The organism is uncultured Desulfobulbus sp. (assembly GCF_963662935.2).
GTDB lineage: Bacteria > Desulfobacterota > Desulfobulbia > Desulfobulbales > Desulfobulbaceae > Desulfobulbus.
On sequence record NZ_CAXXTL010000002.1, the window covers coordinates 2,767,842 to 2,825,512 of the forward strand.

At 56.3% G+C, this 57,671-nt stretch carries 43 protein-coding genes and 1 tRNA gene (2 of these 44 cut by a window edge); 25 read left to right on the plus strand and 19 right to left on the minus strand.

Going from position 1 to position 57,671, the window contains the following annotated elements; all coding sequences use genetic code 11:
- Together ACHZCX_RS16600 and ACHZCX_RS16605 are read right to left on the minus strand one after the other, a co-directional pair.
- On the minus strand, nucleotides 1-670 hold the 5' portion of the coding sequence (locus ACHZCX_RS16600) for an MBL fold metallo-hydrolase (RefSeq protein WP_319588311.1). The gene continues 311 nt to the left of window position 1, outside the view; the window shows 670 of its 981 coding nt (coding positions 1-670); the start codon lies at nucleotides 668-670; the stop codon falls past the left edge of the window.
- 90 nt (nucleotides 671-760) lie between these two features.
- Nucleotides 761-1,393, minus strand: a complete 633-nt coding sequence (locus ACHZCX_RS16605; protein WP_319588312.1) for a hypothetical protein — start codon at nucleotides 1,391-1,393, stop codon at nucleotides 761-763.
- Nucleotides 1,394-2,128: 735 nt separating this feature from the next.
- On the opposite strand from ACHZCX_RS16605, the gene ACHZCX_RS16610 reads away from it, so the two are divergent.
- Nucleotides 2,129-3,454 (plus strand): DUF945 family protein, encoded by a 1,326-nt coding sequence (locus tag ACHZCX_RS16610; RefSeq protein ID WP_319588313.1) that lies wholly within the window; start codon nucleotides 2,129-2,131, stop codon nucleotides 3,452-3,454.
- A 385-nt stretch (nucleotides 3,455-3,839) separates the two neighbouring features.
- Here ACHZCX_RS16610 and ACHZCX_RS16615 read toward each other — a convergent pair whose 3' ends face one another.
- From ACHZCX_RS16615 to ACHZCX_RS16635, 5 genes are all read right to left on the minus strand, one after another.
- The gene (locus tag ACHZCX_RS16615) at nucleotides 3,840-4,643 is read right to left on the minus strand and encodes a hypothetical protein (RefSeq protein ID WP_319588314.1); all 804 of its coding nucleotides are present in this window, start codon (nucleotides 4,641-4,643) and stop codon (nucleotides 3,840-3,842) included.
- Nucleotides 4,644-4,655: 12 nt separating this feature from the next.
- On the minus strand, nucleotides 4,656-5,348 hold the full coding sequence (locus tag ACHZCX_RS16620; protein WP_319588315.1) for an ABC transporter ATP-binding protein: 693 nt from the start codon (nucleotides 5,346-5,348) through the stop codon (nucleotides 4,656-4,658).
- Complete coding sequence (locus ACHZCX_RS16625; RefSeq protein ID WP_319588316.1) at nucleotides 5,341-6,567, minus strand: lipoprotein-releasing ABC transporter permease subunit; 1,227 nt, start codon at nucleotides 6,565-6,567, stop codon at nucleotides 5,341-5,343. Before ACHZCX_RS16625 ends, ACHZCX_RS16620 begins: the two co-directional genes overlap by 8 nt.
- Nucleotides 6,568-6,577: 10 nt before the next feature.
- Nucleotides 6,578-8,065 (minus strand): lysine--tRNA ligase, encoded by a 1,488-nt coding sequence (gene lysS / locus ACHZCX_RS16630; RefSeq protein WP_319588317.1) that lies wholly within the window; start codon nucleotides 8,063-8,065, stop codon nucleotides 6,578-6,580.
- Nucleotides 8,066-8,197: 132 nt separating this feature from the next.
- A complete protein-coding gene (locus ACHZCX_RS16635; protein WP_319588318.1) occupies nucleotides 8,198-9,493 on the minus strand; it encodes a class I SAM-dependent RNA methyltransferase in 1,296 nt (431 codons plus the stop codon).
- A 90-nt stretch (nucleotides 9,494-9,583) separates the two neighbouring features.
- On the opposite strand from ACHZCX_RS16635, the gene ACHZCX_RS16640 reads away from it, so the two are divergent.
- From ACHZCX_RS16640 to trpS, 6 genes are all read left to right on the plus strand, one after another.
- Nucleotides 9,584-10,936, plus strand: coding sequence for a sigma-54 dependent transcriptional regulator (locus ACHZCX_RS16640; protein ID WP_319588319.1), 1,353 nt, complete (start codon nucleotides 9,584-9,586; stop codon nucleotides 10,934-10,936).
- A 115-nt stretch (nucleotides 10,937-11,051) separates the two neighbouring features.
- Nucleotides 11,052-13,715 (plus strand): EAL domain-containing protein, encoded by a 2,664-nt coding sequence (locus ACHZCX_RS16645; RefSeq protein ID WP_319588320.1) that lies wholly within the window; start codon nucleotides 11,052-11,054, stop codon nucleotides 13,713-13,715.
- A 141-nt stretch (nucleotides 13,716-13,856) separates the two neighbouring features.
- Nucleotides 13,857-15,188 (plus strand): pyridoxal phosphate-dependent aminotransferase, encoded by a 1,332-nt coding sequence (locus ACHZCX_RS16650; RefSeq protein ID WP_319588321.1) that lies wholly within the window; start codon nucleotides 13,857-13,859, stop codon nucleotides 15,186-15,188.
- Nucleotides 15,189-15,458: 270 nt separating this feature from the next.
- Complete coding sequence (locus tag ACHZCX_RS16655) at nucleotides 15,459-16,049, plus strand: nucleotide exchange factor GrpE (RefSeq protein WP_319588322.1); 591 nt, start codon at nucleotides 15,459-15,461, stop codon at nucleotides 16,047-16,049.
- Nucleotides 16,050-16,155: 106 nt separating this feature from the next.
- Nucleotides 16,156-18,084, plus strand: coding sequence for a molecular chaperone DnaK (gene dnaK, locus ACHZCX_RS16660; protein ID WP_319588323.1), 1,929 nt, complete (start codon nucleotides 16,156-16,158; stop codon nucleotides 18,082-18,084).
- 137 nt (nucleotides 18,085-18,221) lie between these two features.
- Nucleotides 18,222-19,190 carry a tryptophan--tRNA ligase gene (trpS, locus tag ACHZCX_RS16665; protein WP_319588324.1) on the plus strand — a complete coding sequence of 323 codons (969 nt, stop codon included), beginning with the start codon at nucleotides 18,222-18,224 and terminating at the stop codon, nucleotides 19,188-19,190.
- Nucleotides 19,191-19,265: 75 nt separating this feature from the next.
- Here the strand turns inward: trpS and ACHZCX_RS16670 are convergent, their stop codons facing one another.
- The gene (locus ACHZCX_RS16670) at nucleotides 19,266-20,303 is read right to left on the minus strand and encodes a peptidylprolyl isomerase (protein ID WP_319588325.1); all 1,038 of its coding nucleotides are present in this window, start codon (nucleotides 20,301-20,303) and stop codon (nucleotides 19,266-19,268) included.
- Between the two features lie 178 nt (nucleotides 20,304-20,481).
- Entirely contained in the window at nucleotides 20,482-21,636 is a 1,155-nt protein-coding gene (locus ACHZCX_RS16675; RefSeq protein WP_319588326.1) for an MFS transporter, read from the minus strand.
- Between the two features lie 274 nt (nucleotides 21,637-21,910).
- On the opposite strand from ACHZCX_RS16675, the gene ACHZCX_RS16680 reads away from it, so the two are divergent.
- The 8 genes from ACHZCX_RS16680 to fabL all read left to right on the plus strand — a co-directional run bounded on the left by ACHZCX_RS16680 (nucleotide 21,911) and on the right by fabL (nucleotide 34,271).
- A complete protein-coding gene (locus tag ACHZCX_RS16680) occupies nucleotides 21,911-23,197 on the plus strand; it encodes a glycosyltransferase N-terminal domain-containing protein (protein WP_319588327.1) in 1,287 nt (428 codons plus the stop codon).
- A gap of 233 nt (nucleotides 23,198-23,430) precedes the next feature.
- Nucleotides 23,431-24,546 carry a glutamine-hydrolyzing carbamoyl-phosphate synthase small subunit gene (gene carA, locus ACHZCX_RS16685; RefSeq protein ID WP_319588328.1) on the plus strand — a complete coding sequence of 372 codons (1,116 nt, stop codon included), beginning with the start codon at nucleotides 23,431-23,433 and terminating at the stop codon, nucleotides 24,544-24,546.
- Nucleotides 24,547-24,568: 22 nt separating this feature from the next.
- Complete coding sequence (carB, locus tag ACHZCX_RS16690; RefSeq protein ID WP_319588329.1) at nucleotides 24,569-27,793, plus strand: carbamoyl-phosphate synthase large subunit; 3,225 nt, start codon at nucleotides 24,569-24,571, stop codon at nucleotides 27,791-27,793.
- Nucleotides 27,794-27,895: 102 nt separating this feature from the next.
- Nucleotides 27,896-29,737 (plus strand): ATP-dependent zinc metalloprotease FtsH, encoded by a 1,842-nt coding sequence (gene ftsH / locus ACHZCX_RS16695; protein WP_319588330.1) that lies wholly within the window; start codon nucleotides 27,896-27,898, stop codon nucleotides 29,735-29,737.
- Between the two features lie 80 nt (nucleotides 29,738-29,817).
- Nucleotides 29,818-30,630, plus strand: coding sequence for a dihydropteroate synthase (gene folP, locus ACHZCX_RS16700; RefSeq protein WP_319588331.1), 813 nt, complete (start codon nucleotides 29,818-29,820; stop codon nucleotides 30,628-30,630).
- A 391-nt stretch (nucleotides 30,631-31,021) separates the two neighbouring features.
- Nucleotides 31,022-32,224, plus strand: coding sequence for a 3-phosphoglycerate dehydrogenase family protein (locus ACHZCX_RS16705; protein WP_319588332.1), 1,203 nt, complete (start codon nucleotides 31,022-31,024; stop codon nucleotides 32,222-32,224).
- A gap of 328 nt (nucleotides 32,225-32,552) precedes the next feature.
- A complete protein-coding gene (locus ACHZCX_RS16710) occupies nucleotides 32,553-33,491 on the plus strand; it encodes a DUF362 domain-containing protein (RefSeq protein WP_319588333.1) in 939 nt (312 codons plus the stop codon).
- Between the two features lie 27 nt (nucleotides 33,492-33,518).
- A complete protein-coding gene (gene fabL, locus ACHZCX_RS16715) occupies nucleotides 33,519-34,271 on the plus strand; it encodes an enoyl-[acyl-carrier-protein] reductase FabL (RefSeq protein WP_319588334.1) in 753 nt (250 codons plus the stop codon).
- Here fabL and ACHZCX_RS16720 read toward each other — a convergent pair.
- The gene (locus ACHZCX_RS16720) at nucleotides 34,262-34,489 is read right to left on the minus strand and encodes a hypothetical protein (RefSeq protein ID WP_319588335.1); all 228 of its coding nucleotides are present in this window, start codon (nucleotides 34,487-34,489) and stop codon (nucleotides 34,262-34,264) included. The two genes, fabL and ACHZCX_RS16720, sit on opposite strands and share 10 nt — an antisense overlap.
- A 322-nt stretch (nucleotides 34,490-34,811) precedes the next feature.
- Between ACHZCX_RS16720 and metK the strand changes: the two genes are divergently transcribed.
- The 3 genes from metK (at nucleotide 34,812) to trmFO (ending at nucleotide 38,721) form a co-directional block, all read left to right on the plus strand.
- Nucleotides 34,812-35,975 carry a methionine adenosyltransferase gene (gene metK, locus ACHZCX_RS16725; protein ID WP_319588336.1) on the plus strand — a complete coding sequence of 388 codons (1,164 nt, stop codon included), beginning with the start codon at nucleotides 34,812-34,814 and terminating at the stop codon, nucleotides 35,973-35,975.
- A 53-nt stretch (nucleotides 35,976-36,028) separates the two neighbouring features.
- Nucleotides 36,029-37,315, plus strand: coding sequence for an adenosylhomocysteinase (ahcY, locus tag ACHZCX_RS16730; RefSeq protein WP_319588337.1), 1,287 nt, complete (start codon nucleotides 36,029-36,031; stop codon nucleotides 37,313-37,315).
- A gap of 77 nt (nucleotides 37,316-37,392) precedes the next feature.
- Nucleotides 37,393-38,721, plus strand: a complete 1,329-nt coding sequence (gene trmFO / locus ACHZCX_RS16735) for a methylenetetrahydrofolate--tRNA-(uracil(54)-C(5))-methyltransferase (FADH(2)-oxidizing) TrmFO (RefSeq protein ID WP_394708846.1) — start codon at nucleotides 37,393-37,395, stop codon at nucleotides 38,719-38,721.
- 4 nt (nucleotides 38,722-38,725) lie between these two features.
- On the opposite strand, the gene ACHZCX_RS16740 is transcribed toward trmFO, so the two are convergent.
- From ACHZCX_RS16740 to ACHZCX_RS16780, 9 genes are all read right to left on the minus strand, one after another.
- Nucleotides 38,726-40,495: a DnaB-like helicase C-terminal domain-containing protein gene (locus tag ACHZCX_RS16740; protein WP_319588339.1), complete on the minus strand. Its 1,770-nt coding sequence runs from the start codon at nucleotides 40,493-40,495 to the stop codon at nucleotides 38,726-38,728.
- 200 nt (nucleotides 40,496-40,695) lie between these two features.
- Nucleotides 40,696-46,665 (minus strand): HEAT repeat domain-containing protein, encoded by a 5,970-nt coding sequence (locus ACHZCX_RS16745; RefSeq protein ID WP_394708802.1) that lies wholly within the window; start codon nucleotides 46,663-46,665, stop codon nucleotides 40,696-40,698.
- Nucleotides 46,666-46,765: 100 nt separating this feature from the next.
- Complete coding sequence (locus tag ACHZCX_RS16750) at nucleotides 46,766-48,148, minus strand: TIGR03013 family XrtA/PEP-CTERM system glycosyltransferase (RefSeq protein WP_319588341.1); 1,383 nt, start codon at nucleotides 48,146-48,148, stop codon at nucleotides 46,766-46,768.
- Between the two features lie 179 nt (nucleotides 48,149-48,327).
- Nucleotides 48,328-48,918 carry a Maf family protein gene (locus tag ACHZCX_RS16755; protein ID WP_319588342.1) on the minus strand — a complete coding sequence of 197 codons (591 nt, stop codon included), beginning with the start codon at nucleotides 48,916-48,918 and terminating at the stop codon, nucleotides 48,328-48,330.
- Nucleotides 48,919-48,928: 10 nt separating this feature from the next.
- A complete protein-coding gene (gene truA, locus ACHZCX_RS16760; protein WP_319588343.1) occupies nucleotides 48,929-49,717 on the minus strand; it encodes a tRNA pseudouridine(38-40) synthase TruA in 789 nt (262 codons plus the stop codon).
- A complete protein-coding gene (gene argC / locus ACHZCX_RS16765; RefSeq protein WP_319588344.1) occupies nucleotides 49,717-50,757 on the minus strand; it encodes an N-acetyl-gamma-glutamyl-phosphate reductase in 1,041 nt (346 codons plus the stop codon). The genes truA and argC overlap by 1 nt, the downstream gene beginning before the upstream one ends.
- A 134-nt stretch (nucleotides 50,758-50,891) precedes the next feature.
- Nucleotides 50,892-51,284 (minus strand): 30S ribosomal protein S9, encoded by a 393-nt coding sequence (gene rpsI / locus ACHZCX_RS16770; protein WP_319588345.1) that lies wholly within the window; start codon nucleotides 51,282-51,284, stop codon nucleotides 50,892-50,894.
- Nucleotides 51,285-51,301: 17 nt separating this feature from the next.
- Entirely contained in the window at nucleotides 51,302-51,730 is a 429-nt protein-coding gene (gene rplM / locus ACHZCX_RS16775) for a 50S ribosomal protein L13 (protein ID WP_319588346.1), read from the minus strand.
- 64 nt (nucleotides 51,731-51,794) lie between these two features.
- Nucleotides 51,795-51,869: transfer RNA gene (locus tag ACHZCX_RS16780), tRNA-Gly, on the minus strand.
- Between the two features lie 382 nt (nucleotides 51,870-52,251).
- Between ACHZCX_RS16780 and hisB the strand changes: the two genes are divergently transcribed.
- From hisB to ACHZCX_RS16815, 7 genes are all read left to right on the plus strand, one after another.
- A complete protein-coding gene (gene hisB / locus ACHZCX_RS16785; RefSeq protein WP_324292492.1) occupies nucleotides 52,252-52,851 on the plus strand; it encodes an imidazoleglycerol-phosphate dehydratase HisB in 600 nt (199 codons plus the stop codon).
- Between the two features lie 102 nt (nucleotides 52,852-52,953).
- Entirely contained in the window at nucleotides 52,954-53,592 is a 639-nt protein-coding gene (locus ACHZCX_RS16790) for a hypothetical protein (RefSeq protein WP_319588347.1), read from the plus strand.
- A 45-nt stretch (nucleotides 53,593-53,637) separates the two neighbouring features.
- The gene (locus ACHZCX_RS16795) at nucleotides 53,638-54,381 is read left to right on the plus strand and encodes an ATP-binding protein (protein ID WP_319588348.1); all 744 of its coding nucleotides are present in this window, start codon (nucleotides 53,638-53,640) and stop codon (nucleotides 54,379-54,381) included.
- Nucleotides 54,381-55,262, plus strand: coding sequence for an ARMT1-like domain-containing protein (locus ACHZCX_RS16800; protein WP_319588349.1), 882 nt, complete (start codon nucleotides 54,381-54,383; stop codon nucleotides 55,260-55,262). Before ACHZCX_RS16795 ends, ACHZCX_RS16800 begins: the two co-directional genes overlap by 1 nt.
- A 10-nt stretch (nucleotides 55,263-55,272) precedes the next feature.
- A complete protein-coding gene (locus ACHZCX_RS16805; protein ID WP_319588350.1) occupies nucleotides 55,273-56,004 on the plus strand; it encodes a metallophosphoesterase family protein in 732 nt (243 codons plus the stop codon).
- A 4-nt stretch (nucleotides 56,005-56,008) separates the two neighbouring features.
- Nucleotides 56,009-57,331: a protein kinase gene (locus ACHZCX_RS16810; protein ID WP_319588351.1), complete on the plus strand. Its 1,323-nt coding sequence runs from the start codon at nucleotides 56,009-56,011 to the stop codon at nucleotides 57,329-57,331.
- A 52-nt stretch (nucleotides 57,332-57,383) separates the two neighbouring features.
- Nucleotides 57,384-57,671: the 5' portion of a hypothetical protein gene (locus ACHZCX_RS16815; RefSeq protein ID WP_319588352.1), read on the plus strand. 192 nt of this gene lie beyond the right edge of the window; the window shows 288 of its 480 coding nt (coding positions 1-288); it begins with the start codon at nucleotides 57,384-57,386; its stop codon lies off the right edge, out of view.

Sequence of the window (57,671 nt, forward strand, 5' to 3'; positions counted from 1 at the left end):
CGTTGGCCTTGACCGCCTGGACGCCAGGAACCAGCGTTGTCCCATCCTTGAACGTTTTCCATTGACCAGCGGCCAGATACGGCGCCGCCACGTCGCGGGCCATCTTGAAGAACGATTGCCGCTCCTTGGGCGCGGCCTCGGCCACCTTCTCGGATAGCCAGTAGTCGTTGTCCGCCTGCGAAACCCAGATCGTGGCCTTGGGGAAGACCGGTTTGCCGTCTTCGTCGTTGAGTCCGCCCATGTGGTCGGCGTGGAGATGGGTGATAATGACCGTGTCCACCTGCTCCGGCGCGTAGCCGCTCGCCTGCAGGTTCTGCAGCGCAAATCCCAGGGTCGGACCGAACAGTTGCGAGGCGCCGGTATCGACCAGCACCAGATGGGTGCCGGTGTTGATCAGATAGGCGTTGACTGCTGTCTGCATCTTGGGATTGCCGACAAACATCCGGGCCAACAGACGGTCCAGATCGGTGGCCTTGGTATTACGCAGCAGCTTGGTGTCCAGTTCGATGGCCCCGTCGTAGAGAGCGGTGACTTCAAATTGGCCCAACGGCATCCGGTAATAGCCGGGCACCTGGGTCTGCACCTTGGGTGCTTGGGCATGAACAAGAGCAACCAGGCTGAACAACAGGGTAAAGGTGAGGAGCAGGATGTGGGAACTGGAGCGACGCATGATCGGGCCTCCTTGTGGAAGAGTGTACAATTAGATGGGGAAGAGCAGTTGTCACCGGTGTACGCTGCTGCTCTGTAGGTCGTTTGTCAATCAGGGCGCCGAGGTTTTGGGCGTTCCTTCGGAATCCGGGACCTTGGTTGGGGCGGGCAAAGCCGCCGCATCACCGGGAGAGTTTTCCGCAAGTTCGCCGATAATCCCCCGGTTGCGCACATCATTGATGGTCTGAATCCGGGTCAGGATGGCCTCGAGGTTGATGGCTGCTGCTGGCCGGACCAGCTCATAGGCCAGGTTTTCCATGGCTGCTGCCGCTGCCCGGTTGGCCTGCCACTTGCGCTGGAAATCGCCGGTGGTCGATAGGGTCACCAAAAGGGCTGCAAAGGTCGCCATGGCCGCGGCCAGATCGTTGCGGACCTTGGGCTGGGACGCCAGGATTTCCAGTTTCAGAAACAGTCCGGCCATGGCGCTGAGAAAAGCGGAGCCGAACAGACAGCCAAAATAGGCGGCACTCCAATGAACCGAGTTGCCGCGAAATTCGCGATAGGTTTTAACGACGATCGTCCCCAGGGGCTTGGTGTCCGGTCGGTACAATTCCATCAGGTCTTCCATGGCCACGCCCCGGTTTGGTTGATTACGGGCGAGATAGGTGGTCGAGAGCCAACCGGCAAGAAGGGCGAGAATCACAAAGACTGCGGCCAGAACAACGATTTTTGCTGGTTTGTTCATGATTCCGTTCCTCCGCGTGGAAGTTTGGCCGTTCAAAAGGATGGCAGGCGGTTGACCACCGGTGCTTCGGTTTGGTCCGCTTAAAGGGACCGTCTGGGGATTGATTCGGGTGCGGGGTGCCCGCCTCCCGAGCTTTCTGTATAAAACTTCGCTCAGTGAGCGACAACAGAAATATACCAACCTTCTCGATAGGTCGTCGAGCAACACCGTGGGCGCTTTTGTGGCCGGGATGCCCTTGCAACCTCTTTTGGCTCTTGAGACATCCATGTTTTTTTTGATCACAAGCCCGGCGTGATCTTCAAGTCAGCCCCCCTGGGGCCATTGGCATTGCTCATTTCTACGACCCATCTCTGTCCCGTGGATGAGCTGTTTTAGTGTATATGTAATGTTTTCTGATGGTTACTGAAAATTATCTGCTTGCCAAAATAGATGCATCTCTGCTACAGAAATAAATCCTTTTTTCCGGGAAGTTGGGCCACGAAGCGGGATTTGGCGATGCTGCAAACTTTTACTGAATTCCCTCTCTCTCGAAAACGATATGGGCGGAAGATCGAGCAAGGAACGGAATTTTCGGATAAGCCCGAGAAGGAGAAGTCTGATTCCGTCGTCCTGTATTGCTGATGTTTTGAGTCTTTTTATCTTTGGTTGCGTGCCGGGACGCCTCAAGCGTACCAAGTGCGTCTTGCTATCTCTTTACTCCCACCACAACAGGGGACATCTGTCCCAAGGAGCAGTATGAAAAAAATTCTTGCCGGGATTGTCGTGATCCTTCTTGCCGCGGGGCTGGGTGCCCCGTTTGTCAACGGATTGCTCGCCGAGCGGCAGATCCGCGAAACATTTGACAAGGTCAACAAAATGTATGGCGATACCGGTTTTGGAATCACGGTCGAGATCACCCGCTACGACCGGGGTTTTTCCTCCTCGGAGATGGAGTGGAAAGTCAACGCCGGCAAAATGGCGGCCCTGTACGGCGTGAAAGAATGGCTCTTCCTCAACCGTATGAAACACGAGTTGACCGGCGTGGTTGCGGAGACAACTCTGACTAAGAATCCCGTGTATATGGATTTTATCAACCAGAAGCTGGCCGGTAAGGATCCGCTGCACATCACCACCAGGTATTCGCTGACCGGTACGTTCGAAACGACAACCACCCTGGATGCCTTTGCCATCACCGAGGAAGGCGAAACCGTCCAGGTGAAGCCAGGCCGGATACGTGCGACCTCCGATAAGCACCTCAAACACTTTTTCTACGAGGGCACCTGGGATGGGTTGCAGGTGAATGACCTGGCCACGATGGAGGGTTTTTCCATCAAATCCGACCTGGAGATGGCCTCGCTCTACCTCTGGGATGGGTATGCCACTTTCGCCATTAAAGGGGGGCGGGTCGAAGACGCCAACGCGCCGTTCTCTTTTTCCAACTTGAAGATGGACTGCACCTCCAAGTACGACAAGGAGCGGAACATCCTTTCAGGGAAGGTGGAATACGGTGCGGACAGCCTGAGCGTGGGCGACAAAAAAGTCGAGAACCCTTTTGTGCGCCTAGCCGTAAACGGATTGAATGCCAAGGGGTACGTGGAGTTCATGCAGCAGTATATGGCTGCCATCAGCAAGGTCATGGCGAATGCTGCCGCCACTACCGAGGATCCCGGCCAGATGGAAAAGATCCTCGAACAGCAGATGGCACAGGTTGGGATGCAACTCATGGTCTCAGCGGAAAAACTCATGACCAAGGGGTTGGAGTTTCAGATTTCCGATCTTCGTTTCAAGCTTGCAGAGGGTGAGGTCAACGGTGGCTTGACCGTGAGCTTGAAAAGGGACATGACCATGATGCAATTCGTGCCCCTTGCCAATCAACCGGCGTTGGCCCTGGACATTTTTGAACTGAAATCGCATCTCAGTCTGCCCAAGCAGCTCTTGGGCGATTCCCCCATGTTTTTTGAGCCAGCCTTCCCTGGAATGCAGACCGGAGTCTTTGTTGCGAAGGAGCAGCGCGCCGAACATCAGGCGGAAACGAAAGACGGTAAGCTGCTGCTCAACGGGAAGGAAGTGCAGCTGCAATAAGACGTTGTTATGAACAAGCCAACGACTAGGGCAACACCGGGGTGAGACTGCCCCGGCTCGCCCTAGTCAAATGGGTGCCGGTCTTCGGGCCTGGCCCTTCCTCTCCCTGTTTCCCTCGCTCCCTGCAACTCCAAGGGTGTAGGGGGCAACGAGACCAACAAAATCTTAGCATCATCGATCCCCAATCCTCATTGACGACTGTTGCGTGCGCATTTTCGCGCAGCCCCCTGAAATGGGGAAACTGTCCCTTTAATAGTTGACATATCTTAAAGAGAGGGATGCTTGTGCGACTCTCTCTTGAAGCACTACGAACCAGAGTCGGATGGGTTCAGCCGTCTGGACTCCTTATGTAGGTGTGGTGATGGTTATTCGTTTGCCCTGAGTCTCAACGCAGGATAAAGCCGAGCGCCTTTAGATCTTTGGCCCAAGTGCTCCAGGGGCCGGTGGCAAAGGAAGCAGTCATGCGTTTGGTATCGAAGAGGACCGTGGCATCCTGGTCGAGATGGCATTTGCGGTCATAGTTGGTGTGGCTGATTCGCAGAGACCAGGTGCCGTCCTGGTTTTTTTTGACCGCCTCAACATAGGCGGGGTGGCCGGTGGGCATGCCGCGGCGGGTGTTGACGTCAAGGACTACGACCGAACCGACTACCGGGGTGGAGGAAGTGCTGCCATTTTTCTTGGCGCAGGCAAACCACTGCACCGGGCTGGTGTCGCCCAGTCTGCAGGTCATGAAGCCGGTGCGGCAGCGGGCGTAGATCAGGCTCTGCGGTTGGCAGCGTCCGGTGGTCTGCACTACTTTCGTTACCGCGGTCGCCGGTGCCTTGGCGACTGTTTTTTGGCCTTTTTTGGTGCTTGATGTTGCTGTTTTGCCGGCCTTGGCGGTTTTGCCAGGAACCTGTTGTTTGACTACTTTGGTGGTCGTGGCTCCCGGTTGCAGGTGAAAACAGGCGGACCGGTTCCGTTCGCTGTCCCCAATGGCGCGTTCATCGCGGCAGGTTCGGTTTGGGTCGTCCTGTCCCGGCGCAGTTTCTGGGGAAGCACTGCCCGCCTCTTTTGCGGGAGCGGCCGAATGTTCGTTCTGTGCGGGCTGCGGGGAGTGAGCCGGTGGTTTTGATGGGCCGCAGCCGCTGGAAAGGAGCACAAAGGCAGCGATTACAAGAAAACGCAGGCAGAAAGGGGGGCTGGGCATTGTCAGTCTCCTTTAGAAGGGGCTGTCGAGGCGGAGGCGGCCGTCGGCCAGGGTGAGGCAGCGGTCCATGGCGCGGGCCAGTTCCATATTGTGGGTGACCATGACCACGGCCAGGTCGAGGTTTTTGCTCAGTTCGCGCAGCAGGGCAAAGACCCGGCTGCCGCTGGCGGCATCGAGGTTGCCGGTGGGCTCGTCGGCCAGGAGCAGAGCAGGGGCCATCACCAGGGCTCTCGCCAGGGCAACACGTTGCTGTTCGCCGCCGGAGAGTTCGCCGCTGCGGTGATCCAATCGCTCGCCCAAACCCACCCGTTCGAGCAGCTGCTGTGCCTTGTCTTTGAGCGCGGCGCGGGGGCGGCCGTTGATCAGGCCGGGCATCATCACATTTTCCAGGGCTGAAAATTCGGGAAGCAGATGGTGAAACTGAAAGATGAAGCCGATGTGGTTGTTGCGGTGTCCCGCCAGATCCGACTCGCTTTTGCCGGTCAGCTCGTGGCCACGGAAGAACAGCTGACCCGAGTCCGGCGTATCCAGGGTGCCCAGGATCTGGAGGAGGGTGGTCTTGCCGGAGCCCGAGGCTCCGACGATGGCCGTCATCTCACCGGGTTGAACCACGAGGTCGGCCTTGTTAAGCACGGTGATGGTGTCCAGACCGCTGCGGTAGGAGCGGCAGAGGGCGGCGGCCTGGAGGAGCGGGGTGTCATTCATAGCTCAGCGCCTCCGCCGGCCGGATTCGCGACGCCTTCCATGAGGGGTAGAGGGTGGCGGCCAGGGTGATGAGAAGCGCGGAAACGGCGATCACGGTCACGTCGAGCGGCACCACCTTGATCGGCATGGTGGACATGGGGTAGACATTGCGCGGCAGCTCGATGAGGTTGGAGTGTTTGAGGAGGGCGCAGAGGCTCAGGCCGCTGGCCACGCCGAGGGTCGTGCCCGAAAGGCCGATCACCATGCCCTGATAGAAGAAGATGCGCATGATGGCCTTGGTAGTGGCGCCCATGGATTTGAGAATGGCGATGTCGCGGTTTTTCTCCATCACCACCATGATCAGGGCGCTGATGATGTTGAGCGCCGCCACCAGGATAATCAGATCCAGGGCGATGAAGATGCCGAGTTTTTCCAGTTTGAGGGCGGCAAACAGGTTCTGGTTGAGCTGCATCCAGTCGCGGACCGAGTATCCCTGGCCCAAGGCCTGCTGGACGGCGGCGGCTGTCCGGTCGGCTTGGTCGATGTTTTTGACCCGGATTTCGATGCCATGCACCCCCCGGCGCAGGTCGGTGAGGCTGCGGGCGGTGTCCAGATTGATGTACCCCATGGTGGAGTCGTACTCGAACATCCCGGTTTCAAAGATGCCCACCACGACACAGGCGCGAATTTTGGGCAGGACACCCATGGGCGAGAGCGGCCCGTTGGGTGAAATCAGCCGGATCCGCTCGCCCACGCCGACCTGGAGCTGCCGGGCCATGTCGCGGCCGAGGACAATGGCCGGGACTTCGAAGGGTTTGTCGAGATCGGTCAGTTGGCCGGCGGTCATTTTCTGGCCGATACTGAGGACCCGCATAGCGGAGGCGGCGTCAATCCCCCGTAACACCACGCCGGTGGAATGGGTGGCTGAGCTGATCAGGGCCTGGCCGTAGATATAGGGGGTGGTGGCCTCGACCCCGGCAACAGCCTCGATTTTGGCCGTGACTCCTTCACTGTCGTTGATCGTGGAGCCGAACCGTTGCACCAGGGCATGGGCATTGACGCCGATGATCTGGTCGCGCAGCCCCTCGGTGAAGCCGGTGAACACCGAGAGCACGATGATCAGCGCCATGACGCCGACCGCCACCCCCAGAATGGAGATGAGGGTGATCAGCGAGATGAATTTTTGTTTGCGTTTGGCCCGCAGGTAGCGCAGGCTGACAAACCATTCAAAGGAGGCCATGGCACCCGCGCTACTCGTTGACTTCCGGTTTCATCTGCGGAAAGAGAATGACGTCGCGGATCGAGGGGGCATCGGTGAGCAGCATGACCAGTCGGTCGATGCCGATGCCTTCGCCGGCCGCCGACGGCATGCCGTATTCCAGGGCGCGGACATAGTCGCGATCCAGGACCGGATGAATCTCGTCGTCGTCGCCGCGTTCGCTGATCTGTTTTTGAAAGCGCTGCAATTGGTCGACAGGGTCATTGAGCTCAGAAAAGGCGTTGGCGATCTCCCGGCCGGTGATGAACAGCTCGAACCGGTCGGTGACCGTGGGATCCTCCTCATTGCGCCGGGCCAGCGGCGAGACCTCGGTGGGGTAAGAGGTGATGAAGGTCGGGTCGATCAATTTCTCCTCAACCAGCAGCTCAAACAGTTCGGTCTTGGCCTTGCCCGGTCCGGCATCGGGCTGCAGCGCGATACCTTTTTGCTTGGCCAGGGCCATGATTGCGGCATCATCCCTGAGAATGGCCAAGTCGAGGCCGGCAATTTTTACCAGGGCCTCTTCCATGGTCAGCCGTTGCCAGGGTGGCGCCAAATTGACCGGCACGCCCTGATAGGTGAGGTCCATGGAACCTGTTATCTCGTGGGCGAGCCAGGAAACCATCTCCTCGGTCAGGTCCATCAGGTCGTGGTAGGTCGAGTAGGCCTGGTAGAATTCGAGCATGGTGAATTCCGGATTGTGCCGGGTGGACAACCCCTCGTTACGGAAATTGCGGTTGATCTCAAACACCTTCTCGAAACCGCCAACCAGGAGTCGCTTGAGATAGAGTTCCGGGGCGATGCGCAGGTAGAGATCCATATCGAGCGCATTGTGATGGGTCCGAAAGGGTTTGGCCGTGGCGCCGCCGGGAACCGGTTGCATCATCGGCGTTTCAACCTCCATGTAGCCACGGTTGCTGAGAAATTCGCGGATCAGGCGGATGATCTCTACCCGTTTTTTGAACACCTCGCGGGTCTCGGGGTTGACGATCAGGTCCAGATAACGCTGGCGGTACCGGGTTTCGACATCAGTGAGGCCGTGGAATTTTTCCGGCAGGGGTCGCAACGATTTGGTGATCATTTGCATGCGGGCGGCCTCCAGCGACAGTTCGCCGGTCTTGGTCTTGAACAGCCGCCCCTCGACGCCGACGATGTCGCCCACATCCCATTTTTTAAAATGGTCGTACTGTTCCTCTCCTAAAAGATCGCGGCGGACATAGACCTGGATGCGGTCGGAGGCGTCCTGGAGGTGGAAAAAGGCGGCCTTGCCGAATTTGCGCATCGACATGGCCCGGCCGGCGACTCGGTGGGTGGTGCCGGATTCGTCGTGGCATTCCGCTGCCAGAGTGCTGCCCTGCGGCAGGATATCGGCGATGGGCGTGGGTGCCTTGAAGGTGTTGCTGAACAGCTTGACGCCGGCCTCGGCCAGGGAATCGGATTTTTCCCGCCGCTGCTTAAGGAGATTGCTTGTTGTTTCCATCTGGATATCTGCAAGGAAGAGTTAAAGTATGCGCCTGATCCGTGGATAAAACGAAGGGGGCGTCCTGGGAGCAGGAAGAAAATTGGTTGCGTGAGGAATAAACGGCCAAAATAGTGCGCAGCGGTGTCGATGTCAATTCCTTTCAAGGAGAGCGACGGATTCGATGTGGTGGGTCTGGGGGAACATGTCAACCGGGGTGATGCGGCTGATCCGGTAGCCGCCCTTGCCGATCAGGGCGAGATCGCGGGCCAGGGTCGCCGGGTCGCAGGAGATCGAGATGATCCGCTCCGGTTCCAGCAAGGGCAGGAGGGCGGCGGCTTTGCCCAGTCCCTGGCGGGGTGGATCGAGGAGGATGCAGTCGAACCGGGTCTTGCGGGCTACGAGGGTGTGCAACTGCGGCTCGACTCCTTCGGCGATAAAGCGGGCTCTGATCCCGTTGGTGCGGCTGTTCTGCTCGGCCCAGTGGATGCTCTGCCGGTTATGTTCGACCCCGGTTACTTGGGCACCGGCAAGCCCCAGCGGAATGGAGAAATTACCCATGCCGCAGAAGAGATCGAGGGCGGTGAAGGGCCGGGGGGCTAAGGGGAGGAGGTCGAGGGCCAGTTCGATCATTCGGGGGTTTTGCTGGGTGTTGACCTGAAAAAAGCAGCGATGATCCCAGTTGAGCCGGTAGGGCTGACCCCGGAGGGTGAAATCCTGGGACAAAACGGTTGTGAGGGCTTGCTTTGAGTCTTGGCCGGGCTTTGCCGTTTGCACAATCACCTCGTCAGCCAGGGCGTGCATCTGATCAACCAGGTTGGCCGGCAAAGGAATCTGCAGGCTGGGGCGTGGTTGGAGCACCAGGAAAACTTGATCATCCGCCGGACTGTGGATCAGCTCCAGAGCGGCTATGTGGTCTGCCAGCCGGTCACCCCAGCCGCCATCGACTACAGCTGCAATCACCCGGTTAATCGGGTTGACGGCCAGCAGGCAATGACGGATCTGGACCACCGCATTGCTGGCATTTTGGTGGAAGCCGAGCCGGCCTGTCGGGTCGAGGTGCAACCGCAATCGGGATCGATAGCCGAAGGGCAGGGGCGAGGGCAAGGCTGGACCGGGTTGATCCGGCGCCGGATCCAGATGGGCCCGCTCCAGGGCCTCCCGCAGAATCTGCTGTTTGATGGCCAACTGGGCCGGATAGGCCGCATGCTGGAGGTCGCAACCACCGCAGAGGCCGTAATGAGGGCAGGGCGGCACAACTCGATCCGGGGAAGGTTCCACCACCCTGAGCAGGCGAGCTTCCTTGAAGCCGCGGTGCGTCTTGGTTTCGCGGACAACCACGGTCTCGCCTGGCAACGCGCCTGAAACCATCACCACCATGCCGTCGCTGAGCGTGCCCAACCCCTTGCCGCCAGCTATCACCTTTTTAATCAAGAGCGTATGTTCCATTTGCACATCCTAGCAGTTTGTTGCTAGTATATTCAAGAAATGATTGACAAATTAAAGCCGGCAAAAACAGCGGGCAGAGGGTGAGTAAGCGTGTCCACACAGGTTAAAGCCAAAATTCTTATTGTCGATGATGAACGGGTGCACCGCTTCATGCTGCACGCTCTTTTTACGGAGTGGGGGTGGGACGCGGAGGAGGCGGATGACGGTTCCACCGCGGTGGCCGCTGTTGAACAGGGCCCCTTTGACGCCATTCTCATGGACGTGCGTATGGCCACCATGGACGGCATGGAGGCCCTGAAGCGGATCCATGCCATCAACCCGGCCATCCCGGTGATCATCATGACCGCCTTTTCCTCGGTGGACTCCGCGGTGGCCGCCATCAAACAGGGCGCCCATGATTATTTGACCAAACCGCTTGATTTCGACCGGTTACGCACCACCCTGGAGGTGGCCATGGGCCATCGCCAGCGGGAAACCAAATCAATCGACATCGGGCAGCCCTTTGGCGACGACGGCCGGATCATTGGCCGGTCGGCCCCGATGCAGAACCTTTGGGAAATGATCGTCCATGTGGCCCCCACCGAGGCGACGGTTCTGATCAACGGCGAGTCAGGCACCGGCAAAGAGCTGGTGGCAGCCGCCCTGCACCATACAAGCCTGCGCAATAAAGGGCCGTTTGTGAAGGTCAACTGCGCTGCTCTGGCGGAAACCCTGCTGGAATCCGAATTGTTCGGCCACGAGCGCGGGGCCTTCACTGGCGCGGACCGCCGCCGGGAAGGTCGATTCGTCCAAGCCCAGGGGGGCACGCTCTTCCTCGACGAGATCGGCGAAACCTCGCCCGGCATGCAGGCCAAACTGCTGCGGGTCTTGCAAGAGCATGAACTGCAGCGAGTCGGCGGTCAGGAAACCATCAAGGTGGACGTGCGTATCCTCTGCGCCACCAACCGTAACCTTGAGGAAGAAGTGGCGGCTGGCCGGTTCCGTGAGGATCTCTACTATCGTCTCAAGGTGGTCGAACTGGAGGTGCCGCCCCTGCGTGACCGGCAGGGTGATCTCCCCCTGCTTGTCGACTATTTCCTCCACAGTTTTGCCGAAAAAAATGGCCGCCTGGTCAGCGGCGTCACCCCCGAATGCATGGATGTATTCAATCGCTATCCCTGGCCGGGCAATGTCCGCGAGTTGGAACACGCAATTGAGCGTGGTGTCATCCTGATGCGCGGTGATTACCTCGACATCTCAGCCCTGCCGCTTGCTCTCCAGCGCTGGGGCGGGCTGAACGCCCCGGGTGCGGTGGAAGAACCCGCCACCCTCAAGGAGGCGGAGAAGATGCTTATCCTCAAGACGCTTGAGGAAACCGGCGGCAATCGCAGTGAGGCTGCTCGTCGATTGCAAATAACCCGCAAGACGCTCTTGAACAAGCTGAAAAGTTATAATATAAGCTAAGGCCGGAAAGAAAAGGCTGTGGTAGCAAGTGCCTCAGGCGAATTCTAGCTGCAGTTGGTGTGGTTTGACCCTTGACGCGGTTCCCGGAAACTCTACTGCTCGGCCTTTGAACCGAATGAATAGATCATCAGTCCTGTTGCAGGCCGCCTACGCTGCTTGTCGCTTCCTGATCCAGGAGCGAGACCTCCCCGCCTTGCTCCAGGGCCTTTGCGATCGGCTGGCCGGGCACGGAGTGTATAGTTCCGCCCTGGTGGTGCTGCTGGACCAGGAAGCGGGCGGCATGATCACCGCCGAAACTGGGCTGGGTGAGCATATCACCCCGGTTATGGGCGAGCTGCGGGAGGGAAGGCTGCCGGATTGCGGCGCTCGGGTTCTCCAATCCGACTCCAACGAGGCTGTCCTCTGTGCCGCCTGTTCCTGCAGGCTCTGTTCCATGCCCGGTGAACCTGTCTCATCCCTGGCCTTTTGCGCCCCTCTTCGTTGCAGTTCCAGTCTCTCAGGTTTTTTTATCCTCCAGTTGCCTCCGTCAATCGAGCCGGCGCCCGAAGAGGCCGCAATCGTGACCGAACTTGCCGAGGCCATCACCCAGGCTTTGCGGCAACTGTTTGTTTTTGAAGCGGTCAAGTTCAGGGAACAGGAGCTCAAACAGGCGGAAGAACGATATGAGTTGGCCCTGCACGCCTCCCAGGCCGGCCTCTGGGACTGGAATATTAAGACCGGCGAAATGTACACCAGTCCCGATCAGTGGGAACTGCTCGACTACCGGGAAGGCAGCGGGAATCCGGCCACCGCCCGGCGTTTCATCCACCCGGAAGACCGGGAGCGCGTGCTGGCCTTGCTCAACGAGCATTTGGCCGGTTCAACCGAAGAGTACCGGATCGAGTATCGGGTTAGGGAGCAAAACGGCGAGTGGGCCTGGTTTCTCGACCGGGGCCGGGTGGTGGAGCGGGATGAAAACAACATGCCGGTGCGGATGACCGGGACCCATCAGAACATCACCCTGCAGAAGCGGCAGGAACAGGCGTTGGCGGTGGTGCAGCAGCAGCTGCACGACGCAGTCGATGTTGAGCGCAATTTTCTCCAGACCGTCATCGACAGCGCCGGCGACCCGGTGATGGTCATCGATCTCGACTTTAACCTTCTCCTGATCAATCAGGCCGCCGCTCTTTTGGTTCGCGGCAATGGGGAAATCGAGACCCTTCAAGGGCGGAAATGCCATCAGCTGTTCTGCGGGGCCGGGACACCTTGCCAGGACCTGCGTTTCCCCTGTCCGGTGACGGAGATTCGCAACCAGCAGCAGCCAGCCACGCTTATCCACAACCCTTACCATGGCAACAGCGTCAATAACACCTTTGAGCTGGAGGTTTCGCCGCTGCGGGATGGGCAGGGGCAATTGTATGGCATCATCGAGGTGGCACGGGATATCACCGACCGGCTGCGCATCGAGAAAGAACTGCGCGACAGCCAGTCGCACCTCTACCGGCTGGCGCACCACGACACCCTCACTGGCCTGCCCAACCGTTTATTATTCCGTGATCGGCTCACCCAGTCAATCAGTAAGGCCGAGCGGAACCGGACTGGTGTGGCGATTCTCTTTCTTGATCTTGATCGGTTCAAGAACATCAACGACACCTTGGGCCACGATGTCGGGGACGCTCTCCTGGTAGAGGTGGCGGTACGGCTGCAACGGCAGTGCCGTCAGTCCGATACCGTTGCCCGGCTTGGCGGTGACGAGTTTGTTTTTGTCCTTGAGGCCGTGGGCAACCGCAAAGATGCGGCCGTGGTCGCCGAGAAGATTATGGCGGCCCTAGCCGAACCTATTGCTGCCAAGGGGCATGCACTCTCCATCACCACCAGTATCGGCATCGCCATTTTTCCCGGCGATTCTGACGAGATTGAAGGCGTCATCAAGTGCGCCGACATAGCCCTGTACTCCGCCAAGGAGTTCGGTCGCAGCAATTTTCAATTTTATCGCCGTGAGATTGCCGACAACGGCCGGCGGCTGCAACTGGATGAACGGCAGTTCCGGGAGGCCATGCAATCAGGCGCGTTGCGCTTGGACTATGTGCCGCAGTATGCCCTAAACGGCGGCCAACTGGTTGGCTTTGAATCACAGATCCACTGGAACCATCCCCAAATGGGGCGGCTTCTGCCCGATGCCTTTCTTGCCGCCGCCGAGGAGTGCGGCATGCTGGCTGCGGTGAGTCTATGGGGATTGGAGAAAATTTGTCTGACCCTGCAATCCTGGCAGGAGCAGGAGGCAGGGTGTGTGCCAATCGTCGTCCCGATCACCTCTCGTCAACTGCTTGACCCTGATTTTTTTCCCCTGCTCGAGCAGCTCTTGGCCCGGTATGCGATTTCTCCCGGTCTTCTGATGTTTGGGTTGCGAGAACAGGCGGTTGCCGATGCCTCAGCCCAGGAGTTGGAGGTTCTTGGCCGGATTGGACGCCTTGGCATAGGGCTGGCGGTTGACGATTTTGGCGCAGGCAGATGCTCGCTTGTCCGTCTGCAGCAGGTGGCGATCAGGCGCCTTGCAGTCAACCGGCAATTGCTTGCCTGCGTTCCTGCGGATCAGCAGGCCGCAACCCTGGTGGCAGCCATCATTGCTCTCGCCCACACCCTCGGTTTGACCGTGCTCGCCGATGGGGTCGAGCAGGAGGAGCAGTTGGTTTTTCTCCGCGCCCATGGGTGTGATCAGGCCCAGGGGCCGCAGCTGGGGGCGCCGCTTGCTGGAGAAAAGGCATTTGTTCTTCTGCAATCCCGGGCAAAGGGCGGTTGACGCCTCCTGTCCTCCGTGGTAAGACCCCCACTTGTTTTTTGTATCTAGAAGGCCCGTTCGTGTCATCGCTCCGGCTTGATGCGGCATGATCGTCTTCCTTCCCCCAAAACAATCAATTGAAGTTTTTTTGAACGAGTTGCAATGCGTACTGATATTTTGCACATCGGCGCGGGTGAACTGAATTACGAGATCCGCAATATTGTCTGTGTCGGCGAGAAGCTTCAGAAGATGGGTGTCCAGGTCAACTGGGAGAATATCGGTGACCCGATCGCCAAGGGTGAGCAGGTTCCGGACTGGATGAAGGAAATTGTCGCTGAGGCGGTGCGCGAAGACACCACCTATGGCTACAGTCCGACCAAGGGGCTGCTGGCGACCCGTGAATATGTGGCGGCCTGCACCAATCGCATGGGTGGGGCGCAGATCGATGCCGATGATGTCATTTTCTTTAATGGCCTGGGCGACGCGATCTCCAAGGTCTACGGCTTTCTCAAGCCGACCGCCCGGGTTATTGTACCCACGCCGAGCTACACCACCCATTCTTCGGCCGAGGCTGCTCATGCCAGTGATCAGCCCGTTACCTATATCCTCGATCCTAATCACCTCTGGTACCCGGATCTCGAAGATATCGAGAACCACATCAAGTACAATCCGGCGGTGGCCGGTATCCTGGTGATCAATCCGGACAATCCCACCGGCGCCGTCTATCCGGCGGACGTGATGCGGGCAATTGTCGAGATCTGCGAAAAAAATGACCTGTTCATCATCTGCGACGAGATTTACCAGAACATGACCTATAACGGCACGGTCTCGGCGCCGCTGTGCACGGTGATCGGCGACAAGGTGCCGGCGATCTGCATGCGCGGCATCTCCAAGGAAATGCCCTGGCCGGGGAGCCGCTGTGGCTGGATAGAGGTCTATAACCGCCGCCGCGACCCGATGTTTGCCACCTACGTCCAGTCGATCCTCAACGCCAAGATGCTTGAGGTCTGTTCGACCACCCTGCCACAGGCCGTCCTGCCCCGGATCAAGGAGCATCCCGAGTACAAGGTGCATCTCAAGAGTCGGATTAAACGCTACGAGCGGTATTCCAATCTGGCCTACAATATTCTCAAGGGTGTCAAAGGGCTCCTGGTCAACCGCACCAACGGTGCCTTTTACATGAGCGCGGTCTTTGAAGAATGGGTGCTCAACCACCATCAGACCCTGCCTATCGAGATTGACGAGGTGCGCGAAACTGTCGAGCGGCTCGTTTCCGGCTCCAATATCCAGCCGGACAAACGCTTTGTGTATTACCTGCTGGGGGCCACCGGCATCTGTGTGGTGCCGCTTTCTTCCTTTGCCACCGATCTTCAGGGCTTCCGCATTACTCTCCTGGAGAAAAACGAGGAAGATTTTGTCGAGATCTTCAATACAATCGCCAGCAGCATCAAGCGCTACGTTAATTCGCATCAGACCTGTGCCCATTGCGGCTGACGAAGATTTGATCGTTGATTTGTTGCAGCCCCTGGCGCCCGTTGTGGCGGTAGGGGCTTTTTTTGTGGTTTCACTTTTGTTTCCTTGCGTTTTTCTTCGAATTTTCCGCAGTGTTTTCCCCTTTAATTCCCGGTGGCCTTCCCTTGACACTGGTTTTTGCCATACTTATTGTTGGCACCAGATTTGACCGGCCTAACCGCGAACAAACCGCGAGATTTGGGTCTGAGCCATGGGGCGAGTCAACAGGAACTCAGAACAAGGAGAGCGTAGGTGGTAGACGAGGTAAAAGAGCAGGGCCTTGCCGGTGAACAGCAATCCAAAGAGGTTCCCGAAGACCTGGGTATTGTGGAAACGCTTGCGGAGGCCGGAGAGCAGCAAGGAACCGAAGTTGAGATCTTGCAGCGGGAAATGGGAGAAACCCGTGATCAGTTGATGCGGGTCGCCGCCGAGTTCGACAATTTCAAGAAGCGGATGGAGCGGGAAAAAAGCAAGTTGCTCAAATACGCAGGCGAGAACATCCTTCGCGACTTACTGGTCACCTTAGATAATCTTGACCGGGCCGTTGAGCAGGGCAATGCTGCGGTCGTAGATGATACCAAGAAGTTAGAATCCATGCTGCAAGGGGTGGAGTTGACACGAAAGGGGCTGGTGGCCACTTTGGAGCGGTATGGGGTGGAGCCGTTGACCGCTGTCGGCCTGACCTTTAATCCGGACGAGCACGACGCCCTGACCATGGAGGCAAGCGAAGAGGTGCCCGCCAACCATGTGCTGCGAGAGTTTGCCAAAGGATACCGGTTCAGAGACAGGGTCCTGCGGCACGCCCAAGTGGTTGTTTCCAGCGGCCCGGCAAAGGTGTCTTGATCAGGTTTGATTCGGTCACGCAGCCGCAAAAAGAATTGATTCAGTGACGATTGTTCAGGCTTTTCAGCCGAGTATATAAATACAGGAGAGACAGGAGACTGGCATTATGGGAAAAATAATAGGGATTGATTTAGGGACTACCAACTCGTGCGTGGCGATCATGGAGGGCGGTGACCCCAAGGTTATTGAAAACAGTGAGGGAAACCGGACAACGCCTTCGATCGTGGCTTTTTCCGACAGTGCCGAGCGTCTGGTCGGGCAGATCGCCAAGCGTCAAGCCGTCACCAACCCCACGCGGACGTTGTTTGCCATCAAGCGGTTGATCGGCCGGAAATTCAGCGATAAGGAAGTTCAAAAATCAATTGGCGTCAGCCCTTTTAATATCGTTGAGGGTCCTGGTGGCGATGCGGTGGTGGAAGTGGGCGGGAAGACCTATACCGCTGCTGAGATTTCGGCCATGATCTTGGGCAAGATGAAGCAGACCGCTGAAGAGTATCTGGGCGAAACCGTTACCGATGCCGTGGTCACCGTTCCGGCCTATTTTAACGATGCCCAGCGCCAGGCCACCAAGGATGCCGGCAAGATTGCCGGACTCAATGTCATGCGGATCATCAATGAGCCGACCGCCGCCTCCCTGGCCTATGGTCTCGACAAAAAAGGCGAGGAGAAAATTGCGGTGTTCGATCTCGGTGGCGGCACTTTTGACGTTTCCATCCTGGAGATCGGCGACGGCGTCTTTGAGGTCAAATCGACTAACGGCGACACCTTTCTTGGTGGTGAAGATTTTGATATGCGCATCGTTCATTGGCTGGCCGACGAGTTCAAGCGCGACCAGGGCGTTGATCTGCGCAACGACAAGATGGCCCTGCAGCGGTTGAAGGAAGAGGCTGAAAAGGCCAAGAAGGAATTGTCCACGGCCATGGAAACCGACATCAATCTGCCCTTCATCACGGCTGATGCCTCCGGACCTAAACATCTCAACGTCAAGTTGAGCCGAGCCAAGTTGGAGAGTCTGGTTGACGATCTGATCGACCGCTGTGAAGGCCCCTGCCGGACTGCGCTTAAAGACGCGGGGTTGAATCCGGCCGACATCGATGAGGTCATCCTGGTGGGCGGCATGACCCGCATGCCCAAGGTGCAGGAAAAGGTGAAGGCCATCTTCGGCAAGGATCCGCATAAAGGCGTTAATCCCGATGAGGTCGTGGCCATTGGTGCGGCCATCCAGGGCGGCGTACTTAAGGGTGATGTCAAAGACGTGCTGCTGCTCGACGTTACCCCGCTGTCTTTGGGCATCGAAACTCTGGGCGGTGTTATGACCAAGCTGATAGAGAAAAACACCACGGTCCCAACCAAGAAGAGCCAGGTTTTCTCGACCGCGGCTGACAATCAACCTGCGGTTTCGATTCACGTGCTCCAGGGCGAACGTGAGATGGCTCAGAACAATAAGACCATCGGCCGCTTTGAGCTGGCTGATATTCCGGTCGCGCCGCGCGGTGTGCCCCAGATTGAGGTTACCTTTGACCTCGACGCCAACGGCATCCTCCATGTGTCGGCCAAGGATCTGGGCACCAACAAGGAGCAGTCGATCCGGATCACCGCATCTTCCGGCCTGTCAGAGGCCGAGATCGAGCGGATGAAGAAGGATGCCGAGTTGCATGCCGATGAAGACAAAAAGCGTAAGGAACTGGTTGAGGCCAGGAACAACGCTGACTCCATGATTCACATGACGACCAAAACTTTGACCGAGTTGGGCGATAAGGTTGATGCTGAGACCAAAGGCAATGTGGAAAAAGAGATTGAAAATCTGAAAAAGGCGATGGAAACTGAGGACACAACGACCATCAAGAACGCGACTGAAACTCTGACCCAGGCTTCGCACAAGCTGGCAGAGCTGATGTACGCCCAGGCCAAGGGCCAGCAGGGAGCCGGTCCAGGCGATGCCGGCGCCGGTGCGGCCGGAGCGGGTGCTGCCGGCGGCAAGCGTGGCAAGGACGATGACGATGTGGTTGATGCCGACTTTGAAGAAGTAAAATAATCGGTCGGTCTCCCTGCCAACATGGGGCGGCTGGAGTTTTGGGAGTGCGGGTATTCCGCACTCCCATTTTTTTTGTAAGTGCGCTATAAGGGTGCGGTTTGTCAATTTTTCCCCAATCTACTGAAGAAGAGAGCCCCATGAAACGAATACTGTCGGGAATTCAACCTTCCGGAAAACTCCATATCGGAAATTACTTCGGTATGATGCATTCGATGATCCGTCATATGGAATCGGCGGAACTGTATGTATTTATCGTTGATCTTCATGCCCTGACCTCGGTGCAGGACCGGGATCGGCTACGCCAGGGTACCCTGGAAGCGGCGGCCGATTTTCTGGCGCTGGGCCTCGATCCGGAGCGGTGCATTTTCTGGGTGCAATCCGATGTGCCGGAGGTCTGCGAGTTGACCTGGCTGTTGTCCGTTCTCACGCCCATGGGGCTCTTGGAACGGTGTCACGCGTTCAAGGACAAGGTTGCTAAGAACATTCCGGCCAGCCACGGGCTCTTCTCCTATCCGGTGCTTATGGCTGCCGACATTCTCCTCTATCAGGCACAGGTGGTGCCCGTGGGGAAGGATCAGAAACAGCATGTGGAAGTGGCTCGCGACATCGCCATCCGCTTTAATAATACCTATGGCGAGACCTTTGTGATCCCGGATCCGGAGATTAACGAGACCACAGCCATTGTCCCTGGATTGGACGGGCAGAAGATGTCCAAGTCGTATGGTAATACCATTCCTATTTTTCTCGATGAAAAGGGGTTGCGCAAACGGGTGATGGCCATTCAGACCGACGCCACGCCGGTTGAGGCGCCCAAAGATCCTGACAATTGCAACCTCTATGCCCTACTCAAGCTCTTTGCCTCGCCGGAGAAGATGCGCGAGGTGCATGGGTTGTATGTGAACGGCGGGGCCGCTTATGGCTATCTCAAGCAGGATCTGTTCGAGCTGATCAACGACTATTACGCCGGGGCGAGGGCAAAGAAAAAAGAGTTGCTCGACAATCCCGATTATCTCCGCCAGATTCTGGCCAAAGGGGCGGAAAAGGCCCGAGCCAAGGCAACTGTCACCCTCGATTTGGCGCGGGACCGGATGGGGCTCAAGTATTGATTGCCCGAAAAAGGCAGAGAAATAAAAAAGGCGGGGAGCAATCCCCGCCTTTTTTATTGATCGGATGAAAGAAGATCAGAAACTGACTAACTCGACATCAAAGACCAGCCAGGCATTGGGCGGAATGACGCCGCCTGCGCCTTTCTCACCATAAGCCAGTTCGGGCGGGATGATCAGGGTTCGTTTCTCGCCCTTGGTCATTTGACTCAAGGCCTCGTCCCAACCGCGAATAACCCGGCCTGCGCCTACGGGAAAGGCAATGGGTTCACTCCGGTCATAGGAGCTGTCGAATTTGCGGTTGCCGAGAAGAAGGCGGCCGGTATAGTGAACCTTGATCGTGGTACCAGTTGCAGGCGCCTTGCCTTCCCCTTTCTGCTCGACCTGGTAATACAAGCCGGAGTCGGAGCGCACGGCCTTGGGCCACTGCTCCTTGATCATTTTCTTGATCTTTTCCTGCTGCGCCTTCACTGCCCCGCTCTCTCGTTCTTTGATGGCTGCAAGGGCAGCATCAAAGGCGGCTTGATTGATTTTGAAGGCTTCCGCCTCCTTGCCGACCCGGATGATAGCGATCTCTTTGATGGCATCGCCCTTGTCGATCTTGTTGACCACATCCTGTCCTTCGACAACCCGGCCAAAGACGGTGTGCTTGTCGTCCAAATGGGGTGTGGCGCCATGGGTGATGAAGAACTGGCTCCCGTTAGTGGCGGGGCCGGAATTGGCCATGGAGAGGATGCCGGGACCGTCGTGGCGCAGGCTCGGGTCGAACTCATCGGGAAAGGTGTAGCCCGGACCGCCGGTGCCGGTGCCCAGAGGGCAACCACCCTGGATCATGAAGTTGGCGATCACCCGGTGGAAGGTCAGGCCGTTGTAAAAAGGGGTGCCGGTGGGTTTGCCGCTGCCGCCAAGATGGAGGGTTCCTTCCGCCAAGCCGGCAAAATTGATAACCGTCAGGGGCGTTTTGTTGTAAAAAAGTTTGAGCAGGATATCGCCCTTAGCTGTTGTGATTTTTGCATAAAGTCCGTCTTTCATTTTTTTTTCCTCGGCAGAAGATGCGGGTTGTCCGGAACAAAAAAGCAGCGCGGACAGGAGCAGGAAGAAAACTAATCTGTTCATGATATGTCTCCGGCGATACCTTTTGTTTTCCGATGGCGAGATGCTCTCCGGCCGTCCTCTGCGGCGGAGAACCGCGATGTCAATCAGGGGCCTGCTTACAAAGCCGAGGGAAGCTTGTCAATAAAAATGAAAAGGACGCAAGGGGCCAACCTTGGCCCGGAAGGACGAGGCCGCAGGCTTAGATGCGAAGATGGCGGTGCAGCAGGACTGAGGTCAGCAGCGCCATAGCGAGCAGCGAAATGGCCACCCCACCGGAAAGGGCGGTATGTCCGCTGGTCAGCAGATGGCCACCAAGGATAGTCCCGGCGGCCTGGCCCAGGTAGACAACAGAAGTGTTCATGGAGGTAGAAGCCGAGGCCGCAACCGGGTCGGCCTCGATAAGGCGGGCCTGCTGGGCGGCAATGGCCGGGCTCATGCCGATTCCCCAGATAAAAAGAGTCAAACCTGTCAGCGGGAGAGAGACGGGTTGGCTGGTCCAGAGGATGAGGCCGAGGAGGATGACACCGAGGAAGGTGCTGACGGTTGTGCGGACGCCCAGTCGACCGACTGCCCAGGTGGCACTCATGGTTCCGAGGATGCTTGCGCATCCATACACCAAGAGGAGCGCGGCGGTGGTGAGTGGACCGGTTGCCAGCCGGGATTTCAGGTCAACGACAATATAGGGATATTTGATGTACTGACCTGCAATGGCAAGGCTGGAAATGGCGAGGATGCACCATATCCTGTTGGAGGTCAGCACCTTTCCCCAAGCGGCCATGGACAGGCGGTGGGCTTTTAAACCGGAAGGCAGGGTTGTGAAAACGGCCACGGCAGCGAGGGTGCAGGCGGCGGCGAGGAGGCGATAGGCCGCCTGCCAACCGACCAGCGAGCCAGTCAGGTTGACCAGTGGTATACCGATGGCGGCAGCCAGGGACCAGCCGAGAAAGATAAAGGTGATAGCGTGGGCCCTTCGTTCGGGGGGGATAAAAAGGGGCAGCGCGCTGGCGGCCTGGGGGGTGAAAACAGCGACGGCGGTGATCATGATCAACCGGATGACGAGCAGGGCGTGAAAATCGGCGACAAGGGACGAGCAGAAATGACCGATTGCATAAAGCAGGAGGGCACCGACCAATAGGCGACGGCGGTTCATCCTGTTGGAAAGGAAGGCAAGGAGCGGCGCCTCGATGCAGAGGAGTGCGCCGCCATAGGCGATAAGCGTACCGACGGTTGCCGCATCGACATCAAAGGCCTGGCTCAGGTCGCTGATCAAGCCTGCGGGGGCCAATACGCCCGTGCCGATGACGAAGTTTCCGGCCATGAGGGCCCAGAGGGTTGGTCGATGAGAATGCTGCATTGTTGCTCTCAACTCAGGCTGAAGGGCTGCTGTCGCACTAAGTTTCTCAGGGAGTGAGGAAAGCCTGTCCGTTGGCATCGAATGTCGACAATAGGGGTTCCCTCCGTTTGTTGCAACAGTTATCACGGGGGGTGTTTTTTCAGAACTCAATGGGGACGACTCATTTTGTTACCGCACTTCCGGCAAACGGGGTTGACTGAATGAGGAGTTCCCGGTTATATAAATAGATTTTTTTGCATACAAGAACCCAGCGCGCGGGAGAGTCGAGGGATCATTGCTGCACCAATTGTACAGTGGTCTTGGCACCGGGGTGTATCTGCTGCTGTCGCTCTTTCGGCCCTTGGTTGAGGCGTTCGGCGGTCGTTTTTCCTATGGGTTTGCGCAGCGGCTTGGCTGCTATCCACGGCAAGTGATCGCTAATCGATCCGGTGGTAGCCAGACCCTTTGGGTGCACGCCTCTTCGGTGGGCGAGGTGCAGGCGGCCATCGTCCTTGTCACCGGATTGCTGAGCACTATCAGTGATTTGAGGATTGTGGTTACTTCGACGACGGAACAGGGGAACCGACTTGCCCGCAGCAGGATGCCGGAAGTCGTTTCCTGCCTGATGGCGCCGCTGGATCTGCCTCAGGCGGTGCGTCGAGCCCTGCAAGCGTTGCGGCCGGATTGCTATATTTGCCTTGAGACCGAACTCTGGCCGGTCATGCTCACCCACGTAAAGAACGCGAAGATTCCCTTGCTGCTGCTCAACGGCCGCCTCTCACAGCGATCGTTCGACCGTTACAGGCATATTCAGGGATATATAGCTTCCCTGCTGGCCGGTTTCCGGACCGTTGCGGTGATCAGCGAGGCCGATGGCCGGCGGTATGAGGCCCTTGGGGTGCCGGCAGAGCGCATCCAGGTCTGCGGCAACCTGAAATATGACATGCCCGTCCAATCGCCGGACAAAATCCGGTCGGCTAGTCGGCGACGACTGCGTGTGACCTCCGAGCGGGTCTTTCTCTGCGGATCGACCCATGAGGGAGAAGAACAACAACTCCTGAACGTCTTCCGGGCGCTGGCTGAACAGGGGCCAACGGTCTGGGTCATTGCTCCCCGGCATCTGGAACGATTGCCGGTGGTGGAGACGTTTCTGGCTCGGTCCGGGACGGATTTTGACCGCTTCTCCACGCTGGTGGAGAACGGTCGTCATACCAACATTATCGTTGTCGACAGTATGGGCGATCTTGCTGACCTGTACGCCGGCGGAGATTGTATCTTCTGCGGCGGCAGTCTGGTGGATCGAGGTGGTCATAATATTATGGAAGCGGCCCGATGGGGCCGGCCCGTTTATTTTGGCCCCCATATGAAGGATTTCCGGGATGCGGCTGAGATGCTTACCCGGGCGGGAGGTGGATTCCAAGTCGCCGATGCTGCGGCGTTGACCGCTCTGATTCTTTCCCATATGGACAAACCCGAATCCTATTCGCTTGCCTGCACACGCGCCGCCGAGGTGGCGGCTCAGCAGCGGGGCGCGGTCTCCAAGCAGGTGGAGATCGTGCGTCAGACGTTGACCTCTTGTTGAAGAGGGGGAACGAGGTTTTTCTCCTGTTGCTGATTGGCATCACCTGCGGCCATGCTTATTGTGCTGACGGCAATGGCCGTGGAGCAATTCTACTCGACCATCTGTTCGCATGGATAACATTCGGGAAAGTGGCTCAAGCAAAGCGATTGTGGCTGCTGCATGTGCGGGAGAGCGCCCGCTGCCCACCTCATGATCAATAACTCTCATCTGTACCTCCAGGAAAATAGATCAAAATGAAAGCATTAATCGGACTTGAAGACGGCACGGTGATGACCGCGCGTTCCTTTACCGGCCCCGGTGAGGCCGTAGGGGAGATTGTGTTCAACACTAGCATGAGCGGCTATCAGGAGGTGTTGACTGATCCCTCCTATACCGGCCAATTGGTTACCATGACCTATCCGTTGATCGGCAACTACGGCGTGAATCCAGACGATATGGAGTCGGCAGGCGTTCATCCGCGCGCCTTTCTCGTCCGCGAGTATCAGGGACAGCCAAGTAATTATCGCTCAACCGGCAATCTGGCTGATTTCCTCAAGCACTACGGTGTGCTGGGGGTCGAAGGACTCGATACCCGGATGCTGACCCGGAAGATCCGCACCACCGGAGCGATGAAGGCCTTGATTACCACCGAGGATATGGACAAGGATTCCGTGGTTCGCCGTGCCCGTGAGTGGGCGGGGCTGATCGGCCGCGACATGGTGGAACGGGTGGGCAGCACCACAAGCTACCGCTGGGAGGCCGGCGCACCTATGCCTGGTTCAGGATTCCCGGAAAGCGAGGGTGGCCGTTTTAAGGTTGTCGCCTACGATTTTGGTATTAAATATAATCAATTGCGCCTGCTGACCAGCAAGGGCTGCCGGGTGCTGGTGGTGCCGGCAACCACTTCCGCTGAGGAAGTCCTGGCCCTGCAGCCGGACGGTGTCTTTCTCTCCAACGGTCCGGGCGATCCGGCCGGGGTGCGCGGCGTGGTCGGCAATATTCAAAAACTGCTGGGACAATTGCCGATCTTTGGCATCTGCCTTGGCCATCAGATGTTGGGTCTCGCCTACGGCGGTACCACATATAAACTCAAATTCGGCCATCGGGGAGGCAATCAGCCGGTCAAGGATCTGCTCACCGGCAAGGTGGAGATCACCTCGCAGAACCACGGCTTCTGCGTTGATCCGGCCAGCCTGCCCGCCAATGTCGAGGTCACCCATATCAATCTCAACGACGGTAGCCTGGAGGGCATGCGTCACCGCGAGTGGCCGGCCTTTTCAGTCCAGTATCACCCCGAATATGCACCCGGTCCCCATGATGCCGAATACCTTTTTGACCGGTTCATTCAACTGATGGAGCAGGCGAGCTGATTGCTTCGCCCAAAGCGAGAACATGCCAAAACGCACCGACATACATAAAATACTCATCATCGGCTCCGGGCCGATCATCATCAGCCAGGCCTGCGAGTTCGACTATTCCGGGGCGCAGGCGGTCAAGGCCCTCAAAGAAGAAGGCTACGAGGTGGTGCTGATCAATTCTAATCCGGCGACCATCATGACCGATCCCGGCTTGGCCGACCGGACCTATATCGAGCCGATCACCCCCGAATGCGTGGCTAAGGTGATCGAGCGGGAGCGGCCCGATGCGCTGCTGCCAACCCTGGGCGGCCAGACCGGCCTCAACACCGCGATCAAGGTCGCCGAGATGGGGGTCCTGGAAAAATATGGGGTGGAACTGCTGGCCGCCAATATTGAGGTCATCCGCAAGGCCGAGGGACGGGAGGAATTCCGCGACGCCATGCGCAAGATCGGTCTCAAAGTCCCGGAATCGGCTATTGTCCACACCCTGGAAGAGGTTATGGCAGCCGCCGAGCAGATCGGTTTTCCGATCATTGTTCGCCCGAGCTTTACCCTCGGTGGTACCGGCGGCGGCGTGGCTTATAACCGCGCTGAGCTCATCCAGATGGCCACAGCGGGTATTGACCTCTCCATGACCAACGAGGTCATGTTGGAGCGCTCTCTGCTCGGCTGGAAGGAATATGAGCTGGAGGTAATGCGCGACAAGAACGACAACGTGGTCATCATCTGCTCAATCGAAAACATCGACGCCATGGGCGTGCACACCGGCGATTCCATCACCGTGGCCCCGGCTCAGACCTTAAGCGACCGTGAATACCAGGAGATGCGCGATGCCGCGATTGCCATTATCCGGGAGATCGGGGTGGAAACCGGCGGCTCCAATGTCCAGTTCGCGGTCAACCCGGTGGACGGTGAACTGATGGTGATCGAGATGAATCCGCGGGTCTCGCGCTCTTCGGCCCTCGCCTCCAAGGCCACCGGCTTTCCCATTGCCAAGATTGCCGCCAAACTGGCGGTTGGCTACACCCTGGACGAGATCAAAAACGACATCACCCGGGAGACGTACGCCTCGTTTGAACCCAGCATCGACTATTGCGTGGTCAAAATCCCGCGTTGGACCTTCGAAAAATTTCCCGAGGCTGAGGATATCCTTACCACGGCGATGAAGTCGGTGGGCGAGACCATGGCCATTGGACGGACCTTCAAAGAGGCTTTCCAGAAAGGAATGCGCTCGCTGGAAGTCGGGCGGATGGGTTTTGGCTTCGATGGCAAAGAGGATATGACCACCCTGCATCAGGACGATCTCGACCGGGGCTTGAATCGGCCCAATTCGAAGCGGGTGAGCCATATTTTCGAGGCCCTGCGCCGGGGGATGAGCATTGAGCGGATATACGAATTGAGTCAGATTGATCCATGGTTTCTGCATAATTTTAAACAGTTGGTGGACAAGGGCGAAGAGATTCGGAGCCGCGGTTTTGTCGGCCTGGATCGCGACTATCTCTTCGATATCAAGCAGCACGGTTTTTCCGATGTCCAGGTGGCCAATCTGACCGGCACCTCGGAGGACGATATCCGCACCTTGCGCATCAAACTTGGCCTGGAGCCAGCCTATAAGCTGGTGGACACCTGCGCCGCCGAGTTCGAGTCCTACACGCCCTATTATTACTCCACCTACGAGCAGGAGGACGAATCTAAGCGGACCGACCGCAAGAAGATCATTATTCTCGGTGGCGGCCCCAACCGGATTGGGCAGGGCATCGAGTTTGATTACTGCTGCGTCCACGCTTCCTTTGCCCTGCGCGAGATCGGTGTTGAGTCGATCATGGTCAACTCCAATCCGGAGACTGTGTCTACCGATTACGACACCTCGGATAAACTCTACTTTGAGCCGCTGACCCGCGAGGATGTCCTGAACATCATTGAGCGGGAACGACCGGACGGCGTGATTGTCCAATTCGGCGGTCAGACCCCGCTCAACCTGGCGGTGCCACTGGCCCGAGTCGGCGTGCCGATCATCGGTACCCCGCCAGACGCCATCGACCGGGCTGAGGACCGCAAACGGTTCCAACAGTTCCTGCAGAAGCTGGGATTGCGGCAACCGGCCAACGGTACGGCCCACAATCTGCAAGAAGCCTTGGCCGTGGCCGGTGAGATCGGTTATCCGGTGGTCATGCGACCCTCCTACGTGCTCGGCGGCCGCGACATGAGGATTGTCTACAACGAACAGGGCATCCGCAGTTTCATGGCCATCCCGGGCATGAGCGGGGGGGAGCATCCGGTGCTGCTTGATCAGTTCCTCAAGGATGCGATCGAGGTCGATGTCGATGCGGTCAGCGATGGTCGGATGACGGTGATCGGCGGCATCATGGAGCATATCGAGGAGGCCGGCATTCATTCCGGCGACTCGGCGTGTGTGCTGCCGCCCCATACCCTCTCCTCTGCCATCCTTGCCGAGATCACCACCGCCACCAAGGCCATGGCGCAGGAGCTGGGCGTGATCGGCCTGATGAACATCCAATTTGCGGTCCAGGGCCAGACGCTCTTTATTCTTGAGGTAAATCCCCGGGCCTCGCGAACCGTGCCTTTTGTTTCCAAAGCCACCGGTGTGCCGCTGGCCAAGATCGCCACTAAGGTGATGTTGGGGATGAGCCTGGAGCAACTCGGCTTTACTCAAGAAAAAGTGCTGAACCATTGGGCGGTCAAGGAAGCGGTCTTTCCTTTTGACCGCTTCCAGAACGTCGACACCCTGCTCGGACCGGAGATGAAATCCACCGGCGAGGTCATGGGGATCGACGATGACCTGGGCTTGGCACTGGCAAAATCGCAGATGGCCTCCAACTCGCAGCTGCCGCAGAACGGCACGGTATTTATCAGCGTCCGTCATGGCGATAAGGATGCGGTGGTTCCGGTGGCGAAAAAACTCGATGCTCTCGGGTACGTCATTCTGGCCACCCGGGGGACGGCCGTTCGACTTGCCGAGAGCGGCATTGCCTGCACGGAGGTCAATAAAATATCCCAGGGGCGCCCCCACATCCTCGACAAGATTCAGGACGGGCAGGTGCAGTGGATCCTGAACACCTCGGCCGGTAACCGGACCACCGAGGATTCCTATATTATCAGGCGGGCAGCGCTCGATTATCACATCCCCTACACCACCACAATCACCGGCGGTTTGGCGATGACCCTGGCCATGGAATCCATGCGCCATAAAGAGGTCGGGGTCAAGACCATCCAGGAATTTGCAAAGAGCATTGACTGAGGGAAAATCGATGTTAAAGTACGTTCTTTAACGAAAGAAGAAGGGATAAGCAGCCTTGGTGGCTACCGGTTTTTCCCGAAGACGATTTTTTGGAGACACTTTTTGAATACTTTTTATAAAAATCTCAGTATGTGGCTGGTCATCGGCCTGACCATGATTCTGCTGTTCCAACTGTTCAACAAGCCGCAAACACAGAGTAATACGATCACATACAGCGAGTTCTGGTCGAATGTGGAAAGCGGCGCCATCAGCAAGGTCAGTATCCAAGGTGAAGAGATCACCGGTATTGGCAAGGATGGCCGTCCTTTCAGAACCATGACCCCCGACGATGCCGGGTTGATTCCCATGCTGCGCCAGTCGGATGTCGATATTCTGGTGAAAAAACCCGAGGAGACGCCCTGGTACCTGACCATTTTCGTTTCCTGGTTCCCGATGCTGCTCTTGATCGGCGTCTGGATTTTTTTCATGCGGCAGATGCAGATGGGCGGCAAGGGGGGCGCGTTGTCCTTCGGCAAAACCAGAGCGAAATTGCAGGGTGAGGGTGAGGTTAAAGTCACCTTCAAGGATGTCGCCGGTATTGATGAGGCTAAGGCTGAGTTGGAGGAAATTATCGATTTTCTCCGTGACCCCCAGAAATTTACCAAACTTGGCGGGCGTATACCCAAGGGTGTCCTCCTGGCCGGTTCACCCGGTACAGGGAAAACCCTGCTGGCCCGCGCCATTGCCGGCGAGGCGGGAGTGCCGTTTTTCACCATCTCCGGTTCCGACTTTGTTGAGATGTTCGTAGGTGTTGGTGCCTCCCGAGTGCGTGATCTGTTCAGCCAGGGCAAGAAAAACGCCCCGTGCATCATTTTTATTGACGAGATTGATGCGGTTGGTCGGCATCGCGGCGCCGGTCTCGGTGGCGGGCATGATGAGCGTGAGCAGACCCTCAACCAGTTACTGGTCGAGATGGACGGTTTTGAAGGCAACGACGGCGTCATTATTATTGCCGCCACCAACCGGCCAGATGTTCTTGATCCCGCCTTGCTGCGGCCCGGCCGTTTCGATCGCCAAGTGGTGGTACCTGCCCCTGATGTCAAGGGAAGGGAAATGATTCTCGATATTTACGGCAAAAAAACCAAGTTGGCCAATGATGTCGACATGGCGGTGATTGCCCGTGGCACCCCTGGTTTTTCTGGGGCGGATCTGGAAAACCTCGTAAATGAGGCGGCCCTGATGGCTGCGCGGGAAGGCAAGGAGGAGGTTACCGCACTCCATCTCGAACGGGCCAAGGACAAGGTGATGATGGGGGCTGAACGCAGATCCATGATTATCAGCCCCAGGGAAAAAGAGATTACCGCCTACCACGAGGCCGGACATGCCTTGGTGGCGCGGTTGCTGCCGGGAACTGATCCGATCCATAAAGTGACGATCATCCCCCGGGGGCGGGCGCTTGGGCTGACCATGCAGTTGCCCATGGACGAAAAATATACCCATGGGCGCAAGTTTCTGCTCAATTCGATTGCTATTCTTTTCGGTGGTCGGGTGGCGGAGAAGCTCGTTTTTGATGAAATCACCACCGGAGCCGGCAACGACATCGAACGGGCCAGCGAGCTGGCACGGAAGATGGTGTGCGAATGGGGGATGAGCGATGAGCTCGGCCCGATGGCCTACGGCAAGAAAGAGGAACATATTTTCCTCGGTCGCGAGATTGCCCAGCACCGTGATTACAGTGAGCAGACTGCACAGAAGATCGATGCGGCGGTGAAAAAGATCGTGGTCGAGGCCAACGACAAGGTTACCCGCTTATTGGAGGACAATAGGGATATCCTCAAGGCCCTCGCCGATGAACTCTTGGAGCGTGAGACCATTATCCTAGATGATATGAATAGGATCATCAATGAACTGCGTGGCGAACAGACCGTAGAGAAGGCCGAGGAAGCGGAAACTGTCGAAACTTGAACTGAGTTGATTCTTGTTTTTCCAGGTGGGTTGTCTTTGAGTGGAGAAGGCAACCCACCTTTTTTGTTTGTGGAGCTGCGATGATGGAACACAAGGTGCTGATCATGGGTATTCTCAATGTTACGCCCGATTCCTTTTCCGACGGCGGCCAATGGAACAGCGACTTGGCGCTCACCGCCCGGATTGAACAGCTGCTGGCCGATGGGGCCGATATAATTGATGTCGGCGGCGAATCAACCCGTCCTTTTGCCGAACCTGTGAGGGCGGACGAGGAACTTGCACGGGTTCTTCCGGCTATCTGGAAAATTAGAGAGCGAAGCGACATCCCCATTTCTATCGATACCACCAAGGCGATGGTGGCGCGGCGGGCTTTGGCGGCTGGGGCAACCATGATCAACGATATCTCGGCCTTACGCCATGATCCGGAAATGATCGATGTGGTCCGTTCCTCCAGCGGGCCGGTCATTATCATGCACATGCAGAACACCCCTGGTGACATGCAGGTTGCACCTCGATATGACAACGTGGTGGTCGAAATCAACGATTTCTTTGTCGAGCGGATCGGGTGGATGGAGAGTCAAGGGATCAGTCGCGGAAGAATCATTGTCGATCCTGGTATTGGTTTTGGCAAGAATCTGGAGCACAACCTGTCGATCCTGCGCAACATTCAAGCCTTCAAGCATCATGGCTGCCCGGTCCTCATCGGCCATTCCCGCAAATCCTTTCTGGGGCAATTACTCAATATTCCCCTGGCGGAACGCGATTGTCCCACCGCCCTGGTTTCGGCCTTCTGTGCACAGCAAGACGCTGACATTCTTCGGGTGCATGATGTTCGCAGCACCCTCCAGGCTATAAAATTGACAACGGCATTCACCCAACTCTCTAGCATCTAAGGGGATTTTTTCAGTTTTGAATGCCCCGGCTCTATTCAGTTCCGTAGAAAAAACTGTCCTTTTTATCCTTATTGGTGATCAAATGTCGGGTACAGTGAGCAGAGGAAGCGGGAGAAAACGAGGGCGCTGTTTCGGTTGTACTTGACGAGGGATTGGTTCTCTTTTTCTTGACAAAACAAGGTTATTTGCTTTAATTTCTTTCTTTTTTTTTCAGAATGGTGACTGCCCGGCGTACCATTACTTAATTTTGAGTATTGTTGAGCTGTTTTTCCGGACTTCTCTTTTTCGGGCGAACGGCTCTTTATCGAACGGGCCGCGGGCAGTTTGCGGTAGATCTCTTTTGCGACTGTTTTTTATTCCTTTCTTTGCCACTATCAACAAGGACAATCCAATGAAGCAATTCAAAATCAAAACGATCAACGCCATTGCCAAAGAAGGGCTGGTTCTGTTTAATGAGCGGTTCGCTGTCAGTCCCGATGAGGCGCATCCCGAAGGTATTGTCGTGCGCAGCTCCAAGGTCGATTTAGCAGCCTATCCCGAACTGCTGGCGGTGGCGCGGGCTGGGGCTGGCGTTAATAATATCCCGGTGGACGAGGCCTCGGAAAAAGGAATTTGCGTCTTCAATACCCCCGGTGCCAACGCCAATGCTGTAGTCGAGCTGGTCTACACCTCGTTGGGTATCTGGCTGCGCAATGTGGAGAAGAGTATCGAGTTCTGTCAGGGGTTGGCGTGTAAGAGCGATGAGGAGATCAATCGTGAGGTCGAGGCCCGCAAAAAGAAATTCAAAGGTGAAGAAATGGCTGGCAAAACCCTGGCAGTTTTCGGTCTAGGCAAGATCGGGGTCGGCGTGGCCAATGCCGGTTTGCATCATGGTATGCGGGTGCTAGGGTTTGACCCGTTTCCTGCTCTGGACAATATTCATCACCTCTCGTCCGAGGTCATCCTGGCCCGTTCTCGCAAGGAGGCCTTGGCCGACGCCGATTTCATCTCCGTGCATATGCCGCTCAACAAGAATACCAAGGGGTATGTCACCGAAAAAGATTTCCTCGAGTTTGCCAAAGATGGCGCGGTCTTGATCAACTACTCTCGCGGTCCGATCGTCGACGAGGACGCGGTGATCGCATCCTTGGCCAGTGGCAAGCTCCGGGGCCATATCTCGGACTTCCCCTCGGTGAAGTTCCTCGGCCACGAAAAAATTCTGGTGACCCCGCACTTGGGCGCATCCACCTCCGAATCCGAAGAAAACTGCGCCACCATGGCCGTGCGTGAACTGAGAAACTATCTGGAGTTTGGCAATATTGTTCATAGCGTCAACTTTCCCAATATTGAGACCATTCCCACCGTCGACGTTCACACCCGCCTGACCGTGATCAACAGGGACCAGCCCGGCATGATCGGCATGATCAGTAACATGCTGGGGAGTGAAAAAATTAATATCATGAACTACACCAACAAAAGCAATGGGACCGTTGGCTACAACATTATCGATTGCTCGGGACCGGTGCCCGAGGACGTGCAAAACAAGATTGCACAGCAGGAAGGCGTTTTACGGGTGCGCGTCATTCCTTTGGAGATTCGGGGACGGGTCAATTGAGGTGCGTAAAAAATACCCAATTTGGTGATAAACACTGCCATCGACGTATAAAAAAAATTATTATTTATCTTGCTGATGTGGCATGCTTTTTTGAAGTGTATGCCGCAGTCAACGATAAACAGGTTAAAAATATTTAACTTTTTTTTGTGGGTCGTTGGCAATGCCGGGCGGTGCTCTTGGCCATCTTTTTGAAATTATTATCGAAATAATAGTTTGCGAGTTGACGGTTAAAGTGGCATGAAGAATGCTTAGAATCTAAGTAGTTCTTCATCTCTTCTCTCCTTTTCCGGCTTGGTTCCTTGTGGATCAAGCCGGTTTTTTTTGAATTATGCGATTGGACAGCACCATCGTCTCTTTGATGGCACAGCCCACCTATGAGCAAAAGGCTTTGGATGCGGCTGTTGATCAGTTGCTGGCCTCGTCGCTTGATTGGGGCACCCTGCGCACTGCAAGAGTTTTGCTCAAACCGAACCTGATCACTGCCAGAAATGGGCTGCTGGCCTGCACCGACGGCCGGTTTATAGCCGCTGTTGCCAGGTGGTTTGCGGCAATGGGGGCGCAGGTGGCTGTTGGCGATTCTCCCGCCTTTGGTTCGGCACGATCGGTGCTGGAGGGTATCAACGCCTTATCACCCCTGCAAATGCTCGGTGTCCCCGTGGTTGAGTTTCGACAGGTCAGGGAGATTGCCCTGCCCTGCGGACACAAGGCCGCGATGGCAGCGGTGGTTATGGACTGCGATCTGCTCATCAACCTGCCCAGGATCAAGGCCCATTCTCAAATGCGGGTGACCATGGCCGTTAAAAATCTTTTTGGCTGCCTGTCCGGTTTTCATAAACCTTGGTGGCACATGGTTCATGGCGGCAATAACGGCAGGTTTGCTGAACTGCTGGTCGACCTGTTGGCCGTGCTCCCCTCCTGCTCCACTTTGGTCGACGGTATCGTTGCCATGCATCAGGCCGGGCCGGTGCATGGTGCCCCTTATCCGTTGGGCATCATAGCCTTCGGCACCAATCCCGTGGCAATTGATACCGGGCTCCTGACCCTCCTTGGGGTTGATCCACTTCACAGCCCATTGTGGCGTGCGTCTCATCGAGCCGGTCTTGGGGGAACAAATGTGGCAGAATTGGTGTTTCCCTTGGCGACACCGGCTGAGCTTGCGGTTCGTGACTTTGCTGTGCCCGAGACATTAGGGCCCGTTCGTTTTGATCCTTTCCGATTTGTGAAAAATTCGATGAAACGAGCGTTGCTCCGGACCTTTGGTCGATGAACGGTGCCTTTATTGTAAGGAGAAGAGATGATTGATTTGCAAGGAAAGGTAGCCCTGGTTACCGGCGGTTCACGCGGAATCGGCAGGGCCATCGCCCAGCGTCTGGCCGGACGGGGTGCCGAGGTGGTGATTAATTATGTCCGGCATCGGACAAATGCAAGCGAGGTGGTCGCTGAAATCGTCAATAAGGGTGGTCGGTGTCAGGCGATCCGTGCCAATTTGGCTGACGAGGACAGTCTGGCCGCTATGTTCGACGAGATCCGCAGTCAGTATTCCCGGTTGGACATCATCGTTTCCAATGCCGCCTCCGGGGTGCTCAGGCCGGTGATGGAGTTGAAGAGCCGCCATTGGGATTGGGCGGTCAACATCAATGCCCGCGCCCTAATGCTCATCACCCAACAGGCGGCGGCCATGATGGAGAGGGGAGGCCGGATCATTGCTGTTTCTTCGATTGGAGCGGTACGAGCCATCCCCAATTATACGGTAGTGGGTGCTTCCAAGGGGGCGTTGGAGTCCCTGGTTCGGCATCTGGCGGTGGAATTGGGGCCTCGAGGCATAACGGTCAATACGATTAGTGCCGGAGTGGTGGAAACCGATGCTCTGAAAAAATTTCCCAACCGCGATGAGATTCTCGCCTCCGCCAGGGCCCGCACTCCGCTTGGTCGTTTGACCACGCCCGAGGATGTTGCCGATCTGACCCTGTTTTTGTGCAGCGACCTGGCCGCCATGATCCACGGTCAGGCGGTAGTGGTCGACGGCGGTTACGCCATCTATGGGTGAGAAGACTGCAAGAGCCTGTAGCAGATCTCGAAACAGACGATCGCTGCCAGATAGATGAGCAGGGCGGTGATCAGGGAAGGCCAACCGATCGCAGGGCTGTGAAAGAGGTTTTGAATCGGCCGGTACAGGTGTGCGTAAAAGCCGGAGGCGTGGAACATCCAGAATCCGGGAAAGGTGAAACCGGCGATCAGATAAAACCCTCGGCGGAGAAAAGTCATGGTGCGGCATTCTCAGGGATCGAGTACAGGGAAAGTGTGATGCACCTCTTCTGGCAGCTTTCCTTGAATATAGAGGATTACCCAACCGAGAGAAACCTTTTTTTGTCAACGCTGCCCAGTGGCCGTATTTCAGGCTATTTCTATTGAATTTTTTTGATAAATCGAATACTAAAAATTCTTTTTTAAAATGTTCTTTTGATCCGCTTCGTCATCTGTCTTGATTGCTTTTCGGAGCACAAACAGCCGATTTTTCAAGACGATCACTCTACAGAAGGGCCCTTTTATACTCTCTACTCTTGTATAACTCCAGAAGGAGACATTTATGTCTACGCATCTTTTCACCTCCGAGTCGGTCTCCGAGGGACATCCGGATAAGGTTGCCGATCAAATTTCCGACGCCATCCTTGACGCCATTCTCACCCAGGACAAGCATGCGCGGGTCGCCTGCGAGAGCCTGGTCACCACCGGCTTGGCCATGATCGCCGGCGAGATCACTACCTCGGCCTGGGTCGACATGCCCAGCATTGTCCGTGAAACCATCCGGGAGATTGGCTACAATTCCTCCGACATGGGTTTTGACTGGCAGTCCTGCGCGGTTCTCACTTCGATTGATAAGCAGTCGGCGGACATCGCCCAGGGCGTCAACGAGGGTAGCGGGCTTGATCTTGATCAGGGGGCCGGCGACCAAGGGCTGATGTTTGGCTATGCCTGCGACGAAACCAGCGTGCTCATGCCCATGCCCATCACCTACGCCCATTACCTGACCAAACGGCAGGCCGATGTGCGCAAGGCAGGTATTTTGCCGTGGCTGCGTCCTGACGCTAAGAGCCAGGTGACCATCGAATATATTGATAATGTGGCCAAGCGGATCGAGGCGGTAGTTCTGTCCACCCAGCACAGCCCCGACGTCAGCTACGAGGATCTCAAAGAAGCGGTGATGGAAGAAATCATCAAGCCGGTGTTGCCGGCCCACATGATCGATGTAAACACCAAATTCTTCATCAATCCCACCGGTCGCTTTGTCATTGGCGGCCCGGTCGGCGATTGCGGCGTCACTGGCCGCAAGATCATTGTCGATTCCTACGGCGGGCGCGGCTCGCACGGCGGTGGCGCCTTTTCCGGCAAGGATCCGTCCAAGGTGGATCGGTCTTCCTCGTACATGGGTCGCTATGTTGCCAAGAATATTGTCGCCGCCGGCCTGGCCACCGAGGTCGAGGTCCAGGTGGCCTATGCCATCGGTATCTCCAAGCCGGTCTCGATCAACGTCAAGACCTTCGGTACTGGCAAAATCTCAGAAGAACGGTTGGTCGAGATTGTGGGTCAAGTCTTTGATCTCCGACCCAAGGCGATCATTCAGCAGTTGGATCTGCTGCGGCCCATCTACCACAAGACTGCAGCCTACGGCCATTTCGGGCGCGAACTGCCCGAATTCACCTGGGAGCGGATCGATAAGGTTGAAGCCCTGCGCAGTGCCGCCGGACTGTAATTATTTCTTAAAGAATGAACAGCTTCCGTAAGCGGGAAGCGTAGGAGCAGCACATGACTGATTATAAAGTAGCGGATATGAGCCTGGCCGAATGGGGCCGCAAAGAAATCGCCATTGCCGAGACGGAAATGCCCGGCCTGATGGCCCTGCGCGAGGAATTCGGGGCGAGCAAACCCCTGACGGGGGCACGGATCGGCGGGTGCCTGCACATGACCATTCAGACGGCAGTCCTGATGGAAACCCTGGTCCATCTTGGTGCCGAGCTGCGTTGGTCCTCCTGCAACATTTTCTCCACCCAGGATCATGCGGCCGCCGCCACTGCCGCCGCCGGCATTCCCACCTTTGCCTGGAAGGGCGAGACCGAGGAGGAGTTCTGGTGGTGCATCGAGCAGACCATCTTCGGGCCGGACAACTGGCGGCCAAATATGATCCTCGATGATGGCGGTGACCTGACCGTGGTCATGCACGAGAAATATCCGGAGTTGATGCAGGATATCCGCGGTATTTCGGAAGAGACCACCACCGGTGTGCACCGGCTCTACGAGATGACCAAGCAGGGTAAACTTATGGCCCCGGCTTTCAACGTCAACGATTCGGTGACCAAATCAAAATTCGACAACCTTTACGGTTGCCGGGAGTCGCTGATCGACGGCATCAAGCGGGCCACCGATGTGATGATAGCCGGTAAGATTGCGGTGATCGTTGGATACGGCGATGTCGGCAAGGGCTGCGCCCAGGCCCTGCGCGGTATGGGCGCTTCTGTCCTGGTGACCGAGATCGATCCCATCTGTGCCCTGCAGGCGGCGATGGAGGGCTACCGGGTGGTGACCATGGAAGAGGCCGCGCCCAAGGGCAATATCTTCGTCACCTGTACCGGCAACCTGCGGGTGATTACCAAGGCGCACATGGAGGCGATGCCCGATCAGGCCATTGTCTGCAACATCGGCCACTTTGATTCCGAGATCGATATTGCCGGTATCCGCAGTCTGCCTTGGGAAAACATCAAACCGCAGGTGGATCATGTTATTTTTCCCGATGGAAAGCGGTTGATTGTCCTGGCCGAGGGACGGCTGGTCAACCTGGGATGCGCCACGGGCCATCCGAGTTTTGTCATGAGCAACTCCTTCACCAATCAGGTACTGGCCCAGATAGAGCTGTGGACAAACTCCGCAGCCTATGAAAACAAGGTCTATTTTCTGCCGAAAAAGCTCGATGAGAAGGTGGCCCGGCTGCATCTGGCCAAAATTGGCGTCCAGTTGACCGCATTGTCCAAGGAACAGGCTGATTATATTGGCGTGGACGTCAACGGCCCGTTCAAACCGGAGCATTATCGGTATTAATCTGCTTTTTTAACTTTGAGATTGCTGGGCAGGGTGAAACCATTCACCCTGCCTTTTTTTATGGGGAAGGGAAGATGATGACAAAGAGGGGACAGGTAACGGTGATCGGTGGCGGTCTGGCCGGTTGCGAAGCTGCCTGGCAGGCGGCGCTCCAGGGGGTGCATGTTGATTTGTATGAGATGAAGCCGCAGCGGTTCAGTCCGGCCCATGAATTGCCGCAGTTGGGAGAACTGGTCTGCTCCAATTCGCTTCGTTCCAATGCCGTTGATTCGGCGGCAGGCCTGCTCAAAGAAGAGATGCGCCAGTTGGGTTCGCTGGTGATGCGGGCCGCTGACAGCACCGCTGTGCCAGCCGGGACCGCTTTGGCGGTGGATCGGCAGCAGTTTGCCGCCTCTCTCACGGCTGCCATGGAATCCCATCCGTTGATCACCATCCACCGTGAAGAGGTAAACTGCATCCCCGATGCAACGGCCGCGCCGGTCATCCTGGCCGCCGGTCCCTTGCTCTCCGGCCCCCTAGCCGACCAGCTGCAAGTGTTAACCGGGGGCGAACATCTCGCCTTTTATGACGCCATTGCCCCGATTGTTGAGGCTGACAGCCTCGATCAGGAGATCATTTACCGCAAATCCCGCTGGGACGACGAGGGGCCGGGTGATTATCTCAACTGTCCGATGGACCGGGAGCAGTACGAACAGTTCATGGCCTTACTCGGCTCGGCCCAAACCGTTCCTCTGCACGCCTTTGAAGATCCGAAATATTTTGAGGGCTGTCTGCCTATTGAGGTGATGTGCGAGCGGGGACCGGAGACACTCCGTTTCGGCCCGATGAAGCCAATCGGCCTCGCCCATCCGATCACCGGCAGAATCCCCCATGCGGTGGTCCAGTTGCGCGCGGAAAATCGCGAAGGCACTGCGTACAATCTGGTGGGATTTCAAACCAAGCTGACCTACCCGGAGCAGCAGCGGGTTTTCCGTACCATTCCCGGCTTGGAGCGCGCGGTTTTTCTCCGTCTCGGCTCCATCCACCGGAACACCTTTGTCTGTGCGCCGCAGGTGCTCGAACCCACTCTGCAGATGCGACCGGCACCAGGCCTGTTTATCGCCGGACAGCTCTCCGGAGTCGAAGGCTACATCGAGTCCGCAGCCATGGGGCTGCTGGCTGGCATCAACGGGGGGCGTCTGGCACTTGGCAGGGCGTTGTCAGTCCCGCCTCCGGCCACCGCTCACGGGGCGTTGATTGGGCACCTGACCACTTCCAGCTCCACCCCTTTCCAGCCTTCCAACGTCAACTTCGGGCTGTTTCCTCCCCTGATCGGCAGGAAACTTCCAAAAAAGGAGCGGAGCCGCCTCCGGTCTGAACAGGGCCTTGCCCTCATTGCGGAGTGGCGGCAAACCCTCGCGGGCTGAAGGATCACTCTTCTTCCCTAAATCCCCAGTAGGGATAATCGAGCCGGTAGGAGGCAATTCTGCCCGGACTCTGCTCGCGACTGGCCACCAGCCACAATTCATTATGGCGGTTCTCCGGCGGTTTGTCGTCAAAGGGATCCCATTCGGGCAGAAGCACCATGGCGTTATCGGCGGAATAGCCGATGTCACCGGAGCCTTTGAACGAGCCGAGGTGGGGTTGACGGTCGAATTGGCCATCCTTGCCCCGTTCGAGTTCAGAAATCACCAGGAAACCGACTGCCAGCTCGTCACGGATCGCCTCCAGGTGGCGCAACCAGCCGTCGATGCCGCTGCGCTGCTGGCTGATGTCCTTAAGCGGCAGCTTATGGAGGCTGTCGATAACCACGACGGTATAGTCGGCATTGGTCTCATGGCGGAGAAAATCGATATGCCGCCGCATGGTTTCCGGCGAGAGTTTGCGGTCGTTAACTACCCGCAGCCAGTGCAGCATGGTGTGCAAGGTGTGTTGCGCCTGCACAAGGCGTTGTCTTTCCGCGGCAGGCAGCGAGTTTTCCCTGATTCGATCGGCGGCGAGACGGCTGAGGCGGCTGAGAATGCGGAGATAGATTTTTTGCCGACCGTTTTCGAAGTCGTAATAGATGACCGGGATTTTACGGATCGCCATTTCCGAGGCTATCTGGATAAAAAAAGCTGATTTCCCGGCCTTGGGCGTACCTCCCATGATGTTGATCCCGTGGATACCGCCAAGAGCCTTGTCCATTTTGGCAAAGCCGCTGGTGAGGTTGGCATAGGATGTGCCTGATTCCTGGGATAACCGTTCGTGAAAGGCCTGGTATTCGCCGGCCGGTGTGGCAAATGGGGAGAAGGCGCGCGCCTCCTTGAGCAGGGCGGAGACTTGTTGTTGAAAATGGGGCGCCGTCTCCGCTGCCAGTTGAAAAAGAGAACTGTTGCGGGCGGCTTGCTCCGGCCAGTGGATTATCCGCACCTTATATCCGGTGCGGGTCGCAAAACTTCTGGCCATGGCTTCGGATTCGGCATTGTGATTGACCCAGAGAAAAATGGTCCGAATCCAGGTCAGCCTCTGGGGATCAAGATGATCGAGATCTGCGGCTGCGGGAACAGCAATGCCGGGTAAGCCCAATTGTTTCAGCGGCAGCAGATTCTTTTCGCCTTCCACCAGAAAGAGGGCGCCGTTTTCGCAGTGCTCGATCTCCGGGGCATTGAACAGGCGGAATTGCTCAGTGGAAAATCGTTCGTCACCGTACCAGAAATAATCCTCCGGCCGCTCCGGATGGGCGCATCGGGCCGAGTAACAGTTGCCGTCGGTCTGGATGTAGGGATAAACAAGGTAGCGGCCATTATAGCCAATCCGCAATTCGGCCAGGACCTCGGGAGTAATGGATGCTGCCTGAAAAAAATCGAGTGACTCTCCGGTGAGTTTATCGGTAAACCCAACAAGTTCGTGGTTGATGTTTTTGACCGGGTAATCGACCTCTCGTCCGGAATATTCGCGGTCAGGATCAAAGCCCGGCGTCCCGGTCAGGCTGATGCCGCTGAGCCTAGCAAAATGCAAGGGAAAGCCACCGGGTACGCAACGGTTGAGGCAGCGGAAATACCCGTGGAAAAAACTTTCCTGATTCAGGTGGACTGTCAGGATGCCGTCTTTTTTTCCCTCTTGCCGGGAGCAGAAAGGGCAGGGCGCTTGCATGACAGCGTTTTTCAGTTTGGCCGCAGGCAACAGCTGAAGATAAAATTTGGTAACGGCGTCAGTCATGATGAATTCTTGACCTCTTTGAGAGTGCCTTTCGGTACGGCCGATGCTTCGTAACGTGTTTTCGGCGCAGTTCGCGTTCCGCGAAGGACGAAAAGGCCTGCTGCGGGCATTGAGACGGTGAACAGTTCTCAGCACCGGGAACGAGCGGCTGCCAGGCAAAGAGGCATCCACAGAAAGAACAGCCGAATGTGAAAAAAAAATCAGCCTAGGATGGATTGTAGCCCTTGTTGTTCTAAAGGGTGGTCGAATTTGAAATGGACGGAAAAGTCGTTTTCCTGGATATGAACAGGCTGAATGCCGATGACCAAACCTTTCAGGTGCAGGTGTTGCGTCTTGCCGCCGACCGGCAATACGACCTGCATTCGCCTGCCGAGTAATAGACGGGCGTTTTCCTGGCGGGAAATGCGGATGAGAAAGGACAGGCCACCTAGAGAAATGTCAGCGGTCTCAGCACGAAATCCACGGCCGATCGGGTTGTCGAGATTGTTGATCGGCTGGACCTGGATCTTACGCGAGAGGTTGAATCGCTGCCCCTGACGTCGCTCCAGGCCTTTTTTCTCAAGCATGGAGTGGATGGTGTTGCCGGAAAGGTAGTATTCATAGAGCGTTGTCCGCAATTCAGGAAACTGTTTCTGCCAGTCGCTGAGGGCCGCTTGCGGGAGAATATGAATTCTGGAGGGGGTGAGCGAGGTCAGGGTCACTGTCCAGAAGGAGGGCGCAAAGAAATTTTCTCCGGCAATTTGTCCGCGGTTGAGGCTGGTTATGAACAGCTCCCGTGGGCCGGCCCGATGTGAAACCTTGAGGCTCCCCTGGGTAATGAAAAAGAGAGCATCATTTTTATCGCCTTGGGTGACGATGGTTTCTTCCGGTTTGTACCGGTGTTCGCTGAATGCATGGTAGATGGTCTCGAACTCTTGCGAGCTGAGCCGATCGGTCAGATCCGACCAGATTTCAAAGTCTTCTTCCTTCATCGTGCCCTTTTTTTCCTGCTCAATAATTTCGCCTGAGCGGATAATGTCGCCTAAAGCCAAGCTGTCAATTTCGTAGATTCGTTCTCTGAGGCGTTCCGCATTCTTGAAATCTCCAGCATGGGCGGTAGCCGCAATCAGATCGACCAGCTGCTGTTTGGCTTGATCACGGTTCCCTTGAGCAGCCAAACGAAAAATAACCTCCTCCCTGGATTCGATCGAATCTTGGGAACTGCCCGCTGCTGATGGCGTAGTGTGTTCTCCTGATGCACCTGTACCGTAGTCTTCATCCTCATCCTGGCCCTTTTGGCTTATTGATGCTTCTCGTATCTGGTCCAGGGCTATACCTGCGGCCCGCCGGACTTCTTCGCTGTATCCCGCGAGTCCGAGGACATTCTTGCTCTGCGCCACCCGGCTTAATGAGGCAGTGGCTCGTCTGGAACCGATGGAGCCCAGTGTTTTACAGAGGGCCAATTGCAGGTCGTTCTTGTTTTTGCCGAGAAAGGGTTTGGTGCCTTCGAGCAGATCGGTTAAGGGGCGGACAAAACGTTCGTCATGGTTGGTGGCAATATGATTGATCAGCCTAATCTTCAAGGAATCGTCAATGGTTTGCAGGGCCTGGAGCAGGAAATCCTTGAGATGCTCTCCACCGATTTTGGTGGAGGTGTTGATGACTTCTTGCTGAACTCGCAGGTCCGGGTGGTTGATAAAAGGCTTGATTGTCGTGAAAAGGTCCGGATTGCCGATTTCGCCGAGTAGACGGATGATGTTGCGGACGACAAACCAGGGCGAGTCTTTGTGCAGTTGTTCCAAGAGAATGGAGAGCGCCGGGTTGCCAGTTTGTTTAATCAGTGCCAGGAGCCGTTTTCGTTCGAATCGGCTTTCATTGTTCATGAGTTGGTGCAACTGAAACTTAGCCGACTCGGGGCCCAGCTCGACCAATAATTTGCCTGCCGCTTCCTGGTGGACTTCGGAATGGAGATAAAGGTTCATCAACTGTTCCAGCACAGGCTTCGAACAGAGATTCTTCAAGGTTTCAAGGGCATGCTGCCTGACCAGGGGATTGGTCGTGTCGGTAGCGGTATCGAGCAGAGTAAAAGTCCGCAGGGCATGTGCGGTTTCACCGGCCAGGGGATATTTTTCTTCAGTGAGGTAAGAGCCGGTCAGCCCGCCGATGGCTGTCATGGTTTGCTGCACGGCCAGCTCGTTGATGCCTTGTAATTGTAATCCTTGTTTCAGTGCGGGGAGGAGTTTTTCGAGTCGTTCCCACTGGCCGATCTGCGCGAGTTGCTCGCCAATGGCAGCCATAGTCTGGAATGCGGTTGTTCGAATGGAGGGGGTGCCGTGTTGCAGGGCAGCGGCTAATTGCATGAGAAGATTGTCCACCGTTTCCCCCTTGTTTTCAAAGAGCAGATTTCTGACGGTTTCCGGCAGGGCCTGGTGAACTTCGTGCTTTTCAAGATCCTTGAGATCACCCCGGAGGAGATTGTCCAGACTGCTTTGCATTGTTTTTTGTCGTTGTTCCTCCCGCTGTTTCTTATGTTGGTGGTGCATTTCAACTATGGCCCGCATCTTTTCTCCGCGGACGGTTTGCTGCAACCGTTTGTAGGCCTCTTCGATATCGTTGTCCTTGATGTTTTTTTGCTGCGGAGCATTACGTCCTTCGGCAAGAGCCTGGAATTGATTGACCAGCTTTGCCAGCTTTTCCTCGGAGAGCTGGCTGATGACCTGGCGATACAGTTGTTCGCCGAACAGACTTTTGTATTTCCGCACAAGGAGGAGGCCAAGCTCTTTTTCATCAAAGGTGGCCAATTGAGACGCGACTTGGGTCGCTACCTGCAACTGTTGCTCTTTGTCAAGCAGGGTGTCGTACCTGTCCAGCATGCGTTCAAACGAGGAGGGGTCCGACCAGTCGCTGGAAAGATTGGACGGATCCGTTGATTGCTGGGCGGCAGAGACGAGAACAGGCGTCGACCATGCTGTTTGCTGAAGACGCCTGATGAGCTGGTCCGGCAGGCTGGACAATTTCTCCAGGGGAGCTTGAAGAAGCCGGGCATCGATATTCTGGGCGATAACTTTGGTGATCTCGGGCCCTTTCTTGGTCTGGGCCAACCGTTTGAGGACACTATCGTCGGCGGGTTTGAAGTTGGGATCCTTATCCTTGCCGATCTGCAGAGGGATGTCGCTGGTGAGGGTGGCGATCATCCGATTGAGCTGCTTGGGAGTGAGGTGCTCGACGGTTTCATCAAGGAGTTCGTCGGAGACCTGGCCGATCACCTGGCTGTACAACTGTTCGCCGAAGAGGCCCTTGAATTTCTGGGCCAGGATGTTGCCCAGCGCCAGCCCTTCCATGGAAGCCAACTGGGCCCCGGCTTGGCGGGCCACCTGGGTCTGCTGTTCCTTACTAAGGAGCTGTTCGTAGTGGCCGAGCATGCGGTTGAAGGCGGCAAAGTCGACCTGACCGCCGGCCTGGATCTGGGGATCGGCAACCTGCTGGGCGGCGGTGGCGAGCACTGGGGCTGACCACTCGGGTTGCTTGAGTCGCTGGAGAAGATGCTCGGGCAGCTGGGCCAGGGTGGTGTCGGGATTGAGCAGCATTTGCCGGGCATCGATATTCTGGGCGATAACTTTGGTGATCTCGGGCCCTTTCTTGGTCTGGGCCAACCGTTTGAGGACACTATCGTCGGCGGGTTTGAAGTTGGGATCCTTATCCTTGCCGATCTGCAGAGGGATGTCGCTGGTGAGGGTGGCGATCATCCGATTGAGCTGCTTGGGAGTGAGGTGCTCGACGGTTTCATCAAGGAGTTCGTCGGAGACCTGGCCGATCACCTGGCTGTACAACTGTTCGCCGAAGAGGCCCTTGAATTTCTGGGCCAGGATGTTGCCCAGCGCCAGCCCTTCCATGGAAGCCAACTGGGCCCCGGCTTGGCGGGCCACCTGGGTCTGCTGTTCCTTACTAAGGAGCTGTTCGTAGTGGCCGAGCATGCGGTTGAAGGCGGCAAAGTCGACCTGACCGCCGGCCTGGATCTGGGGATCGGCAACCTGCTGGGCGGCGGTGGCGAGCACTGGGGCTGACCACTCGGGTTGCTTGAGTCGCTGGAGAAGATGCTCGGGCAGCTGGGCCAGGGTGGTGTCGGGATTGAGCAGCATTTGCCGGGCATCGATATTCTGGGCGATAACTTTGGTGATCTCGGGCCCTTTCTTGGTCTGGGCCAACCGTTTGAGGACACTATCGTCGGCGGGTTTGAAGTTGGGATCCTTATCCTTGCCGATCTGCAGAGGGATGTCGCTGGTGAGGGTGGCGATCATCCGATTGAGCTGCTTGGGAGTGAGGTGCTCGACGGTTTCATCAAGGAGTTCGTCGGAGACCTGGCCGATCACCTGGCTGTACAACTGTTCGCCGAAGAGGCCCTTGAATTTCTGGGCCAGGATGTTGCCCAGCGCCAGCCCTTCCATGGAAGCCAACTGGGCCCCGGCTTGGCGGGCCACCTGGGTCTGCTGTTCCTTACTAAGGAGCTGTTCGTAGTGGCCGAGCATGCGGTTGAAGGCGGCAAAGTCGACCTGACCGCCGGCCTGGATCTGGGGATCGGCAACCTGCTGGGCGGCGGTGGCGAGCACTGGGGCTGACCACTCGGGTTGCTTGAGTCGCTGGAGAAGATGCTCGGGCAGCTGGGCCAGGGTGGTGTCGGGATTGAGCAGCATTTGCCGGGCATCGATATTCTGGGCGATAACTTTGGTGATCTCGGGCCCTTTCTTGGTCTGGGCCAACCGTTTGAGGACACTATCGTCGGCGGGTTTGAAGTTGGGATCCTTATCCTTGCCGATCTGCAGAGGGATGTCGCTGGTGAGGGTGGCGATCATCCGATTGAGCTGCTTGGGAGTGAGGTGCTCGACGGTTTCATCAAGGAGTTCGTCGGAGACCTGGCCGATCACCTGGCTGTACAACTGTTCGCCGAAGAGGCCCTTGAATTTCTGGGCCAGGATGTTGCCCAGCGCCAGCCCTTCCATGGAAGCCAACTGGGCCCCGGCTTGGCGGGCCACCTGGGTCTGCTGTTCCTTACTAAGGAGCTGTTCGTAGTGGCCGAGCATGCGGTTGAAGGCGGCAAAGTCGACCTGACCGCCGGCCTGGATCTGGGGATCGGCAACCTGCTGGGCGGCGGTGGCGAGCACTGGGGCTGACCACTCGGGTTGCTTGAGTCGCTGGAGAAGATGCTCGGGCAGCTGGGCCAGGGTGGTGTCGGGATTGAGCAGCATTTGCCGGGCATCGATATTCTGGGCGATAGCCGTCTTTATCTCTGGCTCTCGCTCCTTTTCCAAAGTCCCTAACCGGTTGAGCACGTTACTTGCACTCGTCTGATTCTGAGCTCTACCAGGGGCTGTTGCCAGGGTTTGCTCCGTAACCAGATTGGCGATCAGGGTATTCAACTGCTGAGGGGACAATTGATGCAGGGTCGATCCGAGCATGGCGTCGGCAGCTGGAGACGTCGGTAGGGTCGCAACCAATTTGGCAAGAAGAGAGGGGTCGAGACCGGAGAGGGCCTGAGCCGATTTTTCTATTTCATCGTGGTGTTTTTTGAAATCGGTTTCCTTGCTGAGGTTGTGCAGGAATTCAATAACACTCTTGCTCACTTCCTCTGGGTGCCTGTGAGGTCCATTTGCTTGGGGCAAACGGTTGATCAGTTCCTGGACCAGTTCAGGCGAGACGCTTTGTAAAGGATCATTTTCGGTCTTGCCGAGCACAAAGTTTGCCAATTCCTCATCGCTGATATTGAGGCCGGAGCCAATCAAATCTTCGCGGATTACCTGCTCACCTTCGCGGATCGCGACATAACGCTTGGTGTCAACCGAGACGGAAGTGATGCCAGCCTTGTCCAGAAGGGTGGACATGGATTCCGTAATGTCCTTTTCTCCCAGGAGGGCGGAGAGGGTTTGGATGAATGCACCGCAGTCCTCAAAAGAGAAGTTCGGATGAAAGGTGAAGGAGTGGATTTTCAGGCGGCTAAAAAGGGTAATCAGGCCCTGGATCTGCGGACGAGTCTGATCTTTCTCGGGAAGATGTTCGCCGCAGACAATAATTTTCCTATCGGAAAAGGCCAGGTTAACCGAATCGTCCGCATCGCTCTCCAACAATGCCCTGAAGGCCTTTAAAACAAAATCATTGCTGCGCTGCACCTGCGGGTTAGAGGCGGGATAGAGCCGCATGGTTCGTATAGCTGTGTATAATCTGACTGGAAAATCAAGGAGAAGACTGCTTTGCTCCGAAGCTGGGGAAGGAGGGAGAGGGCTCATGATTGTTTCGTCATTACCGTGAACCTTTTTGAAAAAGAACCGTCTTAATTGTTCGGAAAATGATCAGCATGTCGAGAAAGAAAGATTGGTGCTTAATATAATACAAATCATATTCGAGTTTTCGCAGGGCATCTTCCTCCGATGCACCGTACGGGTAACAAACTTGCGCCCATCCGGTGATGCCAGGTTTGGCCGCGTGCCGGAGCGAGTAGTAGGGCAGTTTGCCCACCAATTGCTCGACGAAAATGGGCCGTTCCGGACGTGGGCCGACAAAACTCATTTGTCCAAGGATAACATTCCACATCTGGGGGATTTCATCAACGCGAACTTTCCGGATAAACCCGCCAACTCGGGTCACCCGCGCATCGTTCTTGCTTGCCCAGACCGCCCCGTTTTTTTCGGCATCTTGGCACATGGAACGAAATTTTAAAATGGAGAAAAGTTCTCCTCGTTCACCAACCCGTTCCTGCCTGTAGAAAACAGGACCCGGGGATTCAATTTTAATGAGAAGAGCTGTGAGGAGAGCAACCGGCAGGCTCAGGGTAAGGCCCAGAAGAGCGAGGGAGAGATCAATGAGCCGTTTAATAAGGTAGGTCATTCTGCCGTAATCAAATCCCTCGGAAAAGATCAGCCAAGCAGGGTTGACCTTCTCGACAAGGATTTTACCGGTTATGGCCTCGTAAAAGGAGATCCCGTCTTCGATTATTGCGCCCTTTAACTTGTGATTAAGTAATTCGGTAATGGGCATGGCCCCCCGTCGGTCGTCAAGAGCCACGACTATACGCTCAATCCTGGATAGATGCTGGTCGTGGCCAAGTTCGGCGAGTCCGGAAAAAACAGGAATGCCAAGATGGTTAAACGCTGGGGGACTCTTTCCGATCAGCGCTCCTATGGTAAAACCTGATTCCTGGTTGCTCCCAACTTCAAGGACGATCCGTTCCGCAGTTTCACCCGTACCGACAAGGATGACCTTCCGGGCAAACATTTTTTTTTCCAGAATCAGATAGTAAAGCGACCGCCAGGTCAGCAGGGTGAGGCAGATAATGAGGTAACAGCCCCAAAACACCGTCGTGGAGATGATAATGGAAGGGAACAGGCTGTATAGAAGTGCCAAGAAAATGCAGCCAACACCAAAGGCTTGCATCATGCGGACGAATGTCTCCGTGGTTGTCCCAGGTTTGCGAAGGTCATAGAGGTCGTAGAAATACAGGGACAGTTGAAAAACAAAGGTCACGCTGAGGGCTCTGAGCATAAATTCAGAGGGGACGGCTAAAAATAATTTCCAACTGGAAAAGAGTAAGAGAATGCCGAGAACACTTGCAAAGATCAGAAACCCTTCGCCCAGAAAGAAAAAAAGTTTACGGACGGGATAATATTTGTTGAACAGGTACGGCATGCTTTTTTCCAGGATGAAAACGAGAGGACAGGGGAGCACATGTTTAGAGTTTGTCGAAGAATATCATATTGTTTTTCAAGAAGTCAAGGCTGGTGAAATTTTCAGGCTTCATGCTGGCAGCGTTACGGCCTATTTGTTACGGAGATTTTTTTGGGAATGCAAAAGTAGTCGAGTGGAGATCAGATGGTTTTGAGGAGGCCATGCTTCAGGAGAGATTGAACAAGAGCATAAACCGGTAACCCGACCACATTGCTGCACGAACCTGCAAGGGATTGAACAAGAAAGCTTCCGATTCCCTGGATGCCATAGGCCCCGGCCTTGTCCATAGGTTCCCCGGAGTCAATGTAGGCCTGGAGGGTGGCCTCTGCAAAGTTACCGAAGGTGACCTGAGTAGTGACGGCGTCCACCTCTTCAATGTTCCGGTTACTTGAGACGATGGCAAACCCGGTGGTTACTTCATGCGTTCTACCTTGGAGAACGGTCAGCATGGCCATGGCTTCCTGTTGGTCCCGGGGTTTGCCGAAGATGTTTTGGTCGAGGGCAACGACCGTATCCGCGCCGATGACACAGGCGTCGTGAAGAGTCTTCGCGACCTGTCGGGCCTTGGTGGCCGCCATCCGCCGGGCAAATTGCGGGGGTGATTCTCCGGGTTCGGGGGTCTCGTCAATGGAGGCCGGAATAACCTGATATGTCAAGCCAAGCCGAGTGAGATATTCCTTTCGCCTAGGTGAGGCCGAGGCAAGGATGAGTGGGCAGTCGATTCTGAACATAGCAGGGGCCTTATAGGCAGAAAATGGGCGGATGGTAGTAGATTTTTTCGAGAAACAGACCGCAGGCAGGCGCGGTGGGGCCAGCTGTGGCGCGATCTCTAGCTTCAAGAATATCTATCAGTTTTTCAGGCGACCGTTTTCCCTGACCAATTTCAATTAAGGTGCCGGCAAGAATACGGACCATTTGGCGAAGAAAGCCATCCCCGGTTACGCGAATCGACCAGCAGTCGTCGCAAGCTAAAAGGGGAAAACAACTGACATGGGAGAGCGTGCGGACTGCACCGCGGCCAGCAGTTGCATTTTTGTCGCGAGAGCCGGAGCGCTCGAAGCTCGAAAAATCATGGGTGCCCACGAGAAGATCTAAGGTAGCCCGCAATCGTTCCGGTGCAAAAGGGCCAGGGCAATGCGCCCTGTATAGGCGGCTGGAGGGCAGTTGTAGGGGGCCGGAAAAAAAATCATAGCGATAGGTTTTGGCCAGGGCACTGTAACGGCTATGGAAATTTGGAGCGGCCTCTTCGGCTCCAAGGATGCGGATATCTTTAGGGAGCATCGAATTGAGTCCCATGAAAAAAGTTGCCACTGGAACGGTCGCCGTGGTGTGAAAATGGGCGACCATGCCGAGGGCGTGGACACCGGTATCGGTGCGGCCGGCACTATGCAGGGTGATGGGCTCGTTACAGAGGTGCGTCAGCCTTTTTTCCAGTTCTTCTTGGATGGTCGATTCACCTTGGTTTTGCCGCTGCCAGCCGTGGTAGCTGCCGCCATCGTAGGCGATCAGCAGCCGGACATTGCGTGGCATCAGGGGAAGAACGGCGCACCCATCAACCCCAAGGTTTCAGGGTAACCGTTCATGAGATTCATATTCTGCACCGCCTGACCGGAAGCTCCTTTGACAATGTTGTCGATGGCCGACATGACGATCACTCGTCCTGTGCGTATATCTTTTTGGAGGGAAAGATCACAGCAGTTGGAACCGCGGACATGCTGGGTTGCAGGAGGGACTCCAGCCGGCAGAACGCGAACAAAGGGTTCGTTATCATAGGTTTGTTCGTACAGGGCTTGCAGATCGGCGGTTTTTCCCTCACTGGTGAGCGAGGCATAGATGGTGCTCAGTATTCCGCGGGAGATGGGCAGGAGATGAGGGGTGAAAGTGACGGTGATGGGCTCGCCTGCGGCCACAGAGAGTTCCTGCTCAATCTCCGGGATGTGGCGATGGGTTCCTCCTACTTTGTATGGTTTGAAGCCGTCGCTGACTTCACAAAACAGCGTTCCCACATTGGCGGCCCGACCGGCACCTGATGTCCCGGACTTCGAGTCGATGATCAAGGTGGCGGGGTCGATAAGTCCCTTGCGCAGCAAGGGTGCTAAGGCGAGAATGACGGAGGTCGGATAGCAACCGGGGTTGGCGGTCAGTCTGGCGGTTGCGATCCGGTCGCGATAGAGTTCGGGGAGGCCATACGCTGCCTCGTCGAGCAGTTCAGGGCTGGTATGTTCCTGATACCAGGTTTCGTAAACTGCGGGGTCATGGAGCCGATAATCGGCGCTCAGATCGACCACTTTCTTCCCGGAAGCCAGCAACCTGGGAACTATATCCATGGCTGTTTTGTGGGGTACGGCAGTGAAAAAAAAGTCTGCCCGGTGGACGAGTTCTTCCACCGATAAGTTTTCGCAAAGGATGTCCACTCGCTTGCGCAGATTGGGGAATACCTCGGCAAGTGCTTTACCGGCATACTGCCGTGAAGTGGCAACGGTGAGACGAACTTCCGGATGACCGGCCAGAAGCCGGGCCAACTCAACCCCGGTATATCCGGAGGCGCCAACAATACCGACATGCACCATGATGAAATTCCTCACTCGACATCGTTTGAACAGGATGGGCTGGTAAAAAAAAAGGGAATAACGTAACCGTTATTCCCTGGACAAGCATAAATGCAGAAATAAAATCGGAACGATCAGCTCCGATAACCGCGCGATTAACGCTTGGAGAACTGGAAGCGGGCGCGGGCGCCGCGTTGCCCGTATTTTTTCCGTTCTTTGGCTCGCTGATCACGGGTCAAGAGGCCGGCTCTTTTCAACGGTAAACGCATTTCCGGGTCTAATTCCTGCAGTGCGCGGGCAATGCCATGGACTAACGCATCGATCTGGGCAGATTTTCCTCCACCCTTCACTGTGGCTTGAACATCAAACTTATCGATGGTTTCGGTCACTGCAAAGGGTTTTGCAACCTTCGGCTCGAAAAATATATTGCCGAAGTACTCACCCAAAGGCATTTTATTGACAGCGAGATTGCCGCTGCCTGGGCTGATCCAGACCCTGGCGATTGCTGTTTTTCGTCTGCCGGTAGCGTATGTTTGTTCTTGGGTCATATCAAAATACTCCGTAATCAAATCTCAAGATTTTCAGGTTGCTGTGCCTGATGGGGATGATCCTTACCGGCGTATACTTTCAATTTTTTCAGCTGAGCCCGGCCGATCTTATTCTTCGGTAGCATGCCCCGAACCGCCATACGGATCAGTTCTTCCGGTTTTTTCGTCTGAATTTCGCGGGCGGTCTGGGATTTGATGCCGCCAGGGTATCCGGTATGGTGGTGATATATCTTGTCATCCCACTTATTGCCGGTGAGGTGAATTTTTTCCGCATTGACCACGATGACAAAGTCGCCGTTGTCTTGGAAGTTGCAAAAGGTCGGTTTATGTTTGCCGCGCAAACGATGAGCAATTTCCGTGGCGATACGTCCAAGAACCTTGCCGTCAGCGTCGGCTACAAACCATTTGCGATCAATTTCATTTACCGGCGTGTAATAGGTTTTCATTCTCTTCGCCTCAACACTTTAAATAAAAAGGTCCGAACAGAGGTTCGAACCTGGAGTCTCTTTTTGGAGCGGGAAACGAGATTCGAACTCGCGACTTCAACCTTGGCAAGGTTGCACTCTACCACTGAGTTATTCCCGCTCTTTATTTTCCGTAACAGCCAATGAACATAACAAGTGTGGCCAACCTGTGTCAACTAAAAATTATCTCGGCAAACAAAATCTCGCCCGGAAAGAGCAAGAAAACCATAGTCTGGGGGCGGAGAACTGTTGCCAATCCTGGAAAAGAGGAATAGTATGCGATTTAACTCGTTTATTCTTCTGGGATTCTTTGAGCCTTGGCGTCATGTGCCTTGGGTGTCTCAGAGCGGAAGACTCTTCGCGGGGAGGCCCATTATCCCCTGGCTTGAGATAAGTAGGGTAGTCAAACTCGGCCACTTCCCGTCTGGGCGAGGACCGACTGCTCGATTTTAACAGTTTTGAAACTCGTCAATGCGGCCAAGCGGCCAATGAGGTATGGATCAATGGCAGGAATCGCCGCCCGCGAGGCATCCCTACAGAGGAAAACCAAAGAGACCGACATTCAGCTTGCTCTTTTCCTTGATGGAAGCGGGAAGGCAACCATCCGCACCGGTGTCGGTTTCATGGATCATATGCTGACTCTGTTCGCAGTCCACGGTTTTTTTGACCTTGATATAGCAGCTCAAGGCGATGTTGAAGTTGACGACCATCACACCGTGGAAGATCTGGGCATTTGTCTGGGCCAGGCTTTTGCTTTGGCGCTGGGTGATAAATCTGGCATTTGCCGATACGGCCACGCCTATGTACCTATGGATGAAACCCTGGCACGGGTCTGCGTCGACTTTTCCAACCGGCCTTTTCTCCACTATCAGGTGGCGGTGAAGGAAAGCAAAGTCGGCACGTTCGACGTTTCCCTAGCCAAGGAATTTCTTCGCGCTTTGGTGCACCACGCTGGATTGACCTTACATGTCGATCTGCTCCAGGGAGAAAATGGCCATCATATTTTAGAAGCGGTTTTTAAGGCACTAGGGCAGGCTCTGGCTACGGCTACTGGGTTGCATCCCCAAATGAACGGGCAGCTCTCTTCAAAAGGCGTCTTGTAATATACATTTACTATACATTTGTTCGATAGGTTCGGCTATTCTGCGGGGTCTACTGATCAGGCCGGCTATATACCATTAAACAATCGAAAGAGGAGAAACAGGGTGACGGCAATAACACAATTGAAAATGGGATTGGCGGTGTGTTGTCTCATTGTTGCTGCGGGGTGTGCTCAGAAAGACGAGTTGATTCCCGCCGCTAAGGGGCCCATGGTCGCCGTCTCCGGTATTGCCGTAATGCCGGTGCGGTCCGCCGTTGATTTTGAGGATGCTGCGTCAGCGGCCGATGAAAAGTCGCTGAGAGACGGCAGTCAGGTGATAAATGGCCTGTTGAAGGAGGTGCTGGCAGGTAAGCCTGGTGTTCGTTTTGTTACCGAACAGTCCCGGCCGGGGAGCAACGAAGGGGCGGTCAATAAACTCGAGGCTGCTCGGCGAATTGCCGCTCAGCAAGGCTGCAATGCCATCCTGGAAACCACGCTGAGCCGATACAATGAACGGGTAGGCGGCGATTACGGTGTCAAGCAGCCAGCGGCAGTGACCTTTGCCTACAAACTCTACGAGGTGGGTGAGGGCCGGGTGCTTTGTCATGGTCGCTTTGACGAGCAACAACAGTCGGTCATGGAAAACCTGCTGGCACTGCCCAAGGCCCAAAGCCGAGGTCTTACCTGGCTGACCGCCGAGGAATTGGCGCGTGACGGGTTGCAAGAGAGACTGGGGCAGTGTTCCTATCTTGGGGGCAAGTAACCGGCTCGATTCGTTTCGGTCTTTGCGGTGCAATTGTCGCGGGACGTGAACCGTCGGGTTGGCCGGGCCATGCATGACTATGCCATGCTTGCAGATGGCGACCGGGTACTGGTTGCGGTTTCCGGAGGAATCGATTCGCTGGTGTTGGCCTGGTTGCTTTCCAATTGGCAAAAAAAGGCCCCCATTGAATATGAGCTGTTGGCTGTCCATGTTGACATGGCAGCCGGGGCAGCTGGGCCGGGGGCAGCGGCGACGCTGGTTGGCAGGATAGTTGAGGCGATGGATTTGCCTTTCCACATCCTGCCCGCCCTCTGGCGGCCCGATCCGCAGGCGGTGCAACCGGGTGCGGCCAGCCACGATCTTTGTTTTCAATGTGCCCGGTCCCGGCGTACCCAACTGTTTGCCTATGCCCGCGAGTGCGGCTGCACAACCATCGCTTTTGGGCATCACCGCGATGATATCATCGAGACCTTCTTGCTCAATCTCACTTGCGCCGGCAACATCAGCACGATGTTGCCCCGCCAGAATCTTTTTTCCGGCCGTTTAGCCCTTATTCGCCCGCTTGCCTATCTGGACAAGAGCGAAATCGAGGCGATGGGTCGCGAGTTGGGAATGGAGCCAGTTCGCTCCAATTGTCCGCTGTCGGAAAAAACCAGGCGCCGGGAGATCCATCAGTTGGCCGAGCAGATGTACCAGCTAATTCCTGGGGCCAAGGCGAATATCTTCGCCGCTCTGGGCAATGTCCGTCAGGACTACCTGCTCAAGCAGACCGGCGGCAGGAGGCCCTGATGCAGACCGGAAATGATTGCCTGGTCTGCTTTCTCCGTCAGGCCCTAGCCACGGTTCGCCGTTCTACTGATGCCCCGGAACAGCATTGGCAGCTCACGGCTGAGGTGGGTGCCTTGCTTGGTGGGTTTGACCCACGGATTCCACCACCGGAAAACGCGGTCCACTATTATCGGCAGATCGCTCAGCGGACCGGAGTGTCGGACCCGTATCGGACCGAGAAGCAGGAGAGCAACGCCTATGCCCTCGGGTTGGAAGCCCGAACCAGGAAACTGATTGGCAAGGAAAGCGACCCCCTCTTGGCCGCGATGCAATTTGCGATCAACGCCAATGTCCTTGACGATGGCGCCCAGTACCGTCTCGACCGGGAGGAGGCCTTGGCTTCCTGCCGCCAGCCCCTAGTCGTCAACCATTACCCTGTCCTGCGGCAGCGAATCCTCGAAAAAACCAATATTCTCTATCTGGCTGATAACTGTGGTGAAATTGTTTTTGACAAGCTGCTGGTCGAACGCCTCCTCGCCGAGGGGTGCCGGGTGACCGTGGCGGTCAGGCACTCTCCGATCATTAACGATGCCACCCTGGAAGATGCTGTCGGTTGCGGGCTTGATCGCCTCTGTCCGGTGATCAGCAACGGCGCCGATGTTCCTGGCACCCCTTTAAGTTCTTGCAGCGAGGACTTCCGCCGCCGGTTTAATGAGGCCGACTGCATTATCAGCAAGGGGATGGGCAATTTTGAATGCTTGTCCGAGGTCCGGGCGCCGCTTTTTTTTCTGTTCATCGTCAAGTGCACGACCGTGCTGAACTATCTCCGGTGTCGCTTTCCCGAGAACGGATTGCGAATCGGTTCGCCGGTGCTGCTCCAAGGCGGGCTGACCGAGACGTAAAGGAGGAACAATGCGGCTGGCGATTGTTGCCGACATCCATGGGAATTATCAGGCCCTGCAAGCGGTGTTGGCCGATATTGCCCTGATGGGAGCGGACCGGATTTTTTCCTTGGGCGACAATATTGGTTACGGTCCGCAACCCGAGGAGGTGGTGCAAGCTCTGCGCGATCACCATGTCTTTTCGGTCATGGGTAACCATGAGTTGGGGCTGGTCAGCCGCAGCTATTGCAACCGCTTGAATGCAACCGCCAGGGAATCACTGGCCCTCACCCGCTCTCTCTTGAGCCCTGTCTCTTTGGATTGGCTGGAGACCTTGCCGGCCTTCCACCTCTGCTGCGATGCCCGGTTTGTCCATGGGTGCCCACCGCATTCGGTGACGGTGTATCTGCATGCGCCCACGGAAAACCGGTTGCGCCGCTTGTTCGCCTCCTACCCGGAACGGTTTTGCTTTGCTGGGCATACCCACGATCTTGGTTTTTATAAGCAGGACGACACGGCGATCACCAGCAGCGAATGGCAGGTGGAGCAAAGGCGGCTCGATCCAGGCACACGGTATCTTTTTCTCCCCGGCAGTGTCGGCCAACCGCGAGACGCCCTCAACCGATATGCAAAATATATGCTTTGGGACCAGGAAGCAGCAACCCTCGAGGTGCGGGCCTTGGCCTACGATGTCCAGAAGACTATCCGCCTCCTTGGTGAGCGCGGGTTTCCCGTGACCAACGCCAAGCGGCTTTCCTGGTGAGCCCATGAAGCAGATCGGCAGGTATCAGATCATTCGTCGGCTCGGCAAGGGTGGTATGGGTTCGGTGTACAAGGGGATCGTCCCGGTGATTGATAAAGTGGTGGCGATCAAGTTGCTCGATCCGAGCGAGCTGCTGGAGGATATCCTCGGTGCCGACCGGCTCCGGGAGATTTTCACCTTCGAGGCCCGAACCATGGCCGCCTTCAATCAGCCCTTCCTGGTCACGGCCCATGATTTTGACCATGACGAGCAGGGGCGGCCTTTTTTTGTCATGGAGTATATCTGCAACAATCTCGGCGCGATGATCGGCGAGACCTTTCGCATTGAAGAGGATTCCCGTATCATCGGGGCCGCCAAGGTGCGCCATTATGGCCGTCAGATTCTCGAATCCCTTGATTTCCTCCATCACAACAATATCATTCACCGCGATATCAAGCCGCAGAACATCCTGGTCACCGACGAGGACACCGTTAAAATCTGTGATTTCGGCATGGCCCTGGTGGGCGGGGTTGCCTTTTCCGGTCCGGACAACATGCAGATCGGCTCACCCTGCTACACGTCGCCGGAACAGCGGAAAAACCCCAAGGGGGTGGACGGCCGCGCCGACCTCTACTCCGCCGCGGTGCTGCTCTATCGCATGCTGACCGGTAAACTGCCCGGCATGCAGAGTTTTTCACTTTCCTTGGTTAATCCGCTCTATGACCAATCCTGGGACGAGTTCTTTGCCACGGCCCTGCGCTGGCAGCCGGATCAGCGGTTCCAGAGCGCTGCGGAGATGCTGACTGCCTTTAATCGGCTGGTGTTAGGGCAACCAGGGAAGGGGAAGGGCTGCCCGCATCCTTCTCAGGAGGGTGAACCCTTGCGACTGCGCAGCGAACCGGTGAATGTCTGCCTCTCCCGCGCCCGGGTCCACTTCGCCGTCAATGAGTTGTTTCGGCCGAGAGCACCGGTCTGTAACCGGCTGGAAATTAGCGAGGAGACCGTGATTGACCAGGCCACCGGCCTTGTCTGGCAGCGCCGGGGCGATCGGTATCCGTTGACCTTTGCTGCGGCGCAGGCCTATGTCGAACAGTTGAACGTGCAAGGTTTGAACGGTTATCGTCAATGGCGCCTGCCCACGGTCAATGAACTGCTTAGTCTCCTGCCGGATGAGGGCAGCCGGGAGGTGTTTCCGGAGTCCCCGAAACAACCGGTGAAATGGTTGTGGAGCTGTGACCGGCATGGACATCACGAAAGCTGGTATGTTAATATGGACATGGGCTTTACCGGGGTCCAGGACATCAACTGCCTCAACCATGTTCGGGCCGTTGCCACTGTGATCCCGTAAAAATTCGCTCCTGGTGGCGAGGATTTACCTTTTCTCAAGAGATACCCAACGCATGGACTATCCTATATCTCATTATTTTCTCGTTCGTTCCCGTTCGGAAGAGTTGGCGGGTCGGCATGTGGAGCGCTACCTTTCCGGCAACCAGTTGATCAGCTATGCTGAATTTTTTGTCCGGACGGAAGAGGTTCTCAACGGTACGGGGGCGCTTTTTTGGCGGACACTTGAGCACGGCCTGGCCGCCAATGACAGTTTTGCCCGCCGGATGCTCGATCATCTCAAGGACGAGGGCGTCACCACCCTTGATCAACTGCCCGGCCTGGAGCAGGGATATGTCACCAAG

What these genes read in the sequence shown, in the direction of transcription:
- ACHZCX_RS16605 (WP_319588312.1), bottom strand. Translation starts at nt 1,393, where the DNA reads ATGAACAAACCAGCAAAAATCGTTGTTCTGGCCGCAGTCTTTGTGATT.
- ACHZCX_RS16610 (WP_319588313.1), top strand. Translation starts at nt 2,129, where the DNA reads ATGAAAAAAATTCTTGCCGGGATTGTCGTGATCCTTCTTGCCGCGGGG.
- ACHZCX_RS16615 (WP_319588314.1), bottom strand. Translation starts at nt 4,643, where the DNA reads ATGCCCAGCCCCCCTTTCTGCCTGCGTTTTCTTGTAATCGCTGCCTTT.
- ACHZCX_RS16620 (WP_319588315.1), bottom strand. Translation starts at nt 5,348, where the DNA reads ATGAATGACACCCCGCTCCTCCAGGCCGCCGCCCTCTGCCGCTCCTAC.
- ACHZCX_RS16625 (WP_319588316.1), bottom strand. Translation starts at nt 6,567, where the DNA reads ATGGCCTCCTTTGAATGGTTTGTCAGCCTGCGCTACCTGCGGGCCAAA.
- lysS (WP_319588317.1), bottom strand. Translation starts at nt 8,065, where the DNA reads ATGGAAACAACAAGCAATCTCCTTAAGCAGCGGCGGGAAAAATCCGAT.
- ACHZCX_RS16635 (WP_319588318.1), bottom strand. Translation starts at nt 9,493, where the DNA reads ATGGAACATACGCTCTTGATTAAAAAGGTGATAGCTGGCGGCAAGGGG.
- ACHZCX_RS16645 (WP_319588320.1), top strand. Translation starts at nt 11,052, where the DNA reads ATGAATAGATCATCAGTCCTGTTGCAGGCCGCCTACGCTGCTTGTCGC.
- ACHZCX_RS16650 (WP_319588321.1), top strand. Translation starts at nt 13,857, where the DNA reads ATGCGTACTGATATTTTGCACATCGGCGCGGGTGAACTGAATTACGAG.
- dnaK (WP_319588323.1), top strand. Translation starts at nt 16,156, where the DNA reads ATGGGAAAAATAATAGGGATTGATTTAGGGACTACCAACTCGTGCGTG.
- trpS (WP_319588324.1), top strand. Translation starts at nt 18,222, where the DNA reads ATGAAACGAATACTGTCGGGAATTCAACCTTCCGGAAAACTCCATATC.
- ACHZCX_RS16670 (WP_319588325.1), bottom strand. Translation starts at nt 20,303, where the DNA reads ATGAACAGATTAGTTTTCTTCCTGCTCCTGTCCGCGCTGCTTTTTTGT.
- ACHZCX_RS16675 (WP_319588326.1), bottom strand. Translation starts at nt 21,636, where the DNA reads ATGCAGCATTCTCATCGACCAACCCTCTGGGCCCTCATGGCCGGAAAC.
- carA (WP_319588328.1), top strand. Translation starts at nt 23,431, where the DNA reads ATGAAAGCATTAATCGGACTTGAAGACGGCACGGTGATGACCGCGCGT.
- carB (WP_319588329.1), top strand. Translation starts at nt 24,569, where the DNA reads ATGCCAAAACGCACCGACATACATAAAATACTCATCATCGGCTCCGGG.
- folP (WP_319588331.1), top strand. Translation starts at nt 29,818, where the DNA reads ATGATGGAACACAAGGTGCTGATCATGGGTATTCTCAATGTTACGCCC.
- ACHZCX_RS16705 (WP_319588332.1), top strand. Translation starts at nt 31,022, where the DNA reads ATGAAGCAATTCAAAATCAAAACGATCAACGCCATTGCCAAAGAAGGG.
- ACHZCX_RS16710 (WP_319588333.1), top strand. Translation starts at nt 32,553, where the DNA reads ATGCGATTGGACAGCACCATCGTCTCTTTGATGGCACAGCCCACCTAT.
- fabL (WP_319588334.1), top strand. Translation starts at nt 33,519, where the DNA reads ATGATTGATTTGCAAGGAAAGGTAGCCCTGGTTACCGGCGGTTCACGC.
- ACHZCX_RS16720 (WP_319588335.1), bottom strand. Translation starts at nt 34,489, where the DNA reads ATGACTTTTCTCCGCCGAGGGTTTTATCTGATCGCCGGTTTCACCTTT.
- metK (WP_319588336.1), top strand. Translation starts at nt 34,812, where the DNA reads ATGTCTACGCATCTTTTCACCTCCGAGTCGGTCTCCGAGGGACATCCG.
- ahcY (WP_319588337.1), top strand. Translation starts at nt 36,029, where the DNA reads ATGACTGATTATAAAGTAGCGGATATGAGCCTGGCCGAATGGGGCCGC.
- trmFO (WP_394708846.1), top strand. Translation starts at nt 37,393, where the DNA reads ATGACAAAGAGGGGACAGGTAACGGTGATCGGTGGCGGTCTGGCCGGT.
- ACHZCX_RS16740 (WP_319588339.1), bottom strand. Translation starts at nt 40,495, where the DNA reads ATGACTGACGCCGTTACCAAATTTTATCTTCAGCTGTTGCCTGCGGCC.
- ACHZCX_RS16745 (WP_394708802.1), bottom strand. Translation starts at nt 46,665, where the DNA reads ATGCGGCTCTATCCCGCCTCTAACCCGCAGGTGCAGCGCAGCAATGAT.
- ACHZCX_RS16750 (WP_319588341.1), bottom strand. Translation starts at nt 48,148, where the DNA reads ATGCCGTACCTGTTCAACAAATATTATCCCGTCCGTAAACTTTTTTTC.
- ACHZCX_RS16755 (WP_319588342.1), bottom strand. Translation starts at nt 48,918, where the DNA reads ATGTTCAGAATCGACTGCCCACTCATCCTTGCCTCGGCCTCACCTAGG.
- truA (WP_319588343.1), bottom strand. Translation starts at nt 49,717, where the DNA reads ATGCCACGCAATGTCCGGCTGCTGATCGCCTACGATGGCGGCAGCTAC.
- argC (WP_319588344.1), bottom strand. Translation starts at nt 50,757, where the DNA reads ATGGTGCATGTCGGTATTGTTGGCGCCTCCGGATATACCGGGGTTGAG.
- rpsI (WP_319588345.1), bottom strand. Translation starts at nt 51,284, where the DNA reads ATGACCCAAGAACAAACATACGCTACCGGCAGACGAAAAACAGCAATC.
- rplM (WP_319588346.1), bottom strand. Translation starts at nt 51,730, where the DNA reads ATGAAAACCTATTACACGCCGGTAAATGAAATTGATCGCAAATGGTTT.
- hisB (WP_324292492.1), top strand. Translation starts at nt 52,252, where the DNA reads ATGGCAGGAATCGCCGCCCGCGAGGCATCCCTACAGAGGAAAACCAAA.
- ACHZCX_RS16800 (WP_319588349.1), top strand. Translation starts at nt 54,381, where the DNA reads ATGCAGACCGGAAATGATTGCCTGGTCTGCTTTCTCCGTCAGGCCCTA.
- ACHZCX_RS16805 (WP_319588350.1), top strand. Translation starts at nt 55,273, where the DNA reads ATGCGGCTGGCGATTGTTGCCGACATCCATGGGAATTATCAGGCCCTG.
- ACHZCX_RS16810 (WP_319588351.1), top strand. Translation starts at nt 56,009, where the DNA reads ATGAAGCAGATCGGCAGGTATCAGATCATTCGTCGGCTCGGCAAGGGT.